A 46,056-nucleotide genomic window follows, 5' to 3' on the forward strand; every position below is an offset into this window, starting at 1 on the left:
ACGGACGAGGAATTCGCGGTGTTGTGCGTCGACCTCGATGGCCTGAAGGAAATCAACGACGTGTTCGGCCACGCGATGGGCGACAAGCTCCTGATCAAGGTCGCTGGCCGCATCCAGGCCTGCGCCCGCGGCGGCGTGGTCGCCCGGTTGTCCGGCGACGAGTTCGGCCTGATCATCGACGGCAAGCAGCCGGAGGCGGGCAAGGTGCTGGCCGAGAAACTCGCGCAAACGCTGTCGGACGAATTCGTGATCGACGGCAAGTCGGTGCGAACCGGGGTCACCACCGGCATCTCGGTATTTCCGCATAACGGTTCGGACGCTGCTTCCCTGCTCGCCAATTCCGGCGCGGCGCTGTTCCGCGCCAAGCAGAAGTCGCGCGGGTCGATCAGCATTTTCGAGCCGGAGATGGACCAGCAGATCCGCGACCGCCGCGTGCTGCACCAGGACCTCTCGATGGCGATCCGGAACGGCGAATTGTCGCTGTATTACCAGCCGCAGGCCGCGGCGGGGCCGACGATCGGTACCAGCAAGGTGATTGGCTTCGAGGCGCTGGCGCGCTGGATCCATCCGGTGCGCGGTTTCGTGTCGCCCGGCGAATTCATTCCGCTCGCCGAAGAAAGCGGCCTGATCGTTGAGATGGGTGACTGGATCCTGCGCGAAGCCTGCCGGGAGGCGGCCTCCTGGCCGGTGCCGATGCAGATCGCGGTTAACCTGTCGCCGGCGCAGTTCATGCACGGCGACGTCGTCAGCCTGGTGCATTCGATCCTGCTCGAGACGGGACTGGCGCCCGACCGGCTCGAACTCGAAATCACCGAGGGCGTGCTGATCGAGGATTTCGACCGCGGTCTCGCCTTGCTGAGACGGCTGAAGTCGCTCGGCGTGCGGATCTCGATGGACGATTTCGGTTCCGGCTATTCCTCGCTGAGCTATCTGCAGGCGTTCCCGTTCGACAAGATCAAGATCGACCGCGCCTTTGTCATGAATCTCGGGCGCAATCCGCAATCGGCGGCGATCGTTCGCGCCGTCATCGATCTCGGCCACGGCCTGGAAATGTCGATCGTCGCCGAAGGCGTGGAGACCCAGGAACAGCTCAGCTTCCTCGCCGACGAGGGCTGTGATGCGGTGCAGGGTTATCTGCTCGGCAAGCCCCAGCCGATCGGCCACTACGCGGCGTTGGTCGGTCGCAGCGCCGCCAACGACGTCGAGACCGAACGCAAGCTCGCCAGCGCCTGATTTCGCGAGCGACATCCACTTTTGGCCATCATGCCCTAGTGTAGTGAAGTCAGATTCTCTCCAGTAGCGCTCGCGTATGGCGGACTACGATCTCGCGATCATTGGCGGCGGGCTGAACGGCGTCAGCATCGCGCGCGACGCCGTCGGCCGTGGCTTGCGCGTCATTCTGCTGGAGCAAGGCGATCTCGGCGCGGGCGCTTCGTCGGCCTCGCCGCGGCTGATCCATGGCGATCTTGCGGGGCTGGAGCGCCGCCATTTCCTGCGCGTTCGTTCCGCGCTCGCCGAGCGCGACACCTGGCTCAGGATCGCGCCACATCTGGTGCGTCCGATGCGCTTTGCGATCCCGGCCCATTCGGATGAACGTCCGGACTGGCAGTTGCGCTCATGGCTCCTGCTCTACGACCGGCTGGCCTCGCGCAGCGGCCTGCCGGCCTCGGCGACCGTCGACGTCACGCATCATCCCATCGGCAATGCGCTGAAGCGGCCGTTCGGCACCGCCTTTGAATATTCCGACTGCGTCGTGGACGATTCGCGCCTGGTGGTTCTCACCGCCGTCGATGCCGCGGCGCGCGGCGCGGTGATTCGCACCGGCGCGCGCTGCAGCCGGGCCGAACGCGGCAGGGAATGGCGGCTGGTGACGATCGATCGCGGTTTTCGCCAGGTGGTCACGGCAAGGGCGGTCGCGAACGCCACCGGCGCCTGGACGCCGTCCGTTGCCGAGACGGTGTTGCGCGTGCCGCCGCCGAAGCTTGCCGCCGTGCAGATGGACCAGATCGTCGTCCGCCGTCTGTTCGACAGCGACAACATCTATGTGTTCCAGAACAATGACGGCCGGCTGATTTTCGCCAGTCCCTATGAGCGCGATTTTACCCTGATCGGCACCGTCAGCCATGCCTTCAACGGCGATCCCGCCATCGTCGCGATGGCGGCTGGCGACGTCGCCTATCTCTGCGATGCGGCGAACCGCTATTTCCGCGAGCGGGTCGAGACGGTCGACGTGGTGCGTACGCTTTCCGGCGCCAACATGGTGCGGCCCGCCGCGAGCGGGCGCGACGGGGCGATCTTGCTCGACCATGGGCGCGGCAAGGCGCCGCTGCTCACGGTGTTCGGCGGCGACGTTACCACCTCGCGGCTGCGCGCCGAGCGGGCGGTCTCGGAACTGACGCCGTTCTATCCGATGTCGGTGCGCTGGACCGCCAAGACGCCGCTGCCCGGCGGCGATTTCGCCTGGGATCGCTTCGACAACGAGGTCGAGGACGTCCGCGACCGCTGGCGGTTTCTCGGCGAGGAGCAGGCGAGGCGGCTGGTTGCCGCCTACGGAACAGACGTCAAGGAAATCCTGGGCGAGGCCAAAGAACGCAGCGAACTCGGCCCGGCCTTCGGGCCGGAATTGACGGGCGCCGAAGTGCGCTATCTCATGCAAAAGGAATGGGCGCGTTTTCCGGACGATATTTTGTGGCGGCGCACCAAGCTTGGCCTCACCATGGATCCTGAGGATCGCGACGCCCTCGCAGTGTTCATGGCCGCTTCAAGACTGGGATGAATCAATATGCGGCGCGTGATCAGGCCGACTGCTTTGCTGGCGATGATCGGCTTGTTCGGGGGAATAGCCTATCGCTATTTTCTTGACGATCCGAGCGAAGCAACCTTGCCGTACTATCTTAGGAGCATGATGCATGGGATGGGCATCACGTTCGCCGCCTGGGGTGTTCATCTCTACTTCACGTCGCGACGAAGTGAGTGGATCAGCAAATGGCCGCTGCTGATGGATCTGGCGGTGCGCTCCGCGACCATGGCTATCGTCGTCGCCAGCGCGGCGCTGGTCTTGCAGGTGACGCTGTACTGGGAATCGATCAAGACGAAGTGGTTGATCGAACAGTTTCCCGGCATCGTTGCGATTAGCTTCTTCGCGTCTCTGATCGTCATGTCAGCCTTTGAGCTGACACGGCTGGTCGGCAGCCGCGTGCTGTTCAATATAGCGCTTGGGCGCTACCGAAGCCCGGTGCGGGAAGCGCGCGTGCTGATGTTTCTCGACCTTGCCAGCTCGACTTCGCTCGCCGAATCGATGGGCGAGCTGCGCGTGCAGGGCCTGCTCACTCGCTTCTTCTTCGACATCGACGATGCGATCGTCGCGCATGGCGGCGAGGTCCACGCCTATGTTGGCGATGAGGTCATCGTGACCTGGCCGCTCGATGACAGGATGTCGGGTGGGCGCTGCATCGATTGCTTCTTCGCGATTGCGGACAGCATCGCGGAACGAGCTGATTTCTACAGGCAGGAGTTCGGCATGGTGCCGAGCTTTCGCGCCGGCCTGCATGCCGGTCACGTAGCGATCAGCGAGTGCGGCAGCTCACGCCGCCAGCTTGCCTATTTCGGCGATACCGTGAACGTGACGGCGCGGCTGCAGGAGCACTGCAAGGAGGCCGGCCGGAATTTGCTGGTCTCTGCCGATTTGCTGCGTCACATGAAGCTCAAGCCGGCCTTTTCCGTCGAAGCGCTCGGCGAGGTTCGCTTGCGGGGCCGGGCGGCCGCCGTCGAGGTATTTGCGGTCGAACGGCGGACCTGATGCAGCGGCGAGCCTAGTTTCGTTGCGCCGCGCGCGCCCAGGCTTCGTCGCGTGCCGATGGCCTGCGGTCGAGCCGCCCCGAGATGCGGCTCGCGGCCTTGTCGCCGTGACCTGCGCGCATATAGGCGACGATCAGCGTGTCCTCCCACAATTCGCGCTGGGCGTGGCTGCCGCCGATCCGCGCCAGTTCGGCAACGGCAGGCTCGAGCAGGCGGATCGCCTCCGCATGATCGCTTGCCGCAAATGCCCTGATACCGCGGCAAAGTTCGATGGCTACGCGGCCGGGCAGCAGCTTGCCATCGGCGTCGCGCGCTTCGAGCTGCGCCAGCCGCGCATCCAGCGCATCGCCGCCGGTCATTGCGGTAGCCAGCGCAAAATGCACGTCGGCAAAATGCGCGCCCGCCTGCGGAAAGTATTTTTCGCCGTAGGCAGCCATGTCGCGCCAATGCGGCTCCAGCCCGGTCTGGCCGGCCAGCGCGAGCCGCCACAGCAGCGAGGCGCCATCGGTGAAGATGTTCAGCGGCGGGTAGGGGCGGCCCGCCGGCTTGATATGCTGTTCGTAGATCGCAAGCGCGCCGTCGAGATTGCCGGCGTCGAGCAGGGTCAGCGCGACGTGCCAGGCCAGATGCCCGTGCAGAAAACTCTGGCGATCATGCGTGGGCATCCACTGCGACAGAAATTGGCGGCCCGCTGCCATGTCGCCCTGCTCGAACATGGCGTGCGACAGGCCGTGCGCGGCATTGGCATTGGCCGCTCGCAAACCCATCGCGCGCTCGGATAGCGTCCGCCCGGCGGAGAGATTTCCTGCCTCGGTGTGCGACCAGCCGAGATAAGAGACGAACCACCAGTCTTCGCCATAATGCCGTGCATGGCGTTCGCAGATCGCGAGCTTGGCGGCGTCGTGGTCGGGACGGCCCGAGAACGCGTAGAGACCGAACGCGCCGAGCGGGATCGACAGCACCTGTGCGTCGCGCGGATATTCATCGAGATGCGCCTCGGCGCCGGTCAGGGCCAGTTTCGGCTTGCTCTCGATCACGGCGGCCATGATCTCGACATGGCTCTTTTCGCGAGGGCTGGCGCCCGCGGCCAGTTCACGGGCCTGCGCGGCAAGAGCACGCGCCTTGCCGCCCTCCATGTTGAGCTGGTGCAGCCGCGCACGCCCGATATGAGCCAGCGCAAATCCCGGATCTTCCGCGATTGCCTTGTCGAAGGCGTCCTCCGCGCCGTGCCAGGCCGACAGCATGCAGTCGACGCCGTCGCGGTAATGCGCCGCGGCGCGATCCGAGTTGGTTGTCAGCGGCAGGTCATATCTGTCCCGGTTCATTTTCTTGTCCTTGGGCCCGAGGGTCGGCAAGCCTAGCAGAGACGAGCGCTGCGGCATCCACAATATTGTGGCTGCCCCTCTCCAGCCGGTTGAGCGGATGCCGATCCGCCGCTAGCGTGCGGCCACGATGGGCCCAGGCAGGTGACATGACCGAGGAAGCGCCTGATATCGACACGCGGAATATCGAGGTATCGGCCGGACACGCCGATGCGGCGGCGACCGACGCGCCGCTGCTCCGCATCGAGGCAGTCTCCAAGAAGTTCGGCACCTTCCGCGCGGTGGACCGGCTCTCGCTCGACATCAGGGCCGGGGAATTCTTCGCGCTGCTCGGCCCAAGCGGCTGCGGCAAGACCACGCTGCTGCGTATGCTCGCCGGCTTCGAGACGCCCGACGAGGGCCGCATCCTGCTCGGTGGCCGCGACATCGCGCCGGTGTTGCCGCATGAGCGGCCCGTCAACATGATGTTTCAGAATTACGCGCTGTTTCCGCATCTTTCGGTGCGGGATAATATCGCGTTCGGCCTGAAGCGCGCCGGGATGGTCCGCGCCGCCATCGATACCCGCGTCGACGAAATGGTGACGCTGGTCAAGCTTGAGGGCATGGAGAAGCGGAAGCCCGATCAGCTCTCCGGCGGCCAGAAGCAGCGCGTGGCGCTGGCGCGCTCGCTGGCGCGACGACCAAAGGTCCTGCTGCTCGATGAGCCCCTGGCCGCGCTCGACAAGAAGCTGCGCGAGAGCACGCAACAGGAACTGATGGAGCTGCAACGCCGGCTCGGCATGACCTTCATCGTCGTCACCCACGATCAGGAAGAGGCGATGACGATGGCGAACCGGATCGGCGTCATGAATGCCGGCCGGCTCGAACAGGTCGCCACCCCGCGCGACCTCTACGAGGCGCCCGCCTCGCGCTGGGTCGCCGAGTTCGTCGGCGACGTCAACCTGTTCGACGGCGACGTCACCTCGCGCGAGCATCATCGCCTGACGATTGCGACTCGCGATGCTGGGACCATCGTGGTCTCCGAGCCGCGTCAGCCCGTCACGAAGACACAGGTCTCGGTCGCGATCCGCCCGGAGAAGGTGAAATTGTCGCGCCGGGGCCCGGCGCCGGATGCGGCCGGTTCGCAGGCGATCAACCGGCTCGAAGGCGTCATCACCGATGTCAGCTATCTCGGCGGGTCGACCGTCTACAAGGTCAAGCTCGACACCGGTGCGGTGGTGCGCTCGTCGGTGGCCAATACCAGCCGGCGCGATACCGATACCTGCAGCGCGGGCCAGCGCGTGGTGGCGTGGTTCACGCCGGACGATTGCGTGGTGCTGGAACGATGAGCGCGCGCCGCATCTTTGCACAGCCGGCGCGCTATGCCGCCATCGCGCCATATCTCTGGATGGTGCTGTTCTTCCTGGTGCCGTTCGGCTTCGTGCTGAAGATCAGCCTGTCGCAGACCGCCATTGCGCAACCGCCCTATGTGCCCGTGTTCGATTTCTCCGAAGGATGGGCCGCGATCAAGGCGGCCTTCGCGCAGCTATCGCTCGACAATTTCGGGCTGCTAGCTTCCGACAGTCTCTACATCAGTTCCTATCTGCGCAGCCTCGTCGTTGCCGTAACCTCGACATTGTTCTTGCTCCTGATCGGTTACCCCATCGCTTACGGCATGGCGCGGCTGCCGCAGCGCTGGCAGCCGATCGCGATGATGCTGGTGATCGTGCCGTTCTGGACCTCGTTCCTGATCCGCATCTATGCCTGGATCAACATCCTGCAGCATGACGGCCTGCTCAATCAGGCGTTGCTGACGCTGCGCCTGGTCTCGGCACCAGTGGTGTGGCTGTCGACCGATACCGCGATGTATATCGGCATCGTCTATTCCTATCTGCCGTTCATGATCCTGCCGCTCTATGCGACGCTCTCCAAGCTGGACGCCTCGCTGCTCGAGGCGGCAGCCGACCTTGGTGCGTCGCCGCGGCAGGCATTCTGGCTGGTCACGTTCCCGCTGTCGTTACCGGGCGTCGGCGCCGGCGCGCTGCTCTGCTTCATCCCGATCCTCGGCGAGTTCGTCATCCCGGATCTTTTGGCCGGCTCCGGTTCGATGATGATCGGCCAGACGCTGTGGCTGGAGTTCTTCACCAACAAGGATTGGCCGGTCGCCGCTGCAGCCGCGGTGGCGCTGCTGGTTCTGCTGGTGCCGCCATTGGTGCTGTACGACCGGCTGCAGCGCCGGACGCTGGAGGGCGCGAAGTGATGGCCCGGCGGGTCAACAGGATGTCGCCGTTCAACGTCACCTCGCTGGCGCTGGGGCTGGCGTTCCTGTACCTGCCGATCGTCATTCTCGTCATCTATTCGTTCAACGCCTCCCGGCTGGTGACGGTGTGGGGTGGCTGGTCGCTGCGCTGGTATTACGAATTCTTCAACGACCGCGCCATGCTGGACGCCGCCTGGATGAGCCTGCGCGTTGCCGCGGTATCGGCCACATCAGCGACGCTGCTCGGCACGCTGGCAGCCGTAGGCCTGGCGCGCGGCGAACGGTTCAGGGGTCGGGCGCTGTTTTCCGGCATGCTCTATGCGCCGCTGGTGATGCCCGAGGTGATCTCGGGGCTATCGCTGCTGCTATTGTTCGTGGCGCTGAATGCCGAGCGCGGCTTCTGGACAGTGACCATTGCTCATACCACGCTAACGATGTGCTTCGTCACCGTGGTGGTGCAGTCGCGCCTGGCCTCGCTCGACCGCAGCCTGGAGGAGGCGGCGATGGATCTCGGCTGCAATCCGGTGCAGGCATTCGTTCGCGTGACGCTGCCGCTCATCGTTCCCGCGATTGCGGCAGGCTGGATGCTGGCCTTCACGCTGTCGCTCGACGACGTCGTGATCGCGAGTTTTACCACCGGTCCCGGCTCGGCGACGCTGCCGATCCGGATCTATTCCGAGGTGCGGCTCGGCGTGAAGCCCGAGATCAATGCGATCTGCACCATGGTGATCGCGCTGATCGCCGTGGTGATCGTGATCGCCTCGCTCGCCTCGAAGCTGTCGAGCACGCAGGGCGAGAGCGCGGCGCCGCTTTGAGCTCGTCATTGCGGGGACGAGACTACCGGACCTGGCCGCTCAATCGTCCACATCCTCCTGCGGCCGTCCGAACAGATGCACGATGCCCGGCGTCGTGATCGAGACGAACACGAAGCGTGACAGATGATGGGCGCCGACGAAGATCGGATCGATATGCAGCGTGAGCGCCAACGCCAGCATGGCGTCCATCGCGCCGGGTGCAAACGCCACCACGACGTCGGCAAAGCGCACATGGGTGGTCAGCACGACCACCGTGACGAAAACGGCTGAAATGACGATGGCGACCGCGAACGAGCCCAGGCCGGCATTGATGTGGCTGACGAGCGTCGACCTGCTAATCCGCGCAAAGCGCGTGCCGATCAGGGCGCCGATACCGACCAGCGCCACGCCGCGCATCCAGGGCGGCAGGCCGCCCTCGATCAGGCCGGTGCCGTGCAGCACGGCCGAGGCGATCATCGCGCCGAACATCCAGCTGGCTGGAAAATTGGCGAGCCGAAGCAGCAGTGCAACCGCGATGGCGGCGCCGGCCAGCACGGCGAGTTCGAGCGGCGAGGCAATCAGGCTCGCCACCTCCACCGGCGCAGAGGGTGCGATGCCGGTCAGCGCCAGCAGCAGCGGCAGGGCCGCGGTCAGGATGATCACGCGCATGGTCTGCACCACCGCGATTGCGGCGACATCGGCGCCCTTCTCGGCGGCCAGCATGGTGATCTGCGACAGCGCGCCGGGGCTGCCGGCGAGCAGCGCCGAAGTCTTGTCCCAGGCATGCATGCGCTGCAGGTAGAAGCTGGAGCCGAAGGTCGAGCAGAACGTCGCCAGCGCCAACAGGCCGATGGTCAGGGGGTAGGCGCTCACGTGCTGGATCAACTGCCGCGAGACCAGCGAGCCCAGTGTGACGCCGAGCAGCACCAGCACGGTCTGGGTCAGGATCGGCGGCATCGTCACCGGCCTCCCGGCCATGGCGGCGATGCCGACGGCGGCCATCGCGCCGGAAATCAGCCCGCCTGGCAAATTGAGCCATAGGAACAAGAGGCCGCCGGCGGCGCCGATCACGAGCGTCTCGAGCGTGCCAAGGATTTTGGCGCGGTCGGCAACGGCGGAAGATATCGAGGTGGGGATCAGGCTCACGCTGCCTTATGGCAAATCCGCACACGCCGGACAAATGCGTCACGCGATTGCAGCAATGCAACGGTAGCGTCTGCACAAGGCCTGCACAAACCTCCCGCCGCGCTGGCTGAACGCGGGCTGAATGCGAAGGCAGGTGGTGCATCGTCGGCGCCAAAAAATTTTTACCACAGGGATCGCCCGATGCGTTGTCGCAAGCTGTGGTTGCGCTAGGATAGTTGCCGCAGATGACTATCCCCAAGGAGACCAGGGATGACTATTCAAGCAAAGATACTGGGTGCGTGTGCGGTGTCGGCGTTGGCTGCGTTTGCGATGACGACGTCGCCGGCGCAGGCGCTGACCGCGCAGGAATGCAGCGCCAAATACCAGGCTGCCAAAGCCGCCGGCACGCTCGGCGGCCAGAAGTGGAACGACTTCCGCAAGGCGCAATGCGGCGCCGATGCTGCGCCCGCTCCGGCGGCCGCGGCACCCGCTGCAGCACCTGCCGCCGAGCCAAAGGAAGCCGCCAAGAAAGAAAAGAAGGGAGCCGCCAAGGAAGCCGCGGCGCCTTCCGCTCCGGCAGGTCCCGCAGTCTTTCCGAGCGCGGTCGATGCGAAATATTCCAAGGAGAGCGCCGGCAGAGCCCGCTTGCACACGTGCGCGGATCAGTACAAGGCCAACAAGGCGACCAACGCCAATGGCGGGCTGCAGTGGATCCAGAAGGGCGGCGGCTATTACAGCGAATGCTCGAAGAAGCTGAAAGGCGCGGCCTGAACAGGCAATCGACGCGGGCGCGGCCGGATATTCGGCCGCGCCTACAGTTCGCGGAGCAATGTCTCGGCCGACTTCGCTACGAGCTGTGCGCGCTTGCGCTGGCCGCGTTCGAGAAACAGCAAGCTCTGGCCGAACACGAAGCAATAGAACAGGAACGCCTGCGCGTCGGCTTCCTCTGGCGGCAAGCCGGTCGCGCGATAGAGCTGCCCGACATTTTTCAGGCGCGCGGCATCGACACTGGCGACGGCTGCGGCAGCCAGTTCGTCGGACCGGGCCCATTGCCGGATCGCCAGTTCGACCGCCATGCCTTCGGTATTGATGCGCTCGGAATAGCGCGCAGTCAGCGCCTTCAGCCGCTCGCGCGCGGTCGTGCCGTCGAGGCTGGTGTGTTTCTCGATCGCGGCGATGCGGCCCGCGCTCCAGTGCTGCAGCATGGCTTCCAGCAGCGCCGCGCGGTCGCGGAAGCGGCGGTAGAAGCCGCCCTTGGTGACGCCGAGGTTCTTGGCCAGCACCTCGACCCGCACGCCCTCGACGCCGGCCCGGGCGATTTCCTTAAAGCCGGCTTCGATCCAGCGCTCGCTCCGCACCTCGCCGGTTCGGGTGTCGCTTTTGCTGTCGCTCCTGGCGTCGATCATGATCTCACCGAATATTGATACGGTGCCGTATTGCTAACCCGGCGAACGCCTGATACGCTACCGTATCAGAGTGACAAAAGCGGGGAGCAAACGATGGAGACGGACGCGACCTATCGCGGCACGGTCTATCCCTGGCAATGCGATCACGTCGGGCACATGAACATCATGTGGTACGTCGGCAAATTCGACGAGGCGAACTGGAACCTGTTCGCCCGACTCGGCCTGACCCCGTCCTATCTGCGCACGTCCGGCCGCGGCATGGCCGCCGTGCAGCAGACCATCGCCTACAAGCGCGAACTCCTGGCCGGCGACATCGTCGAGGTCAAAAGCCGGCTGCTGGAAATCCGCGACAAGTCGATCCGTTTTGTCCACGAAATGCGAAATGCCGAAACCGGCGAGATTGCCGCCACCTGCGAATTCGTCGGCGTCCACATGGACCGGCAGGCGCGCAAGTCGACCGCCTTCGCGCCCGCGATCCGCCACCGCCGCGACGAGGCATCTCGAACCGGCGATGGCCTGACCATGGTGCGCTTCCAGCCGAAGAATCCTGACTATCGCGAGATCGCGATCGATACGTTCAACCAGCAGCGGGCGATGAAGACGCTCGGCATTTCGATTGCCCGGCTGGAGCCCGGCGAGGTCGATCTCGCCATGAACTATCGGGACGAACTCACCCAGCAGCACGGCTTTATCCATGCCGGCATCATCACGGCCGCGCTCGACAATGCCTGCGGCATCGCCGCCTTCACGCTGATGCCGGCGGGGGCAGGGATTCTCACCGTGGAGTTCAAGACCAACCTCCTGGCGCCCGCGCGCGGCGAGCGGTTTGCCTTCCGCGCTACCGTCGTCAAGCCCGGCCGCACGCTGACCGTATGCGAAGCCCGCGCCTATGCCGCGCATGAGGGGGTCGAGACGCTGATTGCGACCATGAGCGGCACGCTGATGGCGCTGCCGCCCCGCGAAGGGGCCGTCACGGACAAGGCGCCCGCACCGGCCTGACCCTGCTGCAGTGCATATTTATGCTAACGGCATAGCAGGATGTGAAAAATCCTTCTATGGTCGCGCCGTGCAACAGAGTCTTTCAACTTGATCATCTCCACCGCGCAGGGCGTGCTGGGACTGGCGTCGGGGATGCTGGTCGGGTTTTCGCTTGGCTTGGTGGGGGGCGGTGGTTCGATCCTGGCGGTGCCGCTGATGGTCTATGTGGTCGGCGTGTCGGAGCCCCATGTCGCGATCGGCACGAGCGCGATCGCGGTGGCGGCCAATGCGGCGGTCAACCTCTCCAACCATGCGCGCGGCGGCACCGTAATCTGGTCCTGCGCGCTGATCTTCGCCACCGCCGGCATGGTCGGAGCGTTCGGCGGATCAATCCTCGGCAAGATGATGGACGGCCAGCGGTTGTTGGCGCTGTTTGCGCTGGTCATGATCGTCATCGCGCTGTTGATGCTGAAGACGCGCTCGCGCATCGGCTTGCCTGACGTCAAGGTCTCGATGTCGAACATCCCTGCCATCGTCAGCCTTGGTCTTGCGACCGGGACGGTGTCGGGATTCTTCGGTATCGGCGGTGGCTTCCTGATCGTGCCGGCCCTGATGCTGGCGACCGGCATGCCGATCCTGAACGCGGTGTCCTCCTCGCTGGTCGCGGTCACCGCGTTCGGCCTGACCACGGCCGCCAGTTATGCCTGGTCCGGCCTGGTGTCGTGGGCGCTGGCGGGCCTGTTCGTGGCAGGCGGCATCGCCGGCGGCCTGGCCGGCACGCGTTCGGCGCGGCATCTCGCCGAGCGCCGCGGCGCACTCAATATCGTGTTCGCCGTGGTCATTATTGCAGTGGCGCTCTATATGCTGGCGCGTAACATATCCGCATCTCAGCCGTAGACAGGAAATGCAGCCCTTCACGAAACGAAAGATGAAGCGATCGAACAATCCTGCCGGGATCATCCTGCAGCCCACGCGGCGCGAAGCGCTCGGCTTGCTCGGCGGTGCCGCGCTGCTCGGCGCCACGGCGCGACCGGCGTTTGCGCAGCGCAGCGACGACGTGTTGAACGAAGCGCTGGTGCTGCGCGATCCCGAGGTGCCCGCGACCGGCAATCCCGAGGGCGACATCAACATCGTCGAATGGTTCGACTACAACTGCCCGTATTGCCGCAAGATCGCGCCCGAGATTCAGCAGGTGGTACAGGATGACGGCAAGGTCCGCCTGGTGCTGAAGGACTGGCCGATTCTCGGCGAGGTCTCGAAGTTCGGGGCGCGGATGGCGCTGGCCGCGAAGTATCAGAACAAGTATCTGGCCGCGCATGAGGCGATGATCGGCGTCAGCTCGAAATTGACCGAACCGCGCATTCGCGAATTGCTGGCGGGGGCTGGCATCGACATGGACCGCCTCAACCGCGACGCCACGGCCAATGCCAAGGCGATCGATACCGTGCTCGCCCGCAACCACGATCAGGCGATAGCGTTCGGCTTCAAGGGAACGCCGTCCTTTATCGTCGGCAAGTTCCGCGTCCCAGGCATCCTGACCATGGCGGAATTCGAGATGGTGATCGCCGACGCCCGCAAGGCGAAGAAAGCCAACTGACGATCGTCACAACAACACGCCGTCGTTCGGAACGACGGCGTGTGACCGTTGAGTCGATTCTGCCGGCAAATTACTTCGACGAAAGCTTGACCCATTCCTCATGGGTGCGCGTCTTCAGCGTCTTCCAGTCGGCGGCCGCCACGTCCCAGTTGACGATGGTGCGGTTGGCCTGCGCGACCTGACCGCTGGCAACGCTCGACGTCTGCATGGAATCGTAGATGTAGACGCCGCAAACGAGCAGCAGTGCACCCAAAATCATTCCGACAAACGTCTGCATGGTATCCCTCCGTTGCGGTTCATCAACGCGGATGTCGCGGTTTGGTTCCCGCCCCCTAGGAACGCGACTTCGTGGACGTCGGGCGAGGCGCCGTGGCCGAGGGCACGGCCGCCGCGGCCGTCGCCAGATTGAGCGACCTCAATTCATCCGGCTTGAACACGAAGAGCTTGTCATGCGGTGTTTCCATCGCATGCACCCAGACCTGCAAATTGACGCCCATATCGCCGAGATAGCGCTGGCATCGCGCGGAAATATTCTGCGCCACGTTCATCTCGTCCCGCGGCAGGCCGGACGTCGCGCCCAGTGCCGCCACCTGATGTACGCCGACGATCGCTTTGTCGCCGACGCGACGCTCGACGCCGCCTGCGAATACCAGCGGACAGGATGAGGCGCAGTATTTTCCCGGTTCGATCTCGGTTGCGAAATTCCTCTCGCGGATCAGCCGTCCCATCGCCAGCGCATCGGCCACCGATCCGCCCGGCGAATTCAGCAGGACCGTCTTGATGTAATCTCCGCGCTTGGCGACCTCGGCGGCGAAGGCATCGAAAATTCCCGGCGTGATGGTGCCGGTCGCGATCAGCTTGTCGCCGCCGACCAGTTCAAACGTCATTGGCTTCGCCATCGCGCCATCTGCTTGCGGCCGCGGTGTCAGGCGCTTGTCGCCATCAGGCGCGAGCGGCGCCAGGATCGATGGCATCGCATCGGGAAGGTTCAGCGAAGGCGTGTCCTGCCTTACCTCGGCCGCCGGATCGGGCGTGCCGATCCATCCATTCATGCCAGCAAGATCGGCTGCGAGCACGGCGATGGTGACCATGACGACGCTGCGGAATAGCCAGCGCAGCATTACCTCGTCGGCATTACCCGCAAGGAAAGCGTGTATGCGTTGCTGGATCGTGAGGGACGGCTGCATGGCGCACCTATTTGGTGTGCCGCGCCGACGACAGCGGCGTGACGTTTTCCTCGTCCGCCGTCGCGGTGCTTGATGCGGGCTCGTCGGGTTTGGCTTCGACCGCTATGTCGCCGGGCACCGCGCGGCGCGCATCCTCGACCTCGCGGGCGATCTGCAGCGCCGCGACCAGTTCGCCCGCGGTCATGCCGGATGCAGAAAAGGCGGGTAGCCCCTCGCGCCGGATCGCGGCGTGCACCACGCACAGGATCAACACCAGCACCGCCGGCATCAGGTCGATCGAGATCGCGCCGGCCCAGCTCGGAATGAAATCGCTGGCATAGCGAAGCACGGCTTCGGCGGGCGACATGGTCTGGAACCGTGCCGGCTCGACGCGAGGCAGCGCCAGGATCTTGTCGGCGGCGTCGGAGAGCGAAGCTGCTTGCGCCGCGATCGAAGTCTCGACCTTGCCGACCACGGCGGTCTGTCGGTCCGCGAGATCGGCGGTGCGGCCGCCCGCCGCCGGCGCGATGAAGGTGGACGACAGCGACGCGGCGGCGCGCTTGACAGCGGGGGCCACCGAGGTCTGCTGTAGATTGGCGATCACGCCGCTGAGCGCCAGCGATTCCGTTGCAAAGGCGTCGCTGCGCTCCGAGATCGGCCCGCGGTCGGAAATCAGCTCGCGCATCTTGGCCAGATGCTTGCCGCCCTGTTCGAACAGCGCCGAGACGCGCTTGCCCGACGCCTGCACCTCCTGGCCGAGACCGTCGAGCTGTCCGGACATTTGCGTCAGAAGCTGGACGACAGTGCCGGATCCTGCGGTGCCGGTCAGTGAGCCCGCGCGCTCGGCGTCAGCCAGCTTTGCGAACCGCGAGGAGGCGAGTTGGATATCCGGCAACAGGCCTTGCGCCGCGATGGCGTTGCTGTTGGCGGTATCGAGGTCGCGGGTGTAGTTCTGCACGGTGATCGCGAGATGCTGCTGGATTGCGGCCGCACCTGCCAGCGCCGAAGCGTTGAGCCAGGACGACATCGCCACGATCATCAGCGAGCCCAGGAGCATGCAGCCGAACATCAGCCAACGTCCGGTGCGATCGACCACATGTGGCATGAACTGCATCAGGAAGATCCAGAAGGCGTAGATGCCGACCGACACCGCAACCGAATAGATCACCGCGGCGAAGAACACCGTGGTCGGGCTGCCGTTGAGCAGCTCGCGGACGCCGAGATAGGTGTAGACGCCGGCGGCAAGGGCGAGGATCGCGGTGGTGAGTTTCAGCGTCACTTCGAGGCGGGTGACGCCTTTGGAGAGCAGCAGCGAATTGGAGGCAGCGGTGGCCGCCGGAGCGGCAGGGCCGTTGTTCGAGGGCATGTTGCATCCTCTCGCGGTTCCAATGAACCGGTCTGGTCAACGCCCCCACGTTGTTGGCTAAGTTGTTCTACCCGTAGAGATAAATTCGGACGAGATTGTGTCGGCTGTCGGCGCTCAGGTCTGGCCGTTCAGCCATTGCAACATCTCCGCGTTCATCTCACGCGGATAGGTGTGGCTGAGATCGTCGAGCTCGCGGTAGGTGACGTTGGCGCCCGCGGCCGACAGTGCCTGGGCAGTCTGCCGCGCCACCTGCACCGGGAACATCCAGTCGAGCCGGCCATGCACGATATGAACGGGCAGGCCGCGCAGCCGGTCGGCATCAGCCATTTCTGCCATCAGCGGATGGAAGGTCGCTGACACCGGCGCGAGATGGGTGAACGGCGAGGCGCTCTCGAATCCCGTCACGTAACAGAACGTGCCGCCATCGCTCATCCCGGTCAGCAGCATCCGCTTCGGATCGACGTTCCAGCGTGCCTGCACCGATTCCAGGATGCGCATCAGGTTCGGCGTATCGGTGTCGTCGCCCATCAACGCCCAGGTATTGCCGGTCGCGGTCGGCGCGACCAGGATCGCGCCGCGGCTGCGGGCGTCGCGCAGCCAGCTCCACAGAAAGCCGCGACCATTGCCGCTGCCGCCGTGCAGCGCCATCACCAGCGGCCAGGCGCGATCCGGCGTATAATATTCCGGCACGTAGAGCGAGAAGCCGCCGCGGCTGCCGGGCTCGTTATGATGGTGAAAGATACCGGTGTTCTCATGGGCCGGCGCCGCCAGCCGCGCAGCAAGCTCGGCGTCTCCCCGCAGCGAGGGATCGATGAAGAACTCGCTTACCGGCGGCAACTTCACCGACAGCGGATAGAGCGCCTCCTGCGCGCGCGGGGCATATCGAAGCGCACGAAACAGGCTGACGAAATCGCCGTTGCCATTTTGGACGACGCGCAGGCCCGCGAATGCGGCCAGTGCGGCATCGCTCGCTGCCTCGAGCGGGGCCTTGATATTGGCGAACTCGTCGGGCCATTGCGCCAGCCGAGGACGTACCGCGCGCAGATCGTCGTCCGGCTGGCCTGCCGCCACCATCACCCGGTCGAAATCCGGCGGGTTGAGGTAGCGCGCGACGAAGGCGAGGGCTTCGAGCGACTGCAGCAGCGGTGGCAGCACGGCCACGATGTCGTCCACCACGGCCTCACTCATCGGGCACTCTCTTGTGTTCAATGGAGCCTTGATTCAGTGAAGCCTTGATTCAGTGAAGCCTTGGCGCCTTCAACAGCTTGGCGCGGTCGGTTGAGCTCAGCACCACGTCGAAGGTGACGCCCTCATGATAGACCGTAAGCGGCACGTCGACGCCGGCATTCCCGAGCGACCAGAGCTTGCGGTAGAAGCCGGTCTGGCTCGTGATCTTGTCGCCGTTCACCGCGAGGATGACATCACCGGTCTTGAGTTCGGCGCGCGCCGCCGGGCCCTTGCTGGCGATGCCGACCACCACGACGCGGTTGTCGATTTCGGTGGTGTACATGCCGAGCCACGGCCGCGCCGGCTTGTTGACGCGGCCGAATTTCCTGAGGTCGTCGAGCACGGGATTCAACAGGTCGATCGGCACGATCATGTTGACATGCTCGGCCTTTCCTTCGCGCTCGCGTTCGAGCTGCAGCGAGCCGATGCCGATCAGTTCGCCGCGGTTCGAGATCAGCCCGGTGCCGCCCCAGTTCGGATGCGCGGGATGGGTGAAGATCGCCTCATCCAGCAGGTATTCCCAGTAGCCGGCAAATTCCTGCTTTGCAGCGATCTGGCTGGCGACCGAGCGCGTGCGGCCGCCAGCGCCGCCGACCACCACGCGGTCGCCGGTTTCGGCGGCGGCGGAAGAACCTAGCGGCAGCGGATCGAGATCGAGATCGCCGAGTGCCTGCACCAGGCCGAAGCCGCTTTCGAAATCGAAGCCGAGCGCGTGGCCCTCGACGACGCGGCCGTCACCGCGATGCAGCCAGACCGCTTCGGCCTCGGTGATCAGGTAGCCGATGGTCAGCACCAGTCCGCGATCGATCAGCACGCCATTGCCGGCGCGTTCGGTGCCGAGCGTTTCCGCGCTGAAAGCATCGGAAGGGATGATCGAATGCAGTCCGACCACCGACGACAGGGTTCTGTCGAGGTCGAAATCATAGTCGCCTGCGCGCGGCTGGTTTGCGGGCGGCACTCTCCATTCGGTCAAGGAAGGCATTGATGAGTCTCCTGGCGAACCGGCGGGCTTTTCCGCAGGGCGGAAGCGCGGGAATGTTGTCACAATCTATGCTGCAAACGGCCGTCTTGAAAGTATCCCCAAAATGGCCGCGACGTGACCCATAAGAGGGCCAATTCAGAATTGTTCCAGCGGTAATCGAGGATCAGTCCGCTTTTGCCCGTTCGCGTGCAGGCATGATCCGGAAACTGCGATTTCCCCTCAACCATTCCGCACGTTCATCACGCAACAGCGTGCGGCGAACCTTACCGGAATCGTCGCGTAGTCCGATCTGGACGGCCTCGAAACTTTCGGGATGTTTGTAGCGGCTGAGCCGGTCGGAGAGAAAATCGGCCATGCCGTCGGCGACAGCTTGCGCATCCGTGCTGCGGTCGAGCTCGAGGATGGCATGGACGCGCTGTCCGAATTCCGGATCCGGCAAACCGACGACGACGCAGGAGCGCACGTCGGGATGTGCCGATACCGCGGCCTCGACCTCGGCCGGATAGATGTTGGCGCCGCCGCGCAGGATCATGTCGGCGAGCCGGTCGCCGAGATAGAGGTAGCCCTCTGCATCGAGCCGGCCGATATCGCCGAGCGATTCCCAGCCGTCGGCGCGGCGCTTCGGCTCGGCGCCGAGATAGTGATAGGTACAGCCGGCGCCGTCATTGGGCAGGAAGTAGATCTCGCCGGTTTCACCCGGCGCGACATCGTTGCCGTCTTCGCCGATGATGCGCAGGCGCGCGGTCTCGCCGATCTTGCCGACCGAGCCGCGGTGCTCGAGCCATTCAACGCCTGATATGATCGTGGCGCCCTGTGCTTCGGTGCCGCCATAGAGTTCGTAGATGCGCTCGGGCCCCAGCCACTCGATCCATTTTTCCTTGAGCCATGGCGGCATCGGCGCCGCCATGTGAAACACGATCTGCAGGCTCGACAAGTCGTAGCGGTTGCGCACCTCATCGGGCAGCGCCCAGATCCGGTGCATCATGGTGGGCACGAAATTGACCCACTGTACCCGGCTGGCCTCGATCATGCGCAGACATTCCTCGGCGTCGAATTTGACGAGGCCGGTGACCCGTCCGCCGTGGAACAGCGCGGTGTGCGAAACGATGAAGGGGGCATTGTGGTAGAGCGGGCCGGGGTTGAGCAGGGAAGCGCCGAGCGGCATGCCGAGCGCCGCCGGTCCGGCGGTATCGATCACGGCGGGCCGGTGATCGAGGATCACTTTCGGCCGACCGGTCGAGCCGCCGCTGGTCATAGCCTTCCAGTAGCGCGCCACCGGGTTGTCGATCGGTTCGTCGGAAAAGCCGTCCGGCACGAAATCCGCCGGCAGCGAATTCGGCGCGTTCCAGTCAGGCTGGCCGCCGACCACCAGTGACGGCTTGAGAATGTCGAGCACGGCAGCAGCCTCGCCGCGCGGCAATCGCCAGGTCAGCGACGTCGGTGTCGCGCCGCATTTCCACACCGCAAAAGTGGTTTCGAAAAACACGTTGCTATTGGGTAGCCCGATCGCGACGAAATCGCCGGGCTTTACGCCCTTTGCGCCAAAGGCACGGGCACGACGATTGGCGTTGCGTTCGAGCTGTGCCCAGGTGATGGCTTCGGGGCCGTGACTGACTGCGATGCTGTCCTTCGGTTTCCGTTCGGCATACCAGCGCAGCACATCGGCGATGGGAATGAGCATGGGCGTTTCCGTTGGGGCGTTGATGCCGCTCTTGTGTTCTGACGAGGCGGGTGTCTCCAAAACATCGTGACAGAATTGGATGGCTGAGTGAAGGGAGACTGGAGTACATACGAGATCGGGAGCCGATCTGGTCGCAATCGAAATCTAAAATTGCGGAATCAACTTCGCCATTCTTCATAGTCACGCTCGACCGCCGTAGCCGCGGCTTTGGCGGCGGCATTAAGCCAGCCGCGTGGCCGCTTCCGGAGGTCGTGCCGGATCGCGCGCGTCGTGGCCGAACCGGCTGCATGTATAGACGCCAGATCGAATCCCATCGCCCGCAGCAGTTCGAGCCGAAGCATTGAGCCGGCATCGTCACCGAGTTCGATCTTGTGGGAATCGGCGGCGATGCGCCGGAGGATGAACTTGTCGCGAACACTGAGGAACGGGTCCGGCGCGCGGTAGCGGCCGTTCGCCAATTCGAGGAAATTCGACGTTTGGCTCTTCTTGCCGTTGGCCCAGATCCATGCCGAGGGCACCAGCGCCTTGGCCTCACGCAACGCGTGGCCGCCACGCCAATAGGCGACTGCAACGTAGCGCGGCCTGCCAAGGCCGCCACCGCCCTTGCGGCGCGAGCACAGGCGAACCTTCTCCACGTCCTTTGGCAGGCTGGCGATCAGCGCTTCGGCGATCCTTGCCGGCGGCCTTGCCTTTGGATATCCGGAAACTTCCTTCCAGAATTTCTCCGGCCGGAGGTCGGCACGTTCTGCATAGGGTCGCAGCCAGGTTTCACCTTCGTACAGCAGCGCCGGCTGCGGGCCATCAAGGCCCTCGCGGTAACCCTTGAGTACGGCCTCCGTCGCATCCCGATTGCTGACTGCGAGATCGGGGGCGAGCCGGATGCTCGCCGCGAGCCGGACCAGGTCGAGCACATAGGGCATGACGGCGGCTTCGTCGAAATCGTTGACACCCCACACCAGGCGGCCGTCCGCATCGCGCCAGGTTCCGAAATTTTCCAGATGCAGATCGCCGACCGAGAGCACGGACGGAGCATCCATCAATTCCGGACACCAGTCGCCGATCTTCCTCGCCCAGCGAAAATAGGTCGCGCGCAGGAATATGAAGGCGCTCTTTTTCATCCGGTGGTGCTTGTAGTCGATATCCGCCTTGACGACGTCGCACTGCGTACCCAGCCAGGTTTCGTAGTCGTCATTATCCTTGCGGAAAGACATTGCAGGACCTCGCAGGTTTGCCGGCAATGACGTGATTGCGGCGGCTGCAAAATCCTATCTCAGGATGTATGGGCTTGGAACCGCGCGGATCACATTTGGCCAAGGCAAGCGATGGGGTCGCAGCGCGCGCCAATCGGGACGCCAGGAATATGGCTTACGGATCGAGCTCGGTGTCCCAATAAAGATAGTCCAGCCAGCTATCGTGCAGATAGTTTGGCGGAAACAGCCGGCCGTTGCGGTGGAGTTGATGCACCGTCGGTGCGAACGGCGCCTGCCGCGGAAACATCTTGGCCTGCTGCGGCGTTAGATTGCCCTTGCGCAGATTACACGGCGAGCAGGCTGCGACGACATTTTCCCAGGTGGTCTGGCCACCCTTGCTGCGCGGGATGATGTGATCGAAGGTCAGGTCGTCATGCGCGTGGCAATACTGGCAGACAAAGCGGTCGCGCAGGAAGACGTTGAAGCGGGTGAAGGCGGGATGCGTGGTCGGCTTGACGAAGGATTTGAGCGACACCACGCTCGGGAGCTGCATCTCGAAGGTCGGGCTGTGCACCGCGCGGTCGTAGTGCTCGACGATATTGACGCGTTCGAGGAACACCGCCTTGATCGCGTCCTGCCACGACCAGAGAGACAGCGGATAGTAGCTCAGCGGCCGGAAGTCCGCGTTCAGCACCAGTACCGGCCAACCGCCCTGCGAGACATGTGCGTTCAAGTAACGCTCCTGACCCCCATGTTAGCTGCGAAGCAGCATGTTGTCCTGCATACTACAGGCAGCGTGACGGGATTGTGAAGAGCGTTCCGGGGCTTATCCAGTGTGGGGAACGCGTGAACGTGCGCCGTGGCCCGGAAAAAGCCGCGGTTCCTCGTCCCGCCAGTGCCGGCCGCGCGCGGTCAATCCATCGTGATAGGGGCGGGGCAGGCGATCAGGCGCTGGCGTGGCCGCGGATCAGCTCGTCACACAACGCTGCGAATGGCGCAGGCGGGTGCACAGGCGTCTACGGTTTGGCAGCGCTGGTAACGAGCTTCAGGCCCAGACCGAACATGACCGCGCCGGCCGCGCGATCGACCCACGACTTGTACGACAGATAGGCCCGTTGCGGCCCAGCCGACGAGAAGAGAACGGCGACGAGCGCATACCACGCGGTCTCCACGAAAAACACCGCGACAAGCAGTGCGGCGGCGAACCCCATGGAAAAGGATGCCGGGAGGAAAGCTGCGAACACGCTCGCATAGACGATGGCCGTCTTCGGGTTGCTGACCTGCGTGGTGACGCCCAGCCAGAACGCGCGCAGCGGCCGGGAGCCGTTGTCGCCGCCGCCGGCAACCATCGCAACAGGTTGCCGCGCCGATCTGAAGATCAGAAAGCCGAGGTAGCAAAGATAGAGACCTCCGAGCACTCTGAGCACCGCATAGAGTGCCGGCACGGCCAGCAGGACGCTCTGCAGCCCGAGCAGCGCCGCCGCGCCGAACATGGCGCCGCCGGCGCCCATGCCCAATGCCGTGGCAAGCGCCCGGATTCTGCTTGAGGCGACAGCCACGCGCGCCACCATCACGAAACTGGGTCCGGGGCTGATTACGCCTACGCTGAGCGCGGCGACGATGCTGGCGAGCACGGCAAGCTCTTGCATTGGCAATTCTCCGGGGTCGGCTATGACACGCTACTACTCGGTGTGCGGCGGAGCTTCAACCGCCCAGGTCGGATCGGCGCCGAACGGGTGATCCATGAAAAACACCCAGGTGCCGTCGGGCATCCGGCGGTGCACTTCCATGCCATGGTGATGCACCTCGGTAGGGTTGCCCCGTTCATCAGTGCCCTTGATCAGCCATTGCGACCGCGTCATGGCGAAATCGCCGGAGACTGTCGTGTGATGGGTTACGACATCCATATGCGGCTTCAATCCGACATAGGCCGCCATCGTCTTGCGGATGCCGTCCGCGCCGCGCGCGACGGTGCTGCGGCCATGGACCTCGTCGACCTGAACGATCGAGGCGTCGGGGTGGTACATCGCCGCCGCAGCGTCAACGTCCTGCGCGTTGAACGCGCGCGCCAGCCAGAGATTGCAAAGTTCCGGGGATGGAGCACCCATGTCTTGGACTCCCATGTTGAAGATTTGATCTGTCATTGCGACGAGGCAGTGGGGCCACGCTTCGGTTTCCAGCGTGTTCCTCGTCCTCGCTTCAGCAATCCAGATAACGTCTGGCAGAACGGAAAGCACGTTGGAATTCCGCCAACGTCACTTGCGAAACTGCAAGGGCTCCATAGCTGTGCAGCATGGAGGACTGGAACGAGCCCCAACTCGTGTTGGCGGTGCATCGCGCAAGCAGCCTCACCGGCGCCGCTAAAGCGCTGGACATCGATCACTCGACCGCGTTTCGGCGCCTGAATGCCTTGGAAACGCGGCTCGGTGTCCGCCTGTTCGAGCGCCATCCCGGCGGCGCGTACCAGGCGACGCCGGCGGGTGAGCGAATGGCGGCGGCGGCCGAGCGGATGGAAGACGAGGCGCTCGCCATAGGCCGCGACATCGCCGGCCGCGATCACCGTCTCTCCGGCCGCTTGCGCGTCACCTCCTCGGAGACGCTGGCCTACCGAAAACTAACCGGCCATCTCGCAACGTTCCGGCAAACCCATCCCGGCATCGTCGTCGAACTCGTGATCGACAACCGCGTCCTCAATCTCTCGCGCCGCGAGGCCGACATCGCGCTTCGCCCGATGCGGCCGAAGGAGGGCGATCTCTGGGGCCGCAAGCTCGCCGATGTCGCATGGACCGTCTACGGCGCGACGAGCTATCTCGATGAAAAGGGCGGGGGCGTGTCATCCCCCAAAGATCTCGGCGCGCACTCTCTGATCGGGTGGGAAGAAACCGCTGTTGGCATCATGGCGGCCGATTGGCTCAATCTGACGGTTCCGGGCGACGCCTTCGTCTACCGGACCAACAGCCTCGTCAATCAGTTCATCGCCGCGAAGGCCGGCATCGGTCTCGCGCTGCTTCCCTGCTATCTCGGCGACGAGGATGGCGATCTCACCCGCGCGCTGCCGGATCCGGTGGCGGATCTGGTCGGCGAATTGTGGATCGTGACCCACGCCGACCTGAAGAGGACGGCGCGCGTGCGTGCGTTCTTTGATCTCGTCGGCGAGGGCCTTGTCCGCGAGCACAATTTGTTCAGCGGGAGGGGTCGGTCCCGCCCTGCCGATCACGGACCGTAGCAAGGCTCTCCGTCGCAAATTAGGGCGTGGACTCATCAACGCGCAGCCATAACCTGATTGACGCAAGCTGGACGAATGCGAGGTCGTTGGAGGAGGCGCGGCTCGACTTTTCAATCTTTTGCACGGGGGATAGAATTCGGCCGGCTCAGCACCTCAAAAGTTGGGCTTAGTCTGAGACATGGGAGGATCACATGAAAATGATTCAAGTTGCCATCGTTTCCGGCTTGATCGCCTTGGCCGGTCCCGCGTCAGCCCAAGGCATGGACGACAAGATGCTTGGACCGCAGGATGTAAAATGGACGAAGGCCCCGCCGTCTGTTCCGCCAGGGGCTGAAGCAAGCGTGCTCTACGGCGACCCCGCGAAGGACGGCTTGTTCGTGCTTCGGTTCAAGCTCCCCAAGGGCTATGCCGTTCCCCCGCACACCCACCCGAAGCCTGAAATCGTAACCGTTATCTCTGGCACTTTTATTCTCGGCATGGGCAACGTTGCCGATAAAGGTAACGCCAAGCCGCTGCCGGCTGGAAGCTTCTTCGCGTTTGCGCCCGGCATGGCGCACTACGCCTTCACCGATGAAGAAACCGTCGTACAGATCAACAGCACTGGTCCGTGGGGTATCAATTACGTAAATCCCAAAGATGATCCCCGACAGAAAACGCAGTGACGAAAACCCCGGTCGGCGGGGGCGCGCCAACCAAGGTCCCCGCTGATTTTGTTTGAGGCGGTCGTGGGCTCTCGGGCGAAACGCCATCGCTTGAGCGCATTTCGCGTGCCATGTGCTGCGCGCCGCTTTTTGAGCAAGGCGGACATACACTTCGTCGCGTCACGCCATCAGCTTTATCTGTACAAGGCCTAGTTGAGGCCTACACCTTCTCCAGCTTCTGCAGACATCGCGTCACGCCGACTTCCGGCGGCATCGGCGTCTCCGGAAAACTGGTTTTCCAGTCGGTAACGCCGACTTCGCCGATATAGATGTCGCCCTTCGAATCCAGCGCGATGCCGTGCGGCGCGAGGAATTTTCCGGCTTCCAGCCCCGGACCGTTCTCGCCGCCGAGCCGGGCGATCCGCTTGCCTTTGGAATCGACGATCGAAAGCCGCGGGCCGAGATTGGGCACCTTGCGATTAACCGCCATGCCGGGGCCGAGCTCGCCGACGATGAAATTCGGCTGCTTGCCGCCGCAACAGCACAGCGCGCACGGCCGGTGCAGAAAATTCCAGTGCGTCTCGTATTTGCCGTTGCCGTCGAACACCTGGACGCGGTGGTTCTCGCGGTCGGCGACATAGACCCAGCCGTCGGCATCGGTCGCGATGTTGTGGACGATGTTGAACTGGCCGGGATCGGTGCCGGCCTCGCCCCAGCTCTTCAAAAGCTTGCCGTCAGGCGAATATTTGTGAACGCGGGCATTGCCGTAGCCGTCGGAGACATAGATCTCGCCCTTCGGCGACAGCGCGGTATGGGTGCAACGGTGAAACGGCTCGCCGCTCATGAAGGGGGCGGGCTTGTTCGGGATGCCGATGGTCAGCAGAACCTTGCCGTCACCAGTGCACTTGCGCACGGTATGATCGCCGTCATCCGTGCAATAGAGATTGTCGTCGGCATCGATGTGCAGGCCATGGGCGCGGTTGAACAGCCCTTCGCCCCAGCTCTTGATGAAGGTACCCTCTCGGTCCAGCACCACCATCGGATGGTCGCCGCGGTTGAAGACGTAGATGCGGTCCTTGCTGTCGACCGCGACGGATGCGACATCGGTCAGGCGCCAGCCGTCCGGCAGCTTCGCCCAGTTCTCCACCACGCGGTAACGGTGTTCGCCTGAGCCGAGAATTGCCAGCATGCGTCTCTCCCCATCTGATGTTTGTTGGCCGGGAGTGTCGCAGAGACCTGGTCGAAGCACGAGAGGGATTTGCGCATGGCACATCTCCTCCAGACTAGCTTCCCATATCCTCCGCCGCGATGATGCGCTGGCGAAGCGCCAGGCGTACCAATTCGATGTCGGACCCGACGCCGAGCTTGGCGCGGATCTGATAGCGCGTGTTGGCCGCGGTTTTGACGCTGATATGCAGCGTGTTTGCGATCTCATCCACGGATTTCTCTGCCAGCAGCATGCGCAGGATTTCGAATTCCCGCGGGCTCAGGGCGTCGATCGCCGAAGGCTCGTCGGCGAGCCGGCTGATGGCGAGTTCATGGTCGATGTCGGGGCTGAGCGCTATACGTCCGGCCATGACCTCGGTGATGGCGCGCAGCAGTGCGTCGGGCGGGTTGCTTTTGGTGACAAAGCCGCGGGCGCCCGCCTTGATCGCCTGGACGGCATAGGCCGCGCTCTGGTGCATCGTGAATACGAGGATGCGCGCGGATTTATCCCATTGCCGGATGCGGCGGATGGCCTCGACCCCGCCAATTCCCGGCATCGACAGGTCCATGATCACGAGGTCGGGCCTGGCTTGCTTGTAGACGCGATAGGCGTCGGCCCCGTCGCCGGCTTCGGCGACGACTTGAAGGCGATCCTGCTTCTGCAGCAGCGAGCGATAGCCCTCGCGCACGATGGCATGGTCGTCCACCAGCATCACGCGCGTGCGGCCTGCAGTGTCCGCCAAATCCAAGGCTGCCATGTCTAGGCCTCCACCGGCATCGCGGGAATGCGCGCGACAAGCCGGGCGCCGCCCGCCCCCCGCCGCTCGAATTGCAGTGTCCCTCCGAGCGAAGCCACGCGCTCCTGCATGCCGAGCAGTCCCATGCCGAAGTTCGGCGTCAGGCTGGCGGGCGCCGCTTCGCCGTCGTCCTCGACGGTCAGGACGATGTCGGCGTCTCCAGCGTCGAGACGCAATTGCACACATCTGGCCTGTGCGTGCTTTGCCGCGTTGGTGATCGCCTCCTGCGCGATCCGATAAAGACTGGCGCTGACACCGGGCGGCAAATCGTCGGCTTCGCCAGTGACGACAATCTCAAATCGGGTGCGGCCCTTCTCAAAGCCGTTCCAGCTCGCGACCAGGCTTTCGAGGCTGACGGTGAGGCCGAGCTCCTCGACATCGGGCGGACGCAGGCGGACCAGTGCCCCGCGCAGGGTTTCCATCAGGCCTGCGGTCGTGCGCGAGATACCGCGGCATTCCTCGTAAAGCGGCGGGCATTCGTGCTCCGCCGTGTGGGCGGCGGAGGCGGCCTGGGCTGCGATGGCGGTGAGCGATTGACCGAATTCGTCGTGCAGCTCGCGCGCAAGATGGCGCCGCTCCTCGTCCTGCACTTCGATCAGCTTTCGTGTCAGGGCGTTGCGTTCGGCAAGTGCTGCCTGCAGCCGCTCGGCGAGGGTGTTGAAGACACCGGAGATGGCAGACAATTCCGCAAGATCGAAACGGGGCAGGCGCGCGGAAAGATCGTTCGCCGCAAGCCGCTTCAGCCCGACCTGAATCGCCTGTGTGGGCCGCAGCGCACGCGCCAGCGCGGCATAGACAGCAAGGCAAAGTCCCGCCAGGGCGAAAGCCATGATTGCGAGCAGGTGGCTTACCTCGCGCCAGCTCTGGCCGATCTGCGCAGCCGCGTCGAAAGTCGCGACGGCCCTGCCCCGCGGACTGCCGGCAACGAGGACCGGCATCGAGACCGGTTCACCCGGACGAAAGATGACGCGGTAGAGGGCCGCGAAGGTTTCGGGCGCGGCCATTTCGTCGGCGGGCGTCCCGCTGCAGACGCCCTGGCGAAACGCGCCGGCATTGTCGCGATAGGCGATGCAAAGGCCCGGCTCCATCAGCGCCGCGATTCCCTGCAAATCCGGCGTCGCGTTGATGGACACCGAGAGCCACTGCGCCTGTGATTGCTGCAACGAGAGATCGCGGGCCACGATCTCGGCGATACGGCTCGCTTTGGCCTTCGCGACACGGTCGCTGTCGAACAAGGCGTAGGCTGCGACGGCGATGAAGCAAACTGCCGCAAGCGCCGCGACGCGCAACGTCAGCCGCAGCTTCAGATCGATGGCGGGCGCCAGGCTCGCCACGGAGTTGGATGCCGGTCGCAAGCTTCCTCCCAAGCTTCCTCGCAGTGGCTTCGAATATAGAAGCAAATTTCGCCGGGAAGAAAGCTGGGTAAGCCAAGATCGGGTATTTCACCCGGCCGTTCCAGGGAAAGCTGCCGTTTCGGCGGGGTAGCAGATCGGCCGACATCGCATCGAACAAGGCGGCTCCGTGTTATCAGTTCCGAGGTGATCCATGCGCTCCATCGCCACTATTCTCGCTCCGGCCATTGTGCTGGCCACGCTCGCGGCGGCTGCGGCCGCCGAGCCGGTCGCGCCGCCTCCGGTCAGGATTGCGGTGTTTCCGTTCGAACTGGAGGATTTCAGCGCCGGGGCCGCCTACGTCCCTCCGGATGATGTCGACCGCGAGCAATTGCGGCTTTCGACGGAGGAAGTCCGTCGGCTGATCGCGGCATCCGGCCGCTATCAACTGGTCGACCTCAGCGCCGTGAACGAGCAGGCGGCGAAAGCAGGCAAGTTGCGGGAGTGCGAGGGCTGCGAAGCCAGGATCGCCGCCGGCCATGACGCAGATCAGTCGATGATCGGGATCGTCACGCGCATCACCCGAACGGAATACACGGTGACCTACAAGCTTCGCGACGCCCGGTCCGGGACGATCGTCGCGGTCGGCCAAACCGATCTGCGCATGGGCGCCAATGTGGCCTGGAGCCGCGGGGCGCGGTGGTTGATCGAGAACCGCCTGCTGGCGCAGGCGCAGGGCAAGCCGCTTGTCTTTGCGGTCGCCGAAATCGAATATATCGACACCTCGGGCGAGGTCATCGATCAAAGCGCCGACCATTTGCGGCGCCGGCGCACCTTCGAAGCCTCGCTACGCAACGATCTGGCGGCGAGTGGAAAGCTGCGAAGCGCTGACCTCGACTGTCCGCAAAACGCCTGTTCGGTCGGGGACCTCACTACCGGTCAGTTGCTGGACAAGGCGCGGGCGGCCGGCGCCGACCTTCTCCTGATCGGCAGCGTTCAGAAGATGAGCACGCTCGTGCAATGGGCGAAATTCGACATCATCGACGTGAAGGCGCGGAAGATGGTGTTCGAACGCCTCGTCAGTTTCCGCGGTGACAACGACGAGGCCTGGCGCCGCGCGGAACTCTTTATCGCCGGGCAAATCAGGGATCGCGAGGCGGAGCTCATGCGCCTCGCGACAACAGTCCCTCCTCGATCGCCTTGATCTGTAGCGCCAGATGCTTTGAGCCGATGCGGCATTGCGCGAGGCCGCCGGCGATCAGCCACAGGCCGGGCTGCCCGGTGCGGGTGTACATGTTGCGGAGTTCCTGCTCCTCGCCAAAGCCCCAGATGGGGCCGACGCGCTTTTCGACGGTCTCGCCGAACAGTTTTCGCACCAGCTCTTCCTGGCGCTTGTAGCCGGTGGCGAGAACGACGAGATCCGCCGGGATGGTCTCGCCGTCCTTCATCTTCGCGCCATCGACAGCGAATTTGTCGAGATCGGCGAACTGCTTCAGCGCGATGTCGCCTTTGACGATCAAATCGGAGCAGCCGACGTTGAAATAATAGCCGCCGCCGCGGGTGAGATATTTGAACTGCCAGCCAGTACTGTCTTCGCCGAAATCCAGCTTGAAGCCGACGCGCTCCAGGCCGTCGAGCAATTCCTGGTCGAGCGCCTTGGATTTCTCCGCCGTCAACGCATGGCTCTTGCGCGCCAGCTTCAGCGGCATTGAAGTTGCGATCAGGTCATTGTCCTCCAGCGTGCCCTCATTGTAGGGCGCGTAGACCAGTTGCGCCGACGGTTCGATGCTGACGACCAGCGTGGAAGAGCGCTGGAACAGCGTGACGTGAGCGCCGCTCGAATGCAGGTCCTGCGCGATGTCGTGGCCGCTGTTGCCGGTGCCGATCACAATAGTGCGCTTGCCCTTCCAGTTCTCGCCATCGTCATACTGGCTGGAATGCAGCACCTTGCCGGCGAAATCCTTCAGTCCCGGGATGTCCGGCACGCTCGGAATGCCGCTGACGCCGGTGGCCAGCACGACGTGGCGCGGACGCATGATGCGCTTGCTACCATCGGCGACGCGCAGCGTCACCGTCCACTTTCCTTCGTTCTCGTCGTAGCTGCCGCCTTCGAACTCGGTCTCGGTCCAGAAGTTCAGCTCCATCGCCTCGACATAGGCCTCGAACCAGTTGGCGAGCTTGTCCTTGGGGATGTAGGTCGGCCAGTTCGGCGGGAAGTGCAGATAGGGCAGGTGGTTGACCTGCACCTGGTTGTGCAGCGTCAGCGCATGATAGCGCTTGCGCCAATTGTCGCCGATGCGTTTTTCCCGGTCGACGATCAGCGTATCGCCGTTCAGCTGCTTCAGCCGCGCGGCAATGGAGAGCCCGGATTGGCCGCCGCCGATGACGAGCACGGTCGGATCGCGATCGGCATAGCCGGCCGAGGTCTTGCGCAGATCAAGCCAGTTGGGCCCGCGAAAATCGCGCGAATAGGCGTTGCCGCGCGGGCGATTGACGCCGAGCTGTTCCTCAAACCCCTTGAGCTCGCCGAGTTCGGTCAACAGCGTCCAGGCTTTCAGCCGGTTGCCGTCATCCTCATCCGGTATCAGTCGGATGATGCCACTGCCGCGCCCGACCTTGGTTTCGAATTTGAAGATTGCCTCGATGGCATTGGTGCCCGCGCGCATGACCTTGCGCGGCGCGGCGCGATTGGGATCGATGGTGAAGCCGCTCGGAGCCATATTGCGGGCCAGCGGTGGCAAAGCCTCCAGGATCGCATCCCTGCCATTCAGCGTCTGGATGTTCCAGCTCAGCGCCAGCACGTCGCGCCAGTAGCTGTCGGGGTGGAACAAGGGCTTCAGCAGGGCGTCATCGGGCTTTCCGAGCGCTTCCTCGAATTGCGCAAGCCAAGTGTCGGCGGTAACCGAACTGTCGTCCGTCCTGTCGAGCATGGGCGTTTCCCATCACCGGCCGTCTTCGCGGCGTTTCCCTGTCCTGCCGAGCCTATACCTATTCGGGACGGCGCAGAAAGGGCGTGAGGAGATATCGGTCATGCCGTTAGAGCGACAGGATCAACCCCTGATGCGGCGGTACGCGCCCGTTGAGAGTGTCGAGATAGGCGCGTTGAACGGCCGCAGGTCCAAGGTGCTCGATCACCTTCACCCATTGATCCAGCATCGGGACGAAGCCGGACCATGCGGCGCCAAACCGCGCGTCGACACCGCCCGGCCCCCACTCCTTGGCACGCTTGCGGATCTGGTCCGGCGCGAAGAAAAATTGAGGCTTGGCGCCGGGCAGGGCCTGTGCCGCTTCATCGGGCGATGACTTGCGATGCGTGAGGCCGATGATTCCGCTATATTTCATCTGCTCGCCGAAGTGCCGGTGCAGCGTCGCGCGCAACGGGCTGTTGCCGGCCATGTCGACATACGCGACGGCGGAGCTCGTCGGCAGCGAGTCCACGTTGTCATAGGTCACGACCTCGTCGTAGCAGCCGAGCGATTTGACGAAGGACGTATTGCCCGCCGAGGTCAGTCCGATCACCTTGATGCCGTTTCTCCTCGCGTGCAGGAGGTGCGCCAGCCCGTAGGCGGTCTTGCTGGAAGCCGAGGACAGCATCACGCTTTTTGCGCCATAAAATTCGTTCTCGGCGAGAAAGTCATCGACCAGGAACGACAACATGAACAGCGGGCGCAGCAGCGCCTGATAGTCGCCCTGCTTGCCCACAAACGCCGGATCGCCGCTGACCCGCCTATAGGCATTATAGACCGGCGCCACCCCTTGCCGGTGCGCGGCAGCGTCGCGTAGCCCAGTTTTGGAGACGTCGGCAGCTTCGATGACGAGATGCGTCGCCATCGGGAAGTAGCCGAACAAGGTTTCGCCTGCGGCAATCCCGGGATGCTTTGAGGAAATTACCTCACCAAATCCCCATACCGGAACGTTGCCAAAGCCGTCGGGCGCCGGAAACAATTGCCAGTATTTCAGATGATCGCCGAGTACGGCATAGGTGATGTTGTTGGCGGTGAAGGCAAAGCGCGTGACCTTCACCAGCAGCGCCTCGTCAGGCAGCGCGGCCGCGTCGGGCAGTGGTGTTTCGATCACCTTGCATTGCTGCAGATCGCTGCGGGCGACGACGAAGTCGGTGGCTTGCATGGTTTCGGATCCCTGCGCTTCACGTGCAGCAATCTTTGCGCCGACCAATGACCGTTTTGCAACAGCAATGATGTTTAAAACGCTGTTCGGATTGGGTGCGGGAATGCCTCCACCGTCATTGCGAGCCAACGGGTCGCGCGAATGCGCGCCCGATGACAGGCTCCGCGAAGCAATCCACCTCTCCGCACGAGCAGAGATGGATTGCTTCGTCGCTTCGCTCCTCGCAATGACGCGGAGGTGCGTAGCGTGGCCTTTCACACAATCGCCCGCAGCTTGCCTTCGGTATACAGATCCCGCAGTTTGCGTTTGAAAATCTTGCCGGTGGCTTCGCGAGGCATCGCGTCCATGAACTGGATGTCCTTCGGCACCTTGAAGTTCGCCAGCTTGCCACGCAAAAATTCCTGCACCGCGGCCGGTGACAGCGCGACGTTCACCTCCGGCTCAATACACGCGAACAGCCGCTCGCCGAATTCGTCGTCGGGGACGCCGAACACCGCGCAGTCGCGCACGCCGTCCATGCCGATCAGCGCGTTCTCGATCTCCGCCGGATAGATGTTGACGCCGCCCGATATCACCATGTCGCGCTTGCGGTCGCACAGGAACAGGTAGCCGTCCTTGTCGAGATAGCCGACGTCACCGACGCTGACGAGGCCCTCGCGGCCGGCCTCGGCGCGCGCCTCGGCCTTGCCGTGATAGTCGAAATCCGGAACGGACATTTGCCGCATGAAGATTTCGCCTGTTTCGTCGACGCCGCACAGCGAGCCGTCGGGGCGGAAGATTTTGACGATGCCGCCTTCAATGGCGCGGCCGACCGTGCCGGGTTTCGCCAGCGCCTCCGCCGAGGAGTGCCACACCGGAATGCCGGTTTCGGTCGAGCCGAAATATTCGTTGATGACCGGTCCCCACCAATCGATCATGGCGCGCTTGACCTGCGGCGGGCAGGGCGCCGCGCCATGGACGATGAAGCGCAGCGACGACAGATCGTAGCGCCGCTTGATCTCATCCGGCAGCCGCAGCAGGCGGACGAACATCGTCGGCACCATGTGCATGTGGGTGACGCGGTGGCGCTCGATCAGTTGCAGCATGTCTTCGGGATCGAAGCGCGGTTCGAGCACGATGGTGCAGCCGCTGCGGAACGCCAGCATGCCGTAGGAGTTCGGCGCCGAATGGTACATCGGGCCGTTCATCAGGATGATCTGGTCCTCATTCGGCTTGACGCCATAGGCGATGCCGCCGACCCGCGCGGACGCCGCGACCTGTTCCGGCGCCATCGGCTTGCGGCGCACGCCCTTGGGCAGGCCGGTTGTGCCCGACGTATAAAACATCGGCGCGCTGCCGATCGGGGCGTCCTGCGACGGCGCATGCGTGTCGCGCCACTGATCCCAATCGGTCTCGCCGTCGGGGACTTGTGTCAGTGCGGCCGGCACGTTGAACGCGGCGGCGATTTCCGGCGGCGTCGTCACCACCAATAGCCTGACATCGGCGGGCAGGCCGTCCCGGATCTGCGGCAGCAGGTCGGCGTGGCAGACCAGGATTTTGGCGCCGCTGTCGGCCAGGATGTAGGCCACTTCCTCGGCCTTCAGATGCCAGTTGATCGGCACCACCGGACTGCCCAGCGCCGCGGCAGCGGCCGACACTTCGAAGAACGCAAAATCGTTGCGCAGCATCATGCCGACCGGCCTTCCGCCACTGAGGCCGAACGCCCTGAAGCCCGTCACCGCCCGGGCGATGCGGGCGTGGATATCGGGATAGCTGATGTGGCGTTCGCCGCCGATGATCATGGCCGACTTCTCCAATTCTTACGGTTCTTGGTCTTCGATCAAATCGCCGAAGCCGACCCAGCTCTTGCCGTCGAAGCGCTGCATGCGGAGTTGCTGGAACAGCAAATAGTCGTCGGGGCCGGTCGTCACCGTGATTCCGGGCAGCAGCAGCGGCAGCGAGACCTTGTTCAGCGAGGTCGCCTTCTTCAGCACGTTAGCACGGCTCAGATCGTCGCCGCACGCGCGCAGCACATGCGCCAGCAACGTCAGGCTGGTGTAGCCACTGGCGTAGGTGGTGTCGTGCGGGTCGGCCGAAGGCATGTACTGCTTCATGAAGGCGAAATACTCCTTCACGTCGGCATCGTCAGCCCATTGCGGATCGTTGATGTTCTTCAGATAGGCCGCAGAGACCAGTCCGGTCGCGTTTTCCAGTCCCGCGGGTGCCAGGATCGTCGCGATCGAGGTCACTGAAGTCGGCACCAGGAACAGGTCCGGCTTGAAGCCCATCTCGGCGCTGCGGCGGATCATCTGCGAGCCGAACTTGCCGATCGCGACGCCAAAGAACACGTTGGCGCCCGAGGCTTTCAGCGTCGCGAGCTGCGAATCGATCGTCGGCTGGGTGGCCTCGTAGACCGCCTCGGCCACGATCATGCTGGCCGCCTTGTCGCCGAGGCCGCGCTTGAATGCGGAGACATAGTCGCGGCCGAAATCGTCGTTCTGCGACAGGATCGCGATCTTCGCGTCAGGCTTGGTGCGTAGCACGTATTTGCCATAGATGACGCCTTCGGAATGGTACGAGGCCATCCCGCCCATCGTCCATGGGAAATGCTTCGGATCGGCCCACTTGCTGGCGCCGGTGGTGATGAAGAGTTGCGGCACCTTCTTGCCGTTCAGGTAGCGGTGGACCGCGCTGTTGGTCGCCGTGCCGAGCGATCCGAACACCAGCAGCACCTCGTCCTGCTCGACCAGCCGGCGGGTCTGCTCGACCGTCTTGGGCGGCGAATAGGCGTCGTCGAGGCTGTGCAGCTTGAGCTTGCGGCCGCTGATGCCGCCTTCGGCATTCACCTTGTCAAAATACGCCTGCGCGACCTTGCCGAGGCCGGAATAGCTCGACAGCGGACCGCTGTAAGGCATGGTCTGCCCGATCAGGATTTCGTTAGCGGTAACGCCGCTTTCGGCGCGGGCCGTGCTGCCCGTGAGCGCCAGAAGTCCGGCACAGCACATCGCGATGGCTCTCATAGTATCACTCCCTGCTTGTTTGGTTGTTTGTTGAAGCGGCGTGTCTTACGCACGCGCTCGCTTGAGGAAGTCGCCGCTGGCCTCAGTGAATTCGGCCTTCAACCGCTCCACCAGCTCGGTGACCGGCGGCGCGTCCGCGATCTGGCCGATGCCCTGACCGGAGCCCCAGATGTCGCGCCACGCCTTGGCCTTGGTGTTGCCGCCGGAGCCGAAATTCATCTTCGACTTGTCGCTGAGCGGCAGGTTGTCGGGATCGAGGCCCGCGGCCACGATCGAGGGGCCAAGATAATTGCCGTGCACGCCGGTGAACAGGTTGGAGTAGACGATGTCGTGCGCGGCGTGCTCGACCAGCGCGGCCTTGTAGGCCGGGTCGGCGTTGGCTTCCGCTGTCGCAATGAAGCGCGTGCCCATGTAGGCCGCATCAGCCCCGAGCGCGAGCGCCGATGCAATGCCCCAGCCGTCCGAGATCGCGCCGGACAGCAGCACGATGCCCTTGAACCACTGCTTCACCTCGCGCAGCAGCGCGAACGGCGACAGCGTTCCGGCATGGCCGCCGGCGCCGGCGCAAACCAGGATCAGGCCGTCGACGCCGTGTTCGGCCGCTTTCCGCGCATGCTTGACGTTGATCACGTCGTGGAACACGACGCCGCCATAGGAATGCGCGGCCTCGACGATTTCGATCGGCGGGCGCAGCGAGGTGATGATGATCGGAACCTTGTGCTTCACACAGGTCTCCATGTCCTTCATCAGCCGGTCGTTGGAATGGTGGCAGATCTGGTTGACCGCGTAAGGCGCGACCTTCTTCTCCGGATGCAGCGCCTTGTACTCGCCGAGCTCGTTCTCGATGCGTGTCAGCCATTCGTCGAGCTTTTCGACCGGACGGGCGTTCAGCGCCGGGAACGAGCCGACGATGCCGGCCTTGCACTGGGCGATGACAAGCTCCGGCCCGGAGACGATGAACAGCGGCGAGCCGACCACGGGCAGTTCGAGCGAATTGGCAAGCGAAGCAGGCAACGGCATTCGGTCTCTCCCGTGCAACGCAATGCCGGCGGTGCCGGGACGCGTCGATTGATGTTGATTTGAGAGCGTCGGGCCGGGCGGAGCCGCTGGCCGGGCGCTATTTATTGGGTCGCATTATAGGGCTGGACGACGCGCTCCGGCCGTTCAATATTGAACAGGTAATCGGTCAGGAATGAACAGAACCGGGGGAGGAGGCGCCGATGGACTGGGATCTGTGCAAGGCCTTCGTCGCGGTGGCCGAGACCCGCAGCTTCGCGGCCGCGGCGCGCCGCCTGCGCTCCAGTCATCCGACCGTTGGGCGCAAGATCGCGGAACTGGAGGGCCAGCTCGGCATTCCGTTGTTTGCCCGGTCCAACGAAGGTCTCTCACTAACCTCGCACGGGCAGAAATTTCGCGAGCATGTCGATGCGATGGCGGCGGCGGCGTTGCGTGCCGAGGCTGCGGTGTCGGCGACGGGTGCGCAGGCGCGCGGCGTGGTCAAGCTGTCGATCGGCGCTACGCTCGCCTCGCACTGGCTGATGCCGCGGCTCGGGCCGTTCCTGCGCAGGCATGACCATATCCAGATCGAAATCATCACCTATCCGTATCCGGCCAGCGTACGCCGCCGCGAGGCCGATGTGGTGCTACGCCCTGTCGACAGCGGCGAGGAGAATTTGATCGGCCGCAAGATCGGCCGGCTCGGCACCGGCTTCTACGCCTCGCGCGATTATGCGGCGCGGCGGCGCCTGCCTGAACGGCGCGACGAATGGAAAGGCCACAGCGTCATCGGCTTTGCCGACCGGCTGTCAAACGAGCGCCTGGCGCGCTGGAGCGACGCGATTACAAAACAGGGTTCGATGGTGATGCGCTGCTCCTCGCAAGGCGACATGCTCGCCGCCGCTCGCGCGGGTCTCGGGATATCGACGCTGTCTTGTTTCGTCGCGGCCGCCTATCCGGAACTGGTTCGCGTCGCGCCGCAAAAACTCGTCAGCGTGGCCGATCTCTGGCTGCTGGCGCATCCCGATCTCGTCGATCTCCCCGCGGTGCGCGCGGTGATCGACTTCGTCACGGTTTCCGCGCGCGAAGACCGGGTACGGCTGCGGGGGTAATCTTGTCGGCGAGCACGCCCTCGCGCTTTTTCAGCACCCGGTAGTAGCTCCACCACAGATGCGCCGCCGCGCCGCGCAAGGGGCGCCAGGGTTCCGCCAGCGGGGCCATCTGCTTGGCCGTCGGGCGGGCCTGCAGGCCGAGCCCGACTTTGACTGCTTCCTGTATGGCGATATCTCCGGCCGGCCAGGCATCGCCATGGCCGAGACAGAACAGCAGATAGACGTCGGCGGTCCACGGTCCGATGCCGGGCAGCGCGATCAGGGTATGATGCGCGGCGTCCGCATCTTCCTCGGCCAGCACCTCGAGGTTCAGCCGTTCGGCGGCCAGTTCGCGCGCGATATGCTTCAGGGTCTTGATCTTGGCGGCCGAAAGCCCCAGCCGGCCAAGGCGGTCGGTGCGGGCCTTGCCGATGGTGTGGTGATCGAACGGGTCGAACGCGGCCTTCAGCCGCGCCCAGATCGCGCCCGCGCTCGCGGTGGACAATTGCTGGCCGCATACGATCGCCGCGAGGCCCGCAAAACCCGGCTCGCGCTGCCGCAGCGCCGGCATGCCCGTCAGTTCGAAGATCGGCCTCAGCCGCACGTCCTGCTTGACCAGCGCGTGGACGGCATCTTCGAGATCGGACTGGCTGTTGAGGTGGATGGTCATTACGGAATCTTCTTAGTCATGGTCGGGCATGGTAATCTGCCTTGTGCAGACTGCGAATAGCCGTCTGCGGTATCAGGCTGTCGATATCTTTCTGCCTCGGCGGACAGGTCATAGCCCGCCCTGAGCTGGAAAGATGAGTTTGAGAAGCATCCCACCCGAGATGGATGGCGAGAAGGTCGCGCTTATCGATGCGCTGCTCGACTGCATAGCCGACGAGCATAAGGTATTCTTGCCGCTGGCCATTGAGAGCGGAAGTCGTGCCTGGGGCTTTTCCTCGCCTGATAGCGACTACGATTGCCGCTTCGTCTTCGTGCGGCGTATTGCGGAGCATATCACCCCTTGGCCAGCGCGAGACGTAATCGAGTTTCCGCCCAAAGACGACCTGGACGCGAACGGGTGGGATCTTGGCAAGGCGCTCCGGCTGTTGCTGAAAGGCAATGCGGTGATTGTCGAGTGGCTGCGGTCGCCCGTGGTCTATCGCGGGCAGGGCTGGTTCCGGGACGGCTTCCTGGAGTTCGCGCAGCATGCCGCGACTCGGGAGGCCATTGGTCGCCACTACCTTCATCTTGGAGAACGCCAGAGGCGGGTTTATTTTGGCGATGGGACAAGCGTGGCGCAGAAGAAAATCTTCTATGCCCTCCGTCCGGCCGCAACCTTGCGTTGGCTGCGGGTGCACCCGACGGAAGCCATTGCGCCAATGCACTTTCCGACGCTGATGGCGGAATGCGATCCCCCGGCCGCGTTACGCAGGGAGGTTGCCGATCTCATGCGCCGCAAGCTTGCGACGCGCGAGCTTGGCGCCGCTCCGTTACCGCCTGTCGTCGCGAGATTCCTCGATTCGGAATTCGAGTTAGGGCGGGCGTCGTTTGAGAATGGTCGCGCGCGGGCGCCCGAAGAAGTCGTCGCGCAGGCCGAACGATTCTACCGGGCGGTCGTCGAGCGCTTGGAGCGCGAGGGCAATGGCAGCGCGAATATGACGAGACCCGTGTGATGCCGCCACCCGTTTTCCGATTTGCACCAAGCCCGAACGGCTACCTCCACCTCGGCCACGCCTATTCGGCGCTGTTGAACTTCGATCTCGCGCGCGCGAGTGGCGGCCGGTTCCTGCTGCGGATCGAGGACATCGACGCGACCAGGTGCCGGCCGGAATTCGAGGCGGCGATCTACGAGGACCTCGCCTGGCTCGGGATATCCTGGGAAACGCCGGTGCGGCGGCAGTCGGAACACTTTGCAAACTATCGAGATGCGCTCGAAAAACTGTCGGCAAAGGGCCTGATCTATCCGAGCTTCGAGAGCCGCGCGGAGATCGCCCGCCTCGTCGCGCAGCGGGAAACCGAAGCGTCGTGGCCGCGCGATCCCGATGGGGCGCCGCTCTACCCGGGCGCGGCGAAGTCGTTGTCGTCGGATCAGCGCGAGCTATTGATCGGGCAAGGTACGCTTTACGCGCTACGGCTCGACATGGCCGCGGCGCTGGCGCGGGCGGGGGAATTACGTTGGGAGGAGCTTGGCGAGGGTCCCGACGGCGAAACCGGCAGCGTCTCTGCCCGGCCGGACGCGTGGGGTGACGTCATCCTGGCGCGCAAGGAGACGCCGACCAGCTATCATCTGTCCGTCGTGATCGACGACGCCCTGCAGGGCGTCACCGACGTCGTGCGCGGGCAGGACCTGTTCTGGTCGACCAGCGTGCATCTTGTTTTGCAGCATCTGCTCGGTATTCCGCAACCGGCCTATCGGCATCATCGGCTCATTGCCGATTCGTTGGGGCAAAAGCTGTCGAAATCGACTGCCGCCACCGGCTTGCGCGAATTGCGCGGGGAGGGCGCCACGCCGGCCGACATCAGGCGCATCGTCGGATTGTCAGAGTAGTCCGTAGTTCTACTGGGGGTTGCTGCAAAGGTCTCCGTGACTTTGCCCTCGCTCGCATGCCATGCTGGTCGCGGCAGAGGAAGGGGGATCATGGCGGCAAAGCGGCGCTCACCAGGCACCACGGGAACAATCAAGAAGCGGCGCGCGAAGAAAAAACGCGGATCCAGCGCCGCTGCAAAGACGCGCGCGACGCGCAAGTCCACCGCCCCTGGCATGGTCGAGGCCGCGCTGGCGGCGTTTGCCCACGAAGTCCGCACGCCGCTCACGGGCATTCTGGCGATCAGCAATCTCCTGGCGACATCGGAACTCGATGAGCGCGAACGGCGCTGGGTCGACACCATCAAGGCGGGTGCCGAACATCTGGCGAGCCTTGCGACCCTGTTTGTCGACGCCGCACGCAGCGGCGGTCCCGGGCTCACGGTGCGGCAGGACTTCTTCGACCTGCGCACGCTCGCCCGCAATGCCGGCGATTCGCTGACTGGGCGCGCGGCGGCGAAAGGGCTTCAGTCGTCGGTGGTCATTTCCGAAGAACTCCCGGGATTTGCGATCGGCGATTCCGTCCGCCTGCGCGCCGCGGTGGAAAACCTGATCGACAATGCCGTGAAATTCACCGAACAGGGCAGTGTCGCGCTCCAGGTCACGCCCGTGCGCGCCTCAAAAGGCCGGGTCGCGGTTTCGTTCGCGGTCTCCGACAGCGGGATCGGCCTCACGCTGAGCGAAATCAAACGACTGTTCCGGCCGTTTTCGCAGGCCAATGTCTCGATCGCATCGCGTTTCGGCGGCGCCGGGCTAGGCTTGTCGTCGGTCAGGCAACTGGCGCGCGCCATGGGCGGCGACGTCACGGTGACGCAACGGCGCGGCGGCGGCACCACCTTTACCCTCAATGTCGTGATGTCATCCGCGGAGGACACCATGGCGGCGGCGTCCGGCCCCAACGGTGAGGCACCGATCGATTCGCCGCGGCCGCTGCGCCTGCTCAGCGTCGAAGACAATCCGTTCGGCCGCGTAGTGCTCAATTCGATCCTCACCGAACTCGGTCACCAGGCCGAGTTCATCGGCCAGGGTGAGGCGGCGCCCGAGCGCCTCGCGCAAGGCGCATTCGATGCGGTGCTCATGGACATGGTTCTGCCGGGCATCGACGGCGTCGAGGCGATCAGGCGCATTCGCGCACTCTCTGCGCCGCTCGGGCGCATTCCGATCATCGGCATATCCGGCCGCGGCGAAGACGAGGCGGCGTCGCGCGCCGCCGGCGCCGACATCTTTCTGGTCAAGCCTGTGTCTCCGCGCGCCTTGGCGACTGCGCTGCATGAAGCGACATCCCCTTCGGCAATTGCGACTTCATGATCGCCGCATTCAGTTCGCCGCCAAAGACGAAAATCGCCGAAATGAAATACAGAAACACCAGCGCGATGATGACCGAGGCAAGCCCCGCATACATCGTCACGTAGTTGCTGGCGAAGCGCGCCAGATACTGGCCGAACACGATGCCCGAGATCAGCGAGGCCACCATCGTAAACACGATGCCGGGAAGGATCTGCAGAAAGCTTCGCCGGCCGCAGGGCAGCCAGGCATGGAGCACGATCAGCGCCACGGTCATCGCCGTGATCGTGATGCCGTAGCGGGCGAAAAACAGGAAGCTTTCGTTGCTCTCGATGAAGAACGGAATGTGGCGTCGGGCCGTCTCGAGGATCAGCGGGCCGAGCACGATCAGGAACGCCATCAACAGCGACGTGATGGCGGCGACTAGCGTATAGCCGATCGATTCCAGCCGCAGCCAGTACCACGCCCGCGGCTCGACCACCGAATAGGCACGGTTCAGCGCCACCCGCAGCGCCTCGACGCCGTTGGAGGCGAAGTAGACCGCCAGCACCACGCCGACGGTCAGGATGCCGCCGCGCGTCGTGGTCAGCACGTCGTGGATTTCGGCTGACAGCGCGTCCGCGACCTGCTGCGGCCAGGTTTGCAGCAATAATGCCACGGCTCCGTCGGCGAGTTCCTTGGAGCCGAAAAAGCCAGCCAGCGACGTCAGCACGATCAGGAACGGAAATAGTGCCATCAAGCTCGAAAGCGCGATGTGGCTTGCGATCGCCCAGCCGTCATCGGCAAGGAACGTATAAAACGCCTCCATCACGACGAGGTAGACGTAGCGAATGAACCTCACATCTCACCTCGATCAGGATGCGGCGACGCGGTCCCAAAACTTGGGCTACCATCTGACAATACTGGACTAAAGGCCAGATCGTCGAGCGGCTGTGCGAGTGGTTTTGGACGTGTGGAAGTCGGCGCTTCGCGGTGTTATGTAGCGCCAATGACATCCTTTCTGAGTTCGATCGTCCTCCCCATCGCGGTTGCGGCCGTGGCTATCGTGCTGCTGCTCGGCCTCATCAACATGATGCGGGGCGGCTCGCCGAGCCGTTCGCAGAATCTGATGCGGCTTCGTGTGTTGCTGCAGTTCGTCGCCATCGTCATCACCATGGTCGTGGTCTGGGCGATGGGCAGATAAAGACAAGGTAAGGGGACAGGCCGATGGTCGTGCTCAACCGCATCTATACCAAGACCGGCGATGACGGCACCACCGCGCTCGGCAGCGGCGAACGCCGGCCGAAGTACGATCTGCGCGTTAGTGCCTACGGCACCGTGGATGAAACCAACGCTGCCATCGGCGTGGTGCGGCTGCATCTCGGCGAGGCCCGCGAACTCGATGCGATGCTGGGCCGGATCCAGAACGACCTGTTCGATCTCGGGGCCGACCTCGCGGTGCCCCAGCGCGACGGCAAGGCCGAGCGCTTGAGGATGCTGGCAAGCCAGGTCGAGCGGCTCGAGCGCGACATCGATGGGCTGAATGAGCATCTCGCGCCCCTGACCTCGTTCGTCCTGCCCGGCGGTACCCCCGCTGCCGCATACCTGCATCTCGCCCGCACCATATGCCGCAGGGCGGAACGGATCATGGTGGAACTCGCCGCCAATCCCGAGGAGCCGGTCAGCGCGGCTGCCATTCAATATATGAACCGACTGTCGGATTTCCTGTTCGTCGCCAGCCGTGCCATGAACGATAATGGGGCCGGAGACGTGTTGTGGGTGCCGGGTCAGAACCGTTAAGGTAGGCCTGATCCGGGGCCGATTTTTGCCTTTCGCGCGTTGACCGCTGATAGCGGGACCTTTAGGTTCCGCGCCCAAGCTAATACAAGCTAATAAACCCCAGAATTGAAGCGAAAGAGGATCGATGAAGGTTCTTGTGCCGGTAAAGCGGGTAGTCGATTTCAACGTCAAGGTCCGCGTCAAGAGCGACGGAACGGGCGTGGAACTGGCCAACGTCAAGATGTCGATGAATCCGTTCGACGAGATCGCCGTCGAGGAAGCGCTGCGCCTGAAGGAAGCCGGCAAGGCGACCGAAGTGGTGGTGGTGTCGATCGGCCCGGCGCAGGCCTCGGAGACGATCCGGACCGGTCTGGCGATGGGCGCCGACCGCGGCATCTTGGTCAAGGCCGAAGGTAACGTCGAGCCTCTCGCGGTCGCGAAGATTCTCAAGGCGGTGGCCGACGCGGAGAAGCCCGATCTCATCATTCTCGGCAAGCAGGCGATCGACGACGATTCCAACCAGACCGGCCAGATGCTGGCCGCGCTGCTGGGCTGGTCGCAGGCAACATTTGCCTCCAAGCTCGAAGTCGAAGGCAGCGACTTCAAGGTGACGCGCGAAGTCGACGGCGGCCTGCAGACCGTGCAGCTGAAGGGGCCGGCGATCGTCACCACCGACCTTCGCCTCAACGAGCCGCGCTATGCGTCGCTGCCCAATATCATGAAGGCGAAGAAGAAGCCGATCGACGACAAGAACGCGTCCGATTACGGCGTCGATCTCACGCCGCATCTGGAAGTGTTGAAGACGGCGGAACCGCCCGGCCGCAAGGGAGGCGTCAAGGTCAAGGACGTCGCTGAGCTCGTATCCAAACTCAAGACCGAAGCCGGGGTTCTCTGATGACGACGCTGCTGATTGCCGAACACGACAATGCGTCGATCAAGGACGCCACCAACAAGACGCTGACGGCAGCCGCCGCGCTCGGCGCCGACGTGCATGTGCTGGTCGCCGGCGAAAACGCCAAGGCCGCGGCCGATGCCGCGTCCAAGCTCGCCGGCGTAAAGAAGGTGCTGCTGGCCGACAACGCCGCCTATGCCCATGACCTGGCCGAACCGCTGGCCGCGCTGATCGTGTCGCTGGCGCCGTCCTATGATGCGTTTGTCGCGCCCGCGACCTCGCGCTTCAAGAACGTGATGCCGCGCGTCGCCGCGCTGCTCGACGTGATGCAGGTGTCGGAGATCATCAAGGTGGTTTCGCCTGACACCTTCGAGCGGCCGATCTATGCCGGCAATGCGATCCAGACGGTGAAGTCCAAGGACGCCAAGAAGGTCATCACGGTGCGGACCTCGACCTTTGCCGCGGCCGGCGACGGCGGCAGCGCGCCGGTCGAGAACGCCGCAGCCGCGGCCGATCCGGGCCTTTCCAGCTTCGTCGGCGAGGAGGTCGCCAAGAGCGATCGTCCCGAACTGACCTCGGCCAAGATCATCGTTTCCGGCGGACGCGCCATGCAGAGCCGCGAGAACTTTGCCAAGTATATCGAGCCGCTCGCCGACAAGCTCGGCGCCGGCGTCGGCGCCTCGCGCGCCGCGGTCGATGCCGGTTATGCCCCGAACGACTGGCAGGTCGGCCAGACCGGCAAGGTGGTCGCCCCGGAACTCTATGTCGCAATCGGCATTTCCGGCGCGATCCAGCATCTCGCCGGCATGAAGGATTCCAAGGTGATCGTTGCGATCAACAAGGATGAAGACGCGCCGATCTTCCAGGTTGCCGATTATGGCCTGGTCGCGGACCTCTATCAGGCGGTTCCTGAGCTGACCGAGGCGCTCGGCAAGCTCGGGAAGTAAGCAAAAGCGGCCAGAGCATGATCCGGAAGTGGAAACCGGTCTTCCGAAAAGATCATGCTCAAACAGAAAGATAGATCGGGATGACGGTTCAGGAAACGTCATCCCAATCGGCCGGACGCGCAACGTCCGGCCGATATTTACCTTAAGCGGTTGCGGGCGAAGTAGATTAAGCTTCGCGTGACGAATACGTGCCAATGGTGGGACTGAAACCTCGGGTCTGATGATATCGTAACTGAGGTTTGGAGATGAACAGGCGCGATGTGCGCGCCGTTCCGGTGGATGACAAGATGGCGGTGACAATCAAGAAGGTCGGCGTGATCGGTTCGGGCCAGATGGGCAACGGGATCGCGCATGTGGCGGCGCTCGCCGGCTTCGACGTGGTACTCAACGACGTCTCCGACGAACGGCTGAAATCGGCGATGGCGACCATCAACGGCCATCTGTCGCGCCAGGTTGCCAAGCAGCATATCACCGAGGACGCGCGCAAAAAAGCGCTCGCGCGGATCACCTCCACCGAAACGCTGGATGGTTTGGCGGACTGCGACCTCGTGATCGAGACCGCGGTCGAAAAGGAAGAGGTCAAGCGCAAGATCTTTCACGAGCTCTGCGCGGTGCTGAAGCCGGAAGCGATTGTCGCTACCAACTCCTCATCGATCTCGATCACGCGGCTCGCCGCCTCGACCGATCGTCCGGAAAAATTCATCGGCATTCATTTCATGAATCCGGTGCCGGCGATGGAACTGGTCGAACTGATCCGCGGCATCGCCACCGACGACAATACCTTCGACACCGCCAAGGAATTTGTCGCCAAGGTCGGCAAGCAGGTCGCGGTATCGGAGGATTTCCCGGCCTTCATCGTCAATCGCATCCTGCTGCCGATGATCAACGAGGCGATCTACACGCTCTATGAGGGCGTCGGAAACGTCGAGGCAATCGATGCGGCCATGAAGCTCGGCGCGCATCACCCGATGGGCCCGCTGGAACTGGCCGATTTCATCGGCCTCGATACCTGTCTGTCGATCATGCAGGTGTTGCACGAGGGGCTGGCGGATTCGAAGTACCGGCCGTGCCCGCTGCTGGTGAAATACGTTGAGGCCGGTTGGCTCGGCCGCAAAACCCAGCGCGGCTTCTACGACTATCGCGGCGACAAGCCGGTCCCGACGCGCTAAGGCGTCATTGCGAATCCGTAGTCGTAGATGGGGTAACGGGCCCCGGTCCACCCTCCAGGCAAGCCGCGCTTGCTACGGCGGTGTTGGGTGGCGCGCTTCGCGCGACCTGCCTGGAAGGCGGGCGGTCGTCCCTCACATTGATGGTGTT

The 46,056-nt window shown here is 64.0% G+C and carries 45 protein-coding genes and 1 pseudogene (1 of these 46 running past the window's edge); 23 read left to right on the forward strand and 23 right to left on the reverse strand.

Translation table 11 applies throughout. The features are described 5' to 3' along the window. The 3 genes from AC0QUY_RS18045 to AC0QUY_RS18055 all read left to right on the forward strand — a co-directional run. Window positions 1–1,233: the final stretch of a sensor domain-containing protein gene (locus tag AC0QUY_RS18045; RefSeq protein ID WP_475387784.1), read on the forward strand. It extends 1,473 nt beyond the left edge of the window; 1,233 of the gene's 2,706 nt are visible here — the last part of the coding sequence; its start codon lies beyond the left edge, outside the window; its stop codon occupies window positions 1,231–1,233. Between the two features lie 76 nt (window positions 1,234–1,309). After that, window positions 1,310–2,776: a glycerol-3-phosphate dehydrogenase gene (locus tag AC0QUY_RS18050; protein WP_475387785.1), complete on the forward strand. Its 1,467-nt coding sequence runs from the start codon at window positions 1,310–1,312 to the stop codon at window positions 2,774–2,776. A gap of 6 nt (window positions 2,777–2,782) precedes the next feature. Beyond that, window positions 2,783–3,799, forward strand: a complete 1,017-nt coding sequence (locus AC0QUY_RS18055; protein ID WP_475387786.1) for an adenylate/guanylate cyclase domain-containing protein — start codon at window positions 2,783–2,785, stop codon at window positions 3,797–3,799. Between the two features lie 13 nt (window positions 3,800–3,812). Here AC0QUY_RS18055 and AC0QUY_RS18060 read toward each other — a convergent pair whose 3' ends face one another. Then, window positions 3,813–5,123, reverse strand: a complete 1,311-nt coding sequence (locus tag AC0QUY_RS18060; protein ID WP_475387787.1) for a tetratricopeptide repeat protein — start codon at window positions 5,121–5,123, stop codon at window positions 3,813–3,815. A gap of 146 nt (window positions 5,124–5,269) precedes the next feature. Here AC0QUY_RS18060 and AC0QUY_RS18065 point away from each other — a divergent pair, with 146 nt between their 5' ends. From AC0QUY_RS18065 to AC0QUY_RS18075, 3 genes are read left to right on the forward strand one after another with little or no spacing between them, the layout of a single operon-like run. Next, window positions 5,270–6,448 (forward strand): ABC transporter ATP-binding protein, encoded by a 1,179-nt coding sequence (locus tag AC0QUY_RS18065; protein WP_475387788.1) that lies wholly within the window; start codon window positions 5,270–5,272, stop codon window positions 6,446–6,448. Beyond that, entirely contained in the window at window positions 6,445–7,359 is a 915-nt protein-coding gene (locus AC0QUY_RS18070) for an ABC transporter permease (protein WP_475387789.1), read from the forward strand. Before AC0QUY_RS18065 ends, AC0QUY_RS18070 begins: the two co-directional genes overlap by 4 nt. Continuing rightward, window positions 7,359–8,174: an ABC transporter permease gene (locus AC0QUY_RS18075; protein WP_475387790.1), complete on the forward strand. Its 816-nt coding sequence runs from the start codon at window positions 7,359–7,361 to the stop codon at window positions 8,172–8,174. The genes AC0QUY_RS18070 and AC0QUY_RS18075 overlap by 1 nt, the downstream gene beginning before the upstream one ends. Before the next feature lie 39 nt (window positions 8,175–8,213). Here the strand turns inward: AC0QUY_RS18075 and AC0QUY_RS18080 are convergent, their stop codons facing one another. Then, window positions 8,214–9,293: an AbrB family transcriptional regulator gene (locus AC0QUY_RS18080; protein WP_475387822.1), complete on the reverse strand. Its 1,080-nt coding sequence runs from the start codon at window positions 9,291–9,293 to the stop codon at window positions 8,214–8,216. 255 nt (window positions 9,294–9,548) lie between these two features. Between AC0QUY_RS18080 and AC0QUY_RS18085 the strand changes: the two genes are divergently transcribed. After that, window positions 9,549–10,049 carry a hypothetical protein gene (locus AC0QUY_RS18085; protein ID WP_475387791.1) on the forward strand — a complete coding sequence of 167 codons (501 nt, stop codon included), beginning with the start codon at window positions 9,549–9,551 and terminating at the stop codon, window positions 10,047–10,049. Between the two features lie 41 nt (window positions 10,050–10,090). On the opposite strand, the gene AC0QUY_RS18090 is transcribed toward AC0QUY_RS18085, so the two are convergent. Then, window positions 10,091–10,684 (reverse strand): TetR/AcrR family transcriptional regulator, encoded by a 594-nt coding sequence (locus tag AC0QUY_RS18090; RefSeq protein WP_161850068.1) that lies wholly within the window; start codon window positions 10,682–10,684, stop codon window positions 10,091–10,093. Window positions 10,685–10,777: 93 nt separating this feature from the next. Here AC0QUY_RS18090 and AC0QUY_RS18095 point away from each other — a divergent pair. The 4 genes and pseudogenes from AC0QUY_RS18095 to AC0QUY_RS18110 all read left to right on the forward strand — a co-directional run bounded on the left by AC0QUY_RS18095 (window position 10,778) and on the right by AC0QUY_RS18110 (window position 13,259). Further along, window positions 10,778–11,204, forward strand: a pseudogene (locus AC0QUY_RS18095) (acyl-CoA thioesterase). 2 nt (window positions 11,205–11,206) lie between these two features. Beyond that, the gene (locus tag AC0QUY_RS18100) at window positions 11,207–11,683 is read left to right on the forward strand and encodes a PaaI family thioesterase (protein ID WP_475387792.1); all 477 of its coding nucleotides are present in this window, start codon (window positions 11,207–11,209) and stop codon (window positions 11,681–11,683) included. Between the two features lie 90 nt (window positions 11,684–11,773). Further along, window positions 11,774–12,559 (forward strand): sulfite exporter TauE/SafE family protein, encoded by a 786-nt coding sequence (locus AC0QUY_RS18105; protein ID WP_161856226.1) that lies wholly within the window; start codon window positions 11,774–11,776, stop codon window positions 12,557–12,559. Window positions 12,560–12,590: 31 nt separating this feature from the next. Beyond that, a complete protein-coding gene (locus AC0QUY_RS18110; RefSeq protein WP_475387793.1) occupies window positions 12,591–13,259 on the forward strand; it encodes a DsbA family protein in 669 nt (222 codons plus the stop codon). Between the two features lie 70 nt (window positions 13,260–13,329). Here AC0QUY_RS18110 and AC0QUY_RS18115 read toward each other — a convergent pair whose 3' ends face one another. The 10 genes from AC0QUY_RS18115 to AC0QUY_RS18160 form a co-directional block, all read right to left on the reverse strand. Next, window positions 13,330–13,536, reverse strand: coding sequence for a hypothetical protein (locus AC0QUY_RS18115; protein WP_161850064.1), 207 nt, complete (start codon window positions 13,534–13,536; stop codon window positions 13,330–13,332). A 55-nt stretch (window positions 13,537–13,591) separates the two neighbouring features. Beyond that, window positions 13,592–14,446 carry a COG3904 family protein gene (locus AC0QUY_RS18120; RefSeq protein WP_475387794.1) on the reverse strand — a complete coding sequence of 285 codons (855 nt, stop codon included), beginning with the start codon at window positions 14,444–14,446 and terminating at the stop codon, window positions 13,592–13,594. A 7-nt stretch (window positions 14,447–14,453) separates the two neighbouring features. After that, window positions 14,454–15,791 carry a hypothetical protein gene (locus tag AC0QUY_RS18125; RefSeq protein ID WP_475387795.1) on the reverse strand — a complete coding sequence of 446 codons (1,338 nt, stop codon included), beginning with the start codon at window positions 15,789–15,791 and terminating at the stop codon, window positions 14,454–14,456. 114 nt (window positions 15,792–15,905) lie between these two features. Then, window positions 15,906–16,979 (reverse strand): carboxylesterase family protein, encoded by a 1,074-nt coding sequence (locus tag AC0QUY_RS18130; RefSeq protein WP_475387796.1) that lies wholly within the window; start codon window positions 16,977–16,979, stop codon window positions 15,906–15,908. Between the two features lie 49 nt (window positions 16,980–17,028). After that, a complete protein-coding gene (locus tag AC0QUY_RS18135; RefSeq protein WP_161850060.1) occupies window positions 17,029–18,000 on the reverse strand; it encodes a S1C family serine protease in 972 nt (323 codons plus the stop codon). A 163-nt stretch (window positions 18,001–18,163) separates the two neighbouring features. Next, the gene (locus tag AC0QUY_RS18140) at window positions 18,164–19,681 is read right to left on the reverse strand and encodes an AMP-binding protein (RefSeq protein WP_475387797.1); all 1,518 of its coding nucleotides are present in this window, start codon (window positions 19,679–19,681) and stop codon (window positions 18,164–18,166) included. Window positions 19,682–19,839: 158 nt separating this feature from the next. After that, the gene (locus AC0QUY_RS18145) at window positions 19,840–20,892 is read right to left on the reverse strand and encodes a DUF2252 family protein (protein ID WP_475387798.1); all 1,053 of its coding nucleotides are present in this window, start codon (window positions 20,890–20,892) and stop codon (window positions 19,840–19,842) included. 154 nt (window positions 20,893–21,046) lie between these two features. Continuing rightward, on the reverse strand, window positions 21,047–21,604 hold the full coding sequence (locus tag AC0QUY_RS18150; RefSeq protein ID WP_057858692.1) for an HNH endonuclease: 558 nt from the start codon (window positions 21,602–21,604) through the stop codon (window positions 21,047–21,049). Between the two features lie 283 nt (window positions 21,605–21,887). Then, complete coding sequence (locus tag AC0QUY_RS18155) at window positions 21,888–22,520, reverse strand: LysE family translocator (protein ID WP_475387799.1); 633 nt, start codon at window positions 22,518–22,520, stop codon at window positions 21,888–21,890. 33 nt (window positions 22,521–22,553) lie between these two features. Then, a complete protein-coding gene (locus tag AC0QUY_RS18160) occupies window positions 22,554–22,979 on the reverse strand; it encodes a YybH family protein (RefSeq protein WP_161850057.1) in 426 nt (141 codons plus the stop codon). A 185-nt stretch (window positions 22,980–23,164) separates the two neighbouring features. Here AC0QUY_RS18160 and AC0QUY_RS18165 point away from each other — a divergent pair, with 185 nt between their 5' ends. Together AC0QUY_RS18165 and AC0QUY_RS18170 are read left to right on the forward strand one after the other, a co-directional pair. After that, window positions 23,165–24,097 carry a LysR family transcriptional regulator gene (locus AC0QUY_RS18165; RefSeq protein ID WP_475387800.1) on the forward strand — a complete coding sequence of 311 codons (933 nt, stop codon included), beginning with the start codon at window positions 23,165–23,167 and terminating at the stop codon, window positions 24,095–24,097. A 191-nt stretch (window positions 24,098–24,288) separates the two neighbouring features. After that, the gene (locus tag AC0QUY_RS18170) at window positions 24,289–24,759 is read left to right on the forward strand and encodes a cupin domain-containing protein (RefSeq protein WP_161850055.1); all 471 of its coding nucleotides are present in this window, start codon (window positions 24,289–24,291) and stop codon (window positions 24,757–24,759) included. Window positions 24,760–24,958: 199 nt separating this feature from the next. Here AC0QUY_RS18170 and AC0QUY_RS18175 read toward each other — a convergent pair whose 3' ends face one another. The 3 genes from AC0QUY_RS18175 to AC0QUY_RS18185 form a co-directional block, all read right to left on the reverse strand. Continuing rightward, window positions 24,959–25,927, reverse strand: a complete 969-nt coding sequence (locus AC0QUY_RS18175; RefSeq protein ID WP_475387801.1) for a peptidyl-alpha-hydroxyglycine alpha-amidating lyase family protein — start codon at window positions 25,925–25,927, stop codon at window positions 24,959–24,961. A gap of 94 nt (window positions 25,928–26,021) precedes the next feature. Further along, on the reverse strand, window positions 26,022–26,702 hold the full coding sequence (locus tag AC0QUY_RS18180) for a response regulator (protein WP_475387802.1): 681 nt from the start codon (window positions 26,700–26,702) through the stop codon (window positions 26,022–26,024). 2 nt (window positions 26,703–26,704) lie between these two features. Next, the gene (locus AC0QUY_RS18185; RefSeq protein ID WP_475387803.1) at window positions 26,705–28,096 is read right to left on the reverse strand and encodes a sensor histidine kinase; all 1,392 of its coding nucleotides are present in this window, start codon (window positions 28,094–28,096) and stop codon (window positions 26,705–26,707) included. 190 nt (window positions 28,097–28,286) lie between these two features. Here AC0QUY_RS18185 and AC0QUY_RS18190 point away from each other — a divergent pair, with 190 nt between their 5' ends. Further along, window positions 28,287–29,276 carry a DUF2380 domain-containing protein gene (locus AC0QUY_RS18190; RefSeq protein WP_475387804.1) on the forward strand — a complete coding sequence of 330 codons (990 nt, stop codon included), beginning with the start codon at window positions 28,287–28,289 and terminating at the stop codon, window positions 29,274–29,276. Here AC0QUY_RS18190 and AC0QUY_RS18195 read toward each other — a convergent pair. The 5 genes from AC0QUY_RS18195 to AC0QUY_RS18215 all read right to left on the reverse strand — a co-directional run bounded on the left by AC0QUY_RS18195 (window position 29,236) and on the right by AC0QUY_RS18215 (window position 36,219). Further along, the gene (locus AC0QUY_RS18195) at window positions 29,236–31,002 is read right to left on the reverse strand and encodes a flavin-containing monooxygenase (RefSeq protein ID WP_475387805.1); all 1,767 of its coding nucleotides are present in this window, start codon (window positions 31,000–31,002) and stop codon (window positions 29,236–29,238) included. The genes AC0QUY_RS18190 and AC0QUY_RS18195 overlap by 41 nt on opposite strands. A 106-nt stretch (window positions 31,003–31,108) precedes the next feature. Beyond that, window positions 31,109–32,200, reverse strand: coding sequence for a DUF2855 family protein (locus tag AC0QUY_RS18200; protein WP_475387806.1), 1,092 nt, complete (start codon window positions 32,198–32,200; stop codon window positions 31,109–31,111). A gap of 254 nt (window positions 32,201–32,454) precedes the next feature. After that, complete coding sequence (locus AC0QUY_RS18205) at window positions 32,455–33,981, reverse strand: acyl-CoA synthetase (protein WP_475387807.1); 1,527 nt, start codon at window positions 33,979–33,981, stop codon at window positions 32,455–32,457. An 18-nt stretch (window positions 33,982–33,999) separates the two neighbouring features. Continuing rightward, entirely contained in the window at window positions 34,000–35,199 is a 1,200-nt protein-coding gene (locus AC0QUY_RS18210) for an ABC transporter substrate-binding protein (RefSeq protein WP_475387808.1), read from the reverse strand. A gap of 45 nt (window positions 35,200–35,244) precedes the next feature. Beyond that, on the reverse strand, window positions 35,245–36,219 hold the full coding sequence (locus AC0QUY_RS18215; RefSeq protein WP_475387809.1) for an NAD(P)H-dependent flavin oxidoreductase: 975 nt from the start codon (window positions 36,217–36,219) through the stop codon (window positions 35,245–35,247). 200 nt (window positions 36,220–36,419) lie between these two features. Here AC0QUY_RS18215 and AC0QUY_RS18220 point away from each other — a divergent pair, with 200 nt between their 5' ends. Further along, entirely contained in the window at window positions 36,420–37,307 is an 888-nt protein-coding gene (locus AC0QUY_RS18220; RefSeq protein ID WP_475387810.1) for a LysR family transcriptional regulator, read from the forward strand. Here the strand turns inward: AC0QUY_RS18220 and AC0QUY_RS18225 are convergent. Then, window positions 37,264–37,956, reverse strand: a complete 693-nt coding sequence (locus AC0QUY_RS18225) for a DNA-3-methyladenine glycosylase family protein (RefSeq protein ID WP_475387811.1) — start codon at window positions 37,954–37,956, stop codon at window positions 37,264–37,266. The genes AC0QUY_RS18220 and AC0QUY_RS18225 overlap by 44 nt on opposite strands. Window positions 37,957–38,089: 133 nt before the next feature. On the opposite strand from AC0QUY_RS18225, the gene AC0QUY_RS18230 reads away from it, so the two are divergent. The 3 genes from AC0QUY_RS18230 (at window position 38,090) to AC0QUY_RS18240 (ending at window position 41,166) form a co-directional block, all read left to right on the forward strand. Further along, window positions 38,090–38,947 (forward strand): nucleotidyltransferase domain-containing protein, encoded by an 858-nt coding sequence (locus AC0QUY_RS18230; protein WP_475387812.1) that lies wholly within the window; start codon window positions 38,090–38,092, stop codon window positions 38,945–38,947. Then, window positions 38,947–39,822 carry a tRNA glutamyl-Q(34) synthetase GluQRS gene (gene gluQRS, locus AC0QUY_RS18235; RefSeq protein ID WP_161850044.1) on the forward strand — a complete coding sequence of 292 codons (876 nt, stop codon included), beginning with the start codon at window positions 38,947–38,949 and terminating at the stop codon, window positions 39,820–39,822. Before AC0QUY_RS18230 ends, gluQRS begins: the two co-directional genes overlap by 1 nt. Before the next feature lie 90 nt (window positions 39,823–39,912). Beyond that, a complete protein-coding gene (locus AC0QUY_RS18240; RefSeq protein ID WP_161850043.1) occupies window positions 39,913–41,166 on the forward strand; it encodes an ATP-binding protein in 1,254 nt (417 codons plus the stop codon). Here the strand turns inward: AC0QUY_RS18240 and AC0QUY_RS18245 are convergent. Then, window positions 41,090–41,950, reverse strand: a complete 861-nt coding sequence (locus tag AC0QUY_RS18245) for a YihY/virulence factor BrkB family protein (RefSeq protein ID WP_371419445.1) — start codon at window positions 41,948–41,950, stop codon at window positions 41,090–41,092. The genes AC0QUY_RS18240 and AC0QUY_RS18245 overlap by 77 nt on opposite strands. A gap of 180 nt (window positions 41,951–42,130) precedes the next feature. Here AC0QUY_RS18245 and AC0QUY_RS18250 point away from each other — a divergent pair, with 180 nt between their 5' ends. From AC0QUY_RS18250 to AC0QUY_RS18270, 5 genes are all read left to right on the forward strand, one after another. Further along, window positions 42,131–42,325 (forward strand): twin transmembrane helix small protein, encoded by a 195-nt coding sequence (locus AC0QUY_RS18250; protein ID WP_161850041.1) that lies wholly within the window; start codon window positions 42,131–42,133, stop codon window positions 42,323–42,325. 23 nt (window positions 42,326–42,348) lie between these two features. After that, window positions 42,349–42,921: a cob(I)yrinic acid a,c-diamide adenosyltransferase gene (locus AC0QUY_RS18255; RefSeq protein ID WP_475387813.1), complete on the forward strand. Its 573-nt coding sequence runs from the start codon at window positions 42,349–42,351 to the stop codon at window positions 42,919–42,921. A gap of 124 nt (window positions 42,922–43,045) precedes the next feature. Further along, entirely contained in the window at window positions 43,046–43,795 is a 750-nt protein-coding gene (locus tag AC0QUY_RS18260) for an electron transfer flavoprotein subunit beta/FixA family protein (RefSeq protein ID WP_475387814.1), read from the forward strand. Beyond that, window positions 43,795–44,739, forward strand: a complete 945-nt coding sequence (locus AC0QUY_RS18265) for an electron transfer flavoprotein subunit alpha/FixB family protein (protein WP_065751984.1) — start codon at window positions 43,795–43,797, stop codon at window positions 44,737–44,739. Before AC0QUY_RS18260 ends, AC0QUY_RS18265 begins: the two co-directional genes overlap by 1 nt. Window positions 44,740–45,026: 287 nt before the next feature. After that, complete coding sequence (locus AC0QUY_RS18270; protein ID WP_475387823.1) at window positions 45,027–45,908, forward strand: 3-hydroxybutyryl-CoA dehydrogenase; 882 nt, start codon at window positions 45,027–45,029, stop codon at window positions 45,906–45,908. Window positions 45,909–46,056: the final 148 nt, after the last annotated feature.

Source organism: Bradyrhizobium sp. WYCCWR15520 (genome assembly GCF_056174665.1).

Excerpts from the sequence above, each read along its gene's own strand:
- AC0QUY_RS18155 (WP_475387799.1), bottom strand. The coding sequence starts at position 22,520 with ATGCAAGAGCTTGCCGTGCTCGCCAGCATCGTCGCCGCGCTCAGCGTA.
- AC0QUY_RS18190 (WP_475387804.1), top strand. The coding sequence starts at position 28,287 with ATGCGCTCCATCGCCACTATTCTCGCTCCGGCCATTGTGCTGGCCACG.
- AC0QUY_RS18100 (WP_475387792.1), top strand. The coding sequence starts at position 11,207 with ATGGTGCGCTTCCAGCCGAAGAATCCTGACTATCGCGAGATCGCGATC.
- AC0QUY_RS18270 (WP_475387823.1), top strand. The coding sequence starts at position 45,027 with ATGGCGGTGACAATCAAGAAGGTCGGCGTGATCGGTTCGGGCCAGATG.
- AC0QUY_RS18090 (WP_161850068.1), bottom strand. The coding sequence starts at position 10,684 with ATGATCGACGCCAGGAGCGACAGCAAAAGCGACACCCGAACCGGCGAG.
- AC0QUY_RS18165 (WP_475387800.1), top strand. The coding sequence starts at position 23,165 with ATGGAGGACTGGAACGAGCCCCAACTCGTGTTGGCGGTGCATCGCGCA.
- AC0QUY_RS18050 (WP_475387785.1), top strand. The coding sequence starts at position 1,310 with ATGGCGGACTACGATCTCGCGATCATTGGCGGCGGGCTGAACGGCGTC.
- AC0QUY_RS18085 (WP_475387791.1), top strand. The coding sequence starts at position 9,549 with ATGACTATTCAAGCAAAGATACTGGGTGCGTGTGCGGTGTCGGCGTTG.
- AC0QUY_RS18120 (WP_475387794.1), bottom strand. The coding sequence starts at position 14,446 with ATGCAGCCGTCCCTCACGATCCAGCAACGCATACACGCTTTCCTTGCG.
- AC0QUY_RS18130 (WP_475387796.1), bottom strand. The coding sequence starts at position 16,979 with ATGAGTGAGGCCGTGGTGGACGACATCGTGGCCGTGCTGCCACCGCTG.
- AC0QUY_RS18115 (WP_161850064.1), bottom strand. The coding sequence starts at position 13,536 with ATGCAGACGTTTGTCGGAATGATTTTGGGTGCACTGCTGCTCGTTTGC.
- AC0QUY_RS18205 (WP_475387807.1), bottom strand. The coding sequence starts at position 33,981 with ATGATCATCGGCGGCGAACGCCACATCAGCTATCCCGATATCCACGCC.
- AC0QUY_RS18255 (WP_475387813.1), top strand. The coding sequence starts at position 42,349 with ATGGTCGTGCTCAACCGCATCTATACCAAGACCGGCGATGACGGCACC.
- AC0QUY_RS18160 (WP_161850057.1), bottom strand. The coding sequence starts at position 22,979 with ATGGGTGCTCCATCCCCGGAACTTTGCAATCTCTGGCTGGCGCGCGCG.
- AC0QUY_RS18055 (WP_475387786.1), top strand. The coding sequence starts at position 2,783 with ATGCGGCGCGTGATCAGGCCGACTGCTTTGCTGGCGATGATCGGCTTG.
- AC0QUY_RS18175 (WP_475387801.1), bottom strand. The coding sequence starts at position 25,927 with ATGCTGGCAATTCTCGGCTCAGGCGAACACCGTTACCGCGTGGTGGAG.
- AC0QUY_RS18140 (WP_475387797.1), bottom strand. The coding sequence starts at position 19,681 with ATGCTCATTCCCATCGCCGATGTGCTGCGCTGGTATGCCGAACGGAAA.
- AC0QUY_RS18110 (WP_475387793.1), top strand. The coding sequence starts at position 12,591 with ATGAAGCGATCGAACAATCCTGCCGGGATCATCCTGCAGCCCACGCGG.
- AC0QUY_RS18060 (WP_475387787.1), bottom strand. The coding sequence starts at position 5,123 with ATGAACCGGGACAGATATGACCTGCCGCTGACAACCAACTCGGATCGC.
- AC0QUY_RS18220 (WP_475387810.1), top strand. The coding sequence starts at position 36,420 with ATGGACTGGGATCTGTGCAAGGCCTTCGTCGCGGTGGCCGAGACCCGC.
- AC0QUY_RS18265 (WP_065751984.1), top strand. The coding sequence starts at position 43,795 with ATGACGACGCTGCTGATTGCCGAACACGACAATGCGTCGATCAAGGAC.
- AC0QUY_RS18070 (WP_475387789.1), top strand. The coding sequence starts at position 6,445 with ATGAGCGCGCGCCGCATCTTTGCACAGCCGGCGCGCTATGCCGCCATC.
- AC0QUY_RS18230 (WP_475387812.1), top strand. The coding sequence starts at position 38,090 with ATGAGTTTGAGAAGCATCCCACCCGAGATGGATGGCGAGAAGGTCGCG.
- AC0QUY_RS18215 (WP_475387809.1), bottom strand. The coding sequence starts at position 36,219 with ATGCCGTTGCCTGCTTCGCTTGCCAATTCGCTCGAACTGCCCGTGGTC.
- AC0QUY_RS18260 (WP_475387814.1), top strand. The coding sequence starts at position 43,046 with ATGAAGGTTCTTGTGCCGGTAAAGCGGGTAGTCGATTTCAACGTCAAG.
- AC0QUY_RS18075 (WP_475387790.1), top strand. The coding sequence starts at position 7,359 with ATGGCCCGGCGGGTCAACAGGATGTCGCCGTTCAACGTCACCTCGCTG.
- AC0QUY_RS18180 (WP_475387802.1), bottom strand. The coding sequence starts at position 26,702 with ATGGCAGCCTTGGATTTGGCGGACACTGCAGGCCGCACGCGCGTGATG.
- AC0QUY_RS18125 (WP_475387795.1), bottom strand. The coding sequence starts at position 15,791 with ATGCCCTCGAACAACGGCCCTGCCGCTCCGGCGGCCACCGCTGCCTCC.
- AC0QUY_RS18225 (WP_475387811.1), bottom strand. The coding sequence starts at position 37,956 with ATGACCATCCACCTCAACAGCCAGTCCGATCTCGAAGATGCCGTCCAC.
- AC0QUY_RS18210 (WP_475387808.1), bottom strand. The coding sequence starts at position 35,199 with ATGAGAGCCATCGCGATGTGCTGTGCCGGACTTCTGGCGCTCACGGGC.
- AC0QUY_RS18065 (WP_475387788.1), top strand. The coding sequence starts at position 5,270 with ATGACCGAGGAAGCGCCTGATATCGACACGCGGAATATCGAGGTATCG.
- AC0QUY_RS18145 (WP_475387798.1), bottom strand. The coding sequence starts at position 20,892 with ATGTCTTTCCGCAAGGATAATGACGACTACGAAACCTGGCTGGGTACG.
- AC0QUY_RS18195 (WP_475387805.1), bottom strand. The coding sequence starts at position 31,002 with ATGCTCGACAGGACGGACGACAGTTCGGTTACCGCCGACACTTGGCTT.
- AC0QUY_RS18200 (WP_475387806.1), bottom strand. The coding sequence starts at position 32,200 with ATGCAAGCCACCGACTTCGTCGTCGCCCGCAGCGATCTGCAGCAATGC.
- AC0QUY_RS18245 (WP_371419445.1), bottom strand. The coding sequence starts at position 41,950 with ATGGAGGCGTTTTATACGTTCCTTGCCGATGACGGCTGGGCGATCGCA.
- AC0QUY_RS18135 (WP_161850060.1), bottom strand. The coding sequence starts at position 18,000 with ATGCCTTCCTTGACCGAATGGAGAGTGCCGCCCGCAAACCAGCCGCGC.
- AC0QUY_RS18240 (WP_161850043.1), top strand. The coding sequence starts at position 39,913 with ATGGCGGCAAAGCGGCGCTCACCAGGCACCACGGGAACAATCAAGAAG.
- AC0QUY_RS18250 (WP_161850041.1), top strand. The coding sequence starts at position 42,131 with ATGACATCCTTTCTGAGTTCGATCGTCCTCCCCATCGCGGTTGCGGCC.
- AC0QUY_RS18170 (WP_161850055.1), top strand. The coding sequence starts at position 24,289 with ATGAAAATGATTCAAGTTGCCATCGTTTCCGGCTTGATCGCCTTGGCC.
- gluQRS (WP_161850044.1), top strand. The coding sequence starts at position 38,947 with ATGCCGCCACCCGTTTTCCGATTTGCACCAAGCCCGAACGGCTACCTC.